Source organism: Aeromonas sp. s11, from assembly GCF_040907945.1.
In the GTDB taxonomy this organism is placed as follows: domain Bacteria; phylum Pseudomonadota; class Gammaproteobacteria; order Enterobacterales; family Aeromonadaceae; genus Aeromonas; species Aeromonas veronii.
Genome location: NZ_JBFOCU010000024.1, coordinates 114,257 through 171,927, shown reverse-complemented (window position 1 = coordinate 171,927; position 57,671 = coordinate 114,257). Strand labels below are relative to the sequence as shown.

Genomic DNA, 57,671 nt, shown 5'->3' with positions numbered 1-57,671 from the left:
GCCGTGGCGCTCCTCGGCTGGCTACTCTGGCCCAGTCAACCACCCAAGGCGATGCTGACCGCTCAGGTGACCCGCGAGGATATTGCCCAGACCGTACTGGCCAGTGGCGTGCTGCAGGCCGTGGAGCAGGTGGATGTGGGGGCACAAGTCTCCGGTCAGGTTACCAAGCTAGCCGTCGAGGCCGGTGATCAGGTCAAACAGGGAGACCTGCTGGCCGAGATCGATCCCCTGATTGCCCAGAACAACCTCAAGACGGCCGAGGCGGAGCTTGCCAGCAACCGCGCCCAGCTCAAGATCAAGCAGGCGCAACTCAAACAGAACGAGCTCGCCTGGCGGCGCCAGCAGCAGATGTTCAAGCAGGAGGCGAGCTCACGGGCCGATCTGGAGAGTGCCGAGGCACTGCTGGCGGTCACCCGCGCCGAACTGCAGAACAGTCAGGCCAATATCGACAACGCCCTGATCAAGGTTGATCGGGCCAAGACCGAGCTGGGCTACACCAAGATCCTGGCACCGATGGATGGCACCGTCATCAGCATTGTGACCCGTCAGGGCCAGACCCTGGCGGCCAGCCAGACGGTTCCGACCGTGCTCAAGCTGGCCAACCTCGAGACCATGACGGTCAAGGCGCAGATCTCCGAAGCCGATGTCACCAAGGTCAAAGCCGGCATGCCGGTCTACTTCACCCTGATCGGCGATCCGGATACCCGCTATCAGGGTACGCTTCGCGCCGTGGAGTTAGCGCCTACCAACATCAACGATCAGGCCACCACAGGTACCACCACCAGCAATGCGGCTGTCTACTACTACGCCCTGTTCGATGTACCCAATCCCGACCATACCCTGCGGGTCGCAATGACCACCCAGGTGACCATTGTGCTCGGCGAGCGCAAGCAGGTGCTCACTGTGCCGCAAACCGCCCTCGGCAAGTCGCTGGGTGACAACGAGTATGAAGTCACCGTGATCAAGGACGATGAGACGACCGAAACCCGCCATATCAAGACCGGTATGAAGGATGAGATCCGCATTGAGGTGATCAGCGGGCTGAGTGAGAAGGAGGAGGTGCAGCTCAATCACGGTGCCCCCGCCGACAATGATGAGATGGCGGTGATGCTATGAGTGAGCCCCTGAACCAGCTGCCGTTGATCCAGCTGAAAGGGGTCGAGCGACGCTACCAGAGCGGCGACAGCGAAGTCACCGTGCTCCACCCTCTTGACCTCACCATCTCGGCAGGAGAGATGATCGCCATTGTCGGCGCGTCCGGCTCCGGCAAGTCGACCCTGATGAACCTGTTGGGTTGTCTCGATAGCCCAAGTAGCGGCCAGTATCTGTTTCGCGGTCAGGACACTGCCACTATGGATGCGTTGGCGCTGGCCCAGCTGCGCTGCCACCACTTCGGCTTTATCTTTCAGCGCTACCACCTGCTGCCCCATCTCGATGCCGCCGCCAACGTGGAGATCCCAGCTGTCTATGCTGGCACCAGCCGCCCGGATCGCCAGGCGCGCGCGCGTCAGCTGCTGGGCAGACTGGGGCTGGCCGATCGCAGCCACCACACCCCGGGTCAGCTCTCCGGCGGTCAGCAGCAGCGGGTCAGTATCGCCCGGGCGCTGGCCAATGGCGGCGAAGTGATCCTCGCCGATGAACCGACCGGCGCACTGGATAGCCAGAGCGGCAAGGAGGTGATGGCGATCCTCAAGGAGCTGCACGCTCAGGGCCACACCATCATTCTGGTCACCCACGATATGAACGTGGCCAGCCATGCCGACCGGATCATCACTCTCAAGGATGGTCGGATTGAACAAGATAGCGGCCCCTGCCAAACGGCCATGTTGGCCCCAGCCACCGCTGTAGCCGCTCAAAAAATAGCTCCCACTAAAGGCGCCATGGGTCACGACTGGGATCGCTATCGGGAAGCGGGACGGATGGCGATGCATGCCATGCTCGCCCACCGGATGCGCACCTTCCTCACCATGCTCGGCATCATCATCGGCATCGCCGCCGTGGTGAGCGTGGTCGCTCTTGGTCAGGGCGCGCGCGCCAAGGTGATCGACCAGATCAATGCGATGGGCACCAACACCATCGAAATCTTCCCGGGCAAGGGATGGGGCGATGAGAAGATGGCCAGCATCCAGACCCTCAACAAGGGGGATCTCGATGCCCTGCTGGGGCAGCCCTATCTTGCGGGCGCCAGCCCCGAGATCGGCAGCTCAGGGCAGTTGCGCTACCGCAACAAGACCAACAGCGGCAATGTGACCGGGGTCGGTAACGACTATTTCAAGGTGAAGGGGATGACGCTGGTCAGTGGTCGCTTACTGGAGTGGCAGGATATCCAGCAGCGTGCCGCCGTTGCCGTGGTGGACAAGAAGAGCATCACCAGCCTGCTTGGCAAGGAGGAGCCGGTCGGCAAGGTGGTATTGGTCGGTACCTTGCCGGTGCGGATTGTCGGTGTGGTTTCGCAGGAGACCGGCTTCGGCCCCACCAGCCAGTCGGTCAATATCTGGCTGCCCTACAGCGCGGTGATGAGTCGCCTCATCTCGCAGCACCACTTCAGCCAAATCACCATCCGGGTCAAAGACGGGGTACAACCGGCACTGGCCGAGCAGGCGGTGATCGAGTTGATCACCAAGCGTCACGGGGTGAAGGATTTCTTCACCTTCAGCAGCGACAGCATCATCAAATCGGTAGAGAAAACCACGGCCACCATGACCCTGATGGTCTCGGCCATCGCGGTGATCTCGCTGATCGTCGGCGGGGTGGGCGTGATGAACATCATGCTGGTGTCGGTGGTGGAGCGCACCCGCGAGATCGGCATTCGTATGGCCGTGGGCGCCCGCCAGTCGGATATCCTGCAGCAATTTCTGATTGAAGCTGTAATGGTCAGCCTACTGGGGGGGATCTTCGGCGTCGGCCTCTCGCTAGGCATTGGTGCACTCTTTTCACTGCTGGTGGATTCCATCAAGATGCAGTTCTCGCTCTTCTCCATCCTGATGGCCTTTGGCTGCTCGTCACTCATCGGGATCCTGTTTGGTTACCTGCCGGCACGCAATGCGGCGCGGCTCGACCCTGTTGTCGCACTGGCGAGGGAATAACAATGCACAAACTCTCCTGGCTGGCTCTCTGCATGGCCCTCAGCGGCTGCAGTCAGCACAGCACCTATCAAAGACCCGAGCTGGCGATCGCCCCCACATGGCAACAGGCAGAGGGCGCCCAACTGGCTGCGCAGGCAGGCCCCTGGTGGCGGGAATTTCATGATCCCCAGCTCGACAAACTGGTCGACGCGGTACTGGCCGCCAACCCGGACATGCGTGTGGCGGCCCTCAAGCTCAAAAGCGCCCGACTGGGCGCCGAGCAGGCCGATACCAACCTCACGCCTTCGGTCAATGGCACTATCGCCGCCAGCGGCAACAAGGATCTGAAAACCGGCAAAGGCACCAACAGTCTGGGTCCCTCGCTGAGCCTCAGTTACGAAGTAGATTTGTGGGGCAAGCTCGCCTCGGTGCGGGATCAGGCAAGCTGGGAGGCGGCGGCAAGCGAGCAAGATCTCGCCAGCACCCGACTCCTGCTGATCGGCAATACCCTGGAGCAGTATTGGCAGCTCGGCTATCTCGGCTCTGCCATCGCACTCGGAGAACAGCAGCTGGCCAACCTGACCCGTACCGAGCAGCTGACCCAGACCAAATACCAGGCAGGCGCCATTACCCGACTCGATCTGGCGCAGGCACGCCAACAGTTGGCCGGAAAACAGGCTGAGCTGGCCTCCCTCAAGGCGCAGCAGGAGCAAGCTCGCAATGCCCTGCGTCTGTTGCTGGGCCGCAGCAGCGGGTCGCTGGAGTATGCACCCGCTTCCCTTGCAAAGCAGACCATTCCTGAACTTGCAGTGGGTATTCCAGCCGATGTGCTGGCTCGCCGCCCCGATGTCAAAGCGGCCGAATTGCGGCTGCGCAAGACGCTGGCAAAGGGGGACGAGATCCGCACCAGCTTCTACCCCAGCCTGACCCTGACTGGCAGCGCCAGCACCGCATCCGATAGATTGGCGCAGGTGCTGCAAAATCCGGTAGGTACGCTGGGAGCCAGCCTCGCCCTCCCCTTCCTTGAATACAACCGCACCCAGCTCGCCATCGAAAGCTCAGAGCTGGATTACCAGATTGCTGAAACCGAGTTTCGCAAACAGCTCTACACCGCACTGGTGGAGGTGGAAGACAATCTGGCCGCACGCCACTATGGCCAGCAGCGACTCGATTATCTGCAGGAACAACTGAGTTATGCCCAGGAGGCCGAACGACTGGCCAAGGCTCGCTTCCAGGCGGGTGCGACCGGCGTGCAAGCCTGGCTTGATGAGCAGAACCGACTGTGGGATGCCCAGCAGAGCCTGCTGGCCCAGCAAAAAGAGCAGCTCACCACCACAGCCAAAATCTATCGCGCCCTGGGTGGCAGCGATAGTGTGACGCCCCGATAGCGCTTCACCTGGCTATTCCCCACTCTGCCTGTAGAGTGGGGAATATCATCGCCATAGACCATACAGAATTTCCTCTCCCACACTGCAGCCGAACTTCATTACCCATTATCAGGGGCAGTCATGGCAGCGCAGCCAATTACATGCATCGGCGACCCTGAATATCCCGGCCATACTTTGCGACTCTCTCTATCCCTCACGCACCCTGATCGGAGATAACGGTTACCGGATATTCCATCAGCAGAGAGCTCGGCTCTTGCCAAGCGGCGCCCCGTGAATCATGAGAGACATATCCGAAGCGCATATCTGCACGACGCATACAAAAAGCGATATCACGCAGTTAATCCTGCACGACAAAATTAATCGCAAACAATGAGTGATATTGAGCAAAGTAACAGTGAAGTGAAACGATGGTAAAAAGGATACAAGCGAGGATGTAGATAACAATGGGGTGAAGGGGCAGATTGGATAACCACGAGTAAAACGGCAAAAATAATGCCGCTCAAAGGCGGCATTATTCAATCTCTGAACCTGACGAATTAGATCAGGAAATCGTTCAGGTCTTTACCCAGTGCTACTTGAGCAGCAATGGCTTTCGGCATACGGCCTTGACCGGTCCAGGTTTTTTCCTGGCCATCTTCTTCGTACTTGTATTTAGCCGGACGCGGAGCACGCTTGCTCTTGGCAGCGCCAGTCGCAGCAGCCGGAGCTGCGGCAGTCGCCAACAGCTCGCGAGGATCAATACCAGCCTGCTGCAGCATTTCGGTGAATTCATTCAGCTTGCGCTGACGCTCTTCCTGTTCAGCACGCTCCTGTTCAACAGAATCGGCGCGCTCTTGGTAAACCAGGTCAAACTTCTCTTTAGCTTCCAGCAGTTGCTCAAAAGGCAGCTCACGAATAGCCGCACGCAGACTGCGAATGTTCAGCAGAACTTTCAGAAACTCGTTCATTATTTCCTCACAAAAAAGTCGGTTACAGGGATAACTGTTTCAGAATAGCATGGACAATTAGCGAGAACATACAGTTTTTCTATATTAACGTTCTTTTTTTCTTAAATTTCACCATCAAGATCGAATGCTTGCCACTATCAATAACAAACTGGCTGGAATGCAGATCATCTGGGTAGAGAGGTGATTACCATCTTGCGCTCAAGAAACATCAGTATTTCAAGACTCATTAATTTCCTGTTCAGCATCCAACAAAACTAACTCAGTAACCTGACTTATAAGCCTGAGCGCACATTTCTACCATACGTTCAACATCATGTGACAAGACTACGCCTATCTGTTTAGCAATGAACATGTCTAGATCCTGTCCCGTCCCCCGATGATGAGGGGATATCCAAACTGACTATCAACCCATTCGACACCACCAATAAAATCACATATTAATCAATTGGTTGAGAACAGCGAATGACATTTCAAATATGCTTTTCGTAGCCCATTTGACAGACGTATGCGTCCGAAAACAGACTGTTCGGATACTGGCCGTTCAGAAGGTAAACAATAAAAAAACCAGCCGTTTTTAAGGGCTGGCTTTCTATGTAGCCAAATAGCACTATTTATTTTTGGTTATATTCTTGCCTGATTGATCAACACCGGTCATCACTGCCTGTGAAGCGGATCCAGTTAAAAGGGGCTCGGTTGGATAGAGCTTAAGTGCTTCAGCTCGCATCGCATTGGCTTCCTCTGTACGACCCAATGCATTAAGCGCGATCACCATATTGGCGTATATGTTGGCACGGGGTGTATGGCGTACGAATGCCTGCCCCCACTCCAGATAAGCTTCCAGTTCGGTCTTGTTATTTGTCTGCAAGCCCACCATCAGACGAACCGAGTTCACATCAAATTCCACTCGGGTCAACCAAGCCATGGGATTGACGATATCAAGTAGCAAAGTCGGCTCTTTATACCCACCCCGTTCATATTTGGTGACTACCCATGCGGTGTGAATGGCTGTAAGCATAAAGGGAACGGCCAGCAGCGGGATAGCAACCGCCATAAATCGCAGTAACAACCATGGGCGGCACTCCATATCCCACCATGATGAGAAACCCTGACTCGCCAGGTTGGTCTCTTCAATTTCGGTATCGATGATATAAATCAGCATCAGCAACAGCCACCATAACACGATCGCATGGTAGAGCGGGTATTCCGTCTGGGTATGAAGCAAGATCGGTGTAACCAGAGCAAGCAGTCCCATGGCATTTACCCAACGCACACTTGCCAGACGCCATAATAATGCGCCCCCCATGATCACCATGCCGGCCATGGGTGCAATACCGCCCTCAACAGCCCAATAGAGAAACTCGTTGTGGGGGTGGTCAAGATTGTACTCAATCTGCACCATGGACGGATTCAGCGCTTTATCAGCCATATAGTGATGGAGAAAAACAGATTCAAAACTGCCGTATCCCCAACCACTCCAGGGAGCCTGTGCAATCAGTTTGGCAGCATAGGGCCAATAAATAGAGCGCATACCACCAGACTGATAGATCTCCAGCCCACGCTTGGCTCCAGCCATCCAATATTGTGATAACAGGCCAATGGCCACAGCCAAGATAACCAGACCCAACATACGCCATAGCAGGCGTTGTCGATAAAGTTGAGGCATCAATAAGAACAGGGCTAACAGGCCACCTAATTGCCCCACTCGGGATTGTAAAACCACCAGTAACAATGATGCAGATAGAATGACGCCATAGCGCAGAGCCATCAGCAAGCGGCCACCCTCTCTACGCAGTTCCAGCCAGATGGCAAGGGCAATCCCAGTCGCCATAAACGTCGCCATCACGTTTGGCTGTTGAAAGATCCCGTATGGACGATTGATTTTAGTGTCGTAGCCAATCCAGTTACCCGGCGTCAACAGATAGAACTGAACCAGACCGAGCACTGCCTCCATCGCGATCGCAATCAGGATGAGATAGAGCAAGCGCTCACGCTTCGGCCGATTAAAGCCCCATTGATAGAGACCAAACAAAAACAGCAGACCAGCAAAAAGTCCCAGCAATCGGGGAATGGCATAATCCTTGAGTGCAAAGCTGGGATAGAGCATCGGGAGCAGTAGCAAGAGAGCTCCTATCCATAAACCCGCTTGTAATGGAGAAAAGACCAGACGTTGACGTAACGTCACCTGCCACAGTCCCAGCCCCATTGCCAAAGACGCAAAGATCCATCCACACGCATTAAAGGGCAGATACAGACCCGCACCACCAGGATTGTGCATAAAAAAATGCACTCCAAGTAACCAGTATGATGAAGATAAAATCCAATACAAGCTGCTCATATATTCTTTCCGTATACTCAACGAGCCCCAAACCCTGTCAGCATTGTTTTAATAGTTTTGATTACTATTAATAGATCAAGCCAAAGCGAAAAATTCCTAATATAATAAAAATCATACTCTAATTTTATACGAGTACTATCTGTATCAGCTGAGTAGCCATGCATAACCTGAGCCCATCCACTTATACCAGGACGGACCATATGACGATACATATAGAATGGTAGCTCAGACTCAAATTTCTCTACAAAAAAACGCTGTTCAGGTCGTGGACCAATCAAGCTCATATCCCCTTTAAGAACATTAAAAAATTGCGGGAGCTCATCAATTCTATATTTACGAATAAAATGACCAACACGGGTAATCCGTTTGTCAGCTTTCTGAGCAAAACATGCATTGTCTAATGATGAACTGTCATGCATACTACGAAATTTATACATTACAAAGTCTTTATTACCAAACCCAACTCTTTTTTGCTTAAAGAAAACAGGGCCGGGGCTTTCCAGCTTTATTAAAATTGCCGTTATAATTATTACCGGCATAAAAAACGGAAATGAAATTATAACAATCAAAAAATCAGCAAGTCTTTTTAAATGAAAATAAAACAACGATGGAATAGCGGAGCCAAAATCATTCTCATATAATTGTTCAACGCTCACTCGGCCTGTTAATGATGCATATATAGTTTTGCTATGATAGATTGGTATCCCTAACAAAACGAAATCAGTTAATAACTTTTTCCATTCACTCGTTAAATCAGATGAGTGAAAGTCAGCAACTACGGCATTACCACAGAACAGAGAAAAATCAGGTTTGTGAAGAATATTCCATTCAGCAGCAGTCAAGGCACACAGTTTCTGATAATTGCCAACCGGGATGATATAATACTTAACTTTGCCAGATCGTACCCCTAAGTCATAAATAATCCAGCAAGAAACTAAAGCCAATATATATGAGCTTATAATTACTGGCCTACTATACTCAAGACGAAATAGCAGTAACACACCGAATAATATACCATACACTGCGGTTACTGTTGGAATCATATAAGATAAGGCATTAACTCCAGGATAGCAAAGCACTCGACTCAGGAAAAAACCAGCCGTAATACATGTTATAAAGATGCCTAAAAGTGTGTTTATTTTTACATTATCAAGGAAACTCCAAAAGTCAACTCCCCAAAACAAAAATGAAGGTAGTAATGTTGACACCAAGGATGTAAAAAAGAACATCATTGTATAATTAAACCGTAAAAGGTCATAACAACGACCACCATATGGATAATAGCTATTATTTATCATGAAAAACTCATTTTAGTTATCAACCACAGGGGGAACGCCATCGATATGCTGAGCCAATAAATCAAAATATATGCCAATGATTTTTTTTTCATCAAATCTGGCACTGACTAATCGCCTCCCAGCATTACCCATCAAGGTTCTTTGAGCTGTAGTCATCCGTATGAATGTCATCATTGCATCAGTCAATGATGACACATTTCTAGCTTGACAGAGTAACCCGGTTTTCTCATGTAGCAGTACATCTCTACATCCAGGAACATCGGTAACAATAATTGGCTTTGCCATTGCAGCAGCTTCGATCATAGTTCTTGGCAATCCTTCGCGATAAGAAGGTAACACAATACAATCGCTTTCCATTATGATAGGCCTAACATCATGTGTAGTACCTAGATATTCCAGCACACCTTCATTGATCCATTCATGCAACTGTGCATATCCGATCGCTCGTGGGTTATCAGCCTGAACATCGCCTAACAATTTAAACTTTATGTTTGGATGACTAATGTGAATCTGCTTTGCGGCTGCTACATATTCTCCAATCCCCTTATCCCATAACAACCGCGCAATGAGCAAAAAACTAACCGAGTCATCTTCAGCAAATTTCTCTGAAGGATAAAAAAAACTCACATCAACACCCTCGCCAGGCAGTAACAGAGTCTTTCTTTCATCTACCAACTGTCTTGATACAAATTCAAAGCGATCATCTTCATTTAAAAAAATGACTATCTTAGGATATTTAAACGCGAATTTATAAAGCAATCTTACTACTTTAGGCACCCAACCATCATTCATAAAGGCATATCCTAACCCAGTGGTTATAGCCAAGGCAGGTGTGCGACAAAGGTGTGCAGCAAAAGAACCATATATATTTGGTTTTACCGTATAATGGATAATTAAATCCGCATTAATTCTTCTATATATTCTTACGAAATCAAATATTAATTTTAGTTCAACAATTGGGTTGACTCCTTTAGGGGATAGTGCCAACGGTATAAATGAACACCCCAAATCACAGAGCAAAAAAACTGTATTATCAGGTGGAGCAACAATGGTTATGCGATATCCATGTTGTATAAGTGCAGATAATAATCCGCGGCGAAAATTCCACATTGACCACGCTGTATTGCTCACCATACAAAGATGTTTGCTCATGTGTAGTCCTGGTACAAATTTAACCAACGCAGACAGATAGTCTCTATTGAATAATGGCTAATAACCCGAATCCGAGCCTCCCTAGTCATCACCTCTCTCTCAAGCGGCGAAAGCATCATAGCCTGCTCAATCGCGGTAAATAGCTGCTGACTATTTTTAGAGGGGACAAGCAATCCAGCAGAGCCAACCACTTCCCTCACTCCACCACAATCGGTGGCAACCACTACCCGCTCACTAGCCATAGCCTCAGCCACAACTAAACCAAACCCCTCCCAAGCTGATGACAACACAAATATATCTGCTGCACTCATCCAATCTTCAACATCATAGCGCAGCCCCAAGAAATGAACTCGCTCGCTAATCCCTTGTGCGCTAGCGATTGTGGTTAAGTATTCTTTTTGCTCACCCTCACCTATAATGACCAACTTAACATTATTGGATCTCGAAGATAACATCGCAAATGCAACAAGCAAATTTGTATAGTCCTTGGCAGCGGTCAGTCTGCCTACTGAAATTAACAATATGTTATTGTCATCAATCCCAAGCTGAGAGCGTAATTTATTTCTGACTGTGGCGTTAAAATAAAAACGCTCCGTATCAATACCATTATACATGACTTTCATTCGCCCGGCAGATACCGCACCTTGTTTAATAAAAGCCTCGACTGCTTCTTGGCTTACGTTTGTGTTAAGATCACATAACCTTTCGGTAAGCCGGTATGCCAATATCCGCCACCCTCTTCCCTCATTAACACTATGTGCAGAGCAGATAAGCTTCGGAAATGATACAAACAATCGTAATAACCGAGCAAAAATATTTGCATGCACCATATGACTATGCACCACATCCGGTTTATATTGATTAAGTAACCTGATCGCCTGCCAGTATGCTTTGAAAACACTAAATGGAGTTTTCCTCATCTGCAGTGAAACGATGTCTGCTGCAGTCGAATGTGGGCGATTGCTAATTTCACCGGTCATCGAGATAATTAATATATGGTGGCCCAATCTAATAAATTGATCTGCCAAATCGCACACTTGTCGTTCAGCGCCCCCCATACCAAGACCTGTGATTACCATCGCAATTTTCATGCTATTTCTTCAACCAACAGTAAAGAATGCACTGGAGACTTCTGACACATGCTTTGACCTTGCCGAATAATCGAGTATCTCGGATCACCTGGTCTCGATAAAACAAACCAAAACCACATGGATTACTTCTTAGATTTTTTTTAAAATTTGAGGTGTAGCCATCAGGAAGATATTCACACAAGTATATTACTTGGTCTACATAAAAAACTATCTTACCTATATCGGCAATTTTATTCCATATATATAACTCTGGTACAAACTTTTCGCCAGGGAACTCAGGAAAAGGACACTCACGCATAACATTAGTGCGAAAAACATAAGCCAAGTCACCTTTTAATACATGCCCTGCCATTATGGGCTGCATTACCATTGACTTGCTCCATCCGGTGCCGGAGATACCAATCATGTGACCAGATAATGTTGCTTTTCTAAAACACATCCCAACAAATTCCGAGCCAATATGATTCATAACATCATATAGCTTGGCAACAGCATCACCAGTTAATAAGTCATCACTATCCACAATGATAATCCAATCACCGGTCGCATGAACCACACCTTCATTTATAGCGCGATGTTTCCCTCCATTTTCTTTATAAAAATAATTGATTGAAAAGTCAGATTTAACTCTATAATCAAAAATAAGCTCAGCGGTACCATCAGTGCTACCGTCATCGATTACGAGCCATTCAAAGTCCTGCCTTGTCTGCTGACACAAACTGTCATACAACCTTGGTAAAACATATGCTCTGTTATAAGTTGGCGTCATTATTGTTATCATTGCACGACCTTACACACGCAACCTTTATATTGATGAATGAAGTATATCGACATCGTCGCAGCCATCATCAAAAAAGCATTAGTTATGTAAACGATGTAAATGTCACCGGAACGAAATACTTTTAGCAACAGCCAATAGTTGAATATGCTTATAATTAATAGAAAGAACCACTTGCACATTATCAAAAAATATTTTTTGTCACGGTATAATCGTTGCATCAAAACGCTATCCACAGCGAAAAAAGAAAGCGCAGGCAACATCATAATAGCTAATTCTGCTGCTAACTCATAATCTTTTCCAAATATAAAATAGACAATTTTATGTAGCCACAACCAACCCATTAATTGCAAGATACATGCAACTAATAACAGCCCTAAACAGACCGTATGTATTTTTTTTACTCTGCGCCCATATAACATCATTGGCGCTATAGACTGCACAACTATACCAAGTACAAGTACGCCCTGCTCTAGCATTTGACTAGCTACACCATACATGGCTAGTTGTTCATACCCTAAGTAATGCTCGATGAAAAAGCGATCAATCCTCATATAAGTCAGCATCAGCATTAATGGTATCCAGAGCGCCCCACCTCGACTTAATATTACCACTGCCACTTTTTTATGCCAGTCCCAGATGCCACCTCTAAAATAAATAACATAACTCAGTGACATAGCTAAAAACAATGCTTCTATTGCCCTGCTTGAATAGATGATGAAATAAGATGAAAGTAAAAGAGCGAGGCTTACCAAAAGCACCCTTAATAATAAAATTGCAAGACGAATCGCTACAACAATACCTATATTTGTGGTGGCTTGATAGTAGTTGGCTATTACTGAAAATGGTTCATTAAAAATGAGCGCCAGTGCCAATAGCATCAGCATTAATCTTACATCTTGATCTGCGACAATAAAATTTGCGTAGACTAATGTGACAAGCAAAGCAACCAAAGCGAAAAGTAGACGAAAAATAAATACTGAAGATAGTATCTTCCAACGCAAATGAGGATGCCGAACTAATGCCGGAACAACAACTTCCGAGCCGGCAATCAATGTAACTGATGACAATAAAATGACGGCATTGAGCGAATATAGCCATTTCCCATATAACGACACACCGAGCAGATGACTAATTACCCCCTCGCAAAAAAAAACCAACCCAATGGTCACCATTTTTTCAAATAATAAAATACTAACATTAGTAATAATTGCGGCATATTCTCGATAAAATGCTATAATCTGGCCTAATCGCATCCAAGTTACCTCATTATAGAAACAGGTAACTCAATTTCTAGCCAGCAAAAAATGAACATTGTGTACCGGTAGCTTCACGATGTTCTCCGTTATTGTATGCTGCTGCTTCGCTAGCCACACAAGATCACAAATCCCATCTGTTGGCTCAAAGGCCGCAGGGGCATACATAAGAATGTCACGTACTTGTTGGTGATCAAAACGGTGACAGGCCTCATCCAGCGAAGCTAGCAAGGGTCGCAGCCGAGACCATGGCAGCCAGCTCTCTTGTGCCATCATGATCCTGGGGTGTTCGGTTCCTCTGGCATCATCACCAATCAGTAACTCTTCGTAGAGCTTTTCACCCGGCCGCAACCCCGTCACCTCGATGGCAATATCACCATCGGGCCGCTGCTCATCACGCAAGGTCAGACCACTCAGGCGTATCATGCGCTTCGCCAGCTCCATGATCCGTACCGGTTGCCCCATATCGAGAACAAATACGTCGCCCCCCTCCCCCATTGCGCCAGCCTGGATCACCAGCTGGGCAGCCTCAGGTATTGTCATGAAGTAACGGATGATGTCGGGATGAGTCAGGGTAATGGGCCCTCCTTTATCTATCTGCTGTCTGAATAACGGTACCACAGAACCCGAAGATCCAAGCACATTGCCAAAACGCACCATACAAAAACGGGTTTGATGCTTTTCACGGGTCAAGGCTTGCAAGATCAACTCGGCCATACGCTTGCTGGCGCCCATGGTATTGGTCGGCCGCACGGCTTTGTCGGTGGAGATCAGCACGAATGTCTCGACCCCAGCCTCAATGGCAGCCTGTGCAGCATACAGTGTTCCAAATACGTTGTTGCGTACCCCTTCAATGATGTTGAACTCAACCAGCGGGACATGCTTGTAAGCCGCCGCATGGTAAACGGTCTGGATCCTGAAGCTCTGCATCACCGTCTTGAGACGATGCTGGCGCTGCACTGACCCCAGTAACGGCACCAGATCCGTTTCGATTTCTTCACGCTGACACTGCTCCCGCAGGTTTTTGTGCAAGACATAGAGGGCGTATTCGGATAGTTCGAACAGTACCAGGGTGGATGGCCGACACCGCAAAATCTGGCGGCAGAGCTCAGAACCAATAGAGCCACCGGCACCTGTCACCATAACCGCTTTGCCTGTGATATTGGCTTCCATTAATTTTGTCACCGGCTCTACCGGGTCTCTGCCCAACAGATCGTCGATGGAAACCTCATTGAGCTGATCTATGCGAGCCGAGCCATTGACAAGATCGGCCATCCCCGGGATGGAAAGCACTTCGCAAGAGAGGGGCTCAAGTGCATTGATCACCTCCTGACGACGCGCTCTAGTGCTGCTCGGCATGGCCAGCAAAATCTTCTGTACCCCATGGTGGTCAATCAGGGCTGGCAATTGAGCACTGTGATAAACGGTACAGCCCTGGATCACGCATCCCTGTTTGGCGGGATCGTCATCAATAAAGGCGACGGGATAAAACTCATTACCTTGCAACAAGGCCATTTGCAGCTGTCGACCCGAAGAACCCGCTCCATAGATCAACACCTGGGTACGAGCCAGACGAGTGGTATTGAGCAGCGCTCGGAAAAACAGCCGCACACCACCGACCAGCAACACCAAAAAGGAGAGATAGATAACAGATACCGTTCTGGGCAGAAAGATATCAAAGTAAAACGCAGAGAGAACAAAGAAACAGGTTGAAAGAAATGCCCCTAGCGAGATTGTCCATAAGACCCTAAAGCTGACATATCGGAGTACTGCGCGATAGAGCCCCAGCCGTACAAACAAACTGATGCTGACAACAATAATTGCGCCAAGGAGTGCCCAGTGATGAGGGCTATCGATGGGCCAGTTATGTTCAAGCCGGATCCAGTACGCTCCCCAATAGGTCATGGTGATCAAGAGCATATCAACGGCGACAGAGATGACACGCTTACTGGATCGTGATAGGGAGCCCAGACAAGTCAGTAGCCAGCCCCCTCCGGGTAAAAGCTCATTTTTCATTCTGGTACTCCTGCATTCAGGTGATACGCAAGAAAGGCTAACGGCAAGTAGGCAATGACCAGACCGATCACACCATCGAGCTGGCCCAATACAATCATGACAGCGATCGGCGCAAGCCATAGGCTATTTATAAGAAGCACAGCCAATGTCACGTTTCGATGACTTTGCCAACGTCTCGCCAGATATTGATAGCCATGAGTACGATGCGCCTCGCTCAGACGACATTTCAGACGATAGCGATTTAGTAACGTCCAGGTCGCATCAACCACAAAGACTCCGAGCATGACGAGCCATGCCCACAGGAATTGAGGCGCAGAAACAGCATCCAGCAGCATCAGGGAAGCCAGCATCAAACCAAGAAATCCGCTGCCACCATCCCCCATAAAGATCCTGGCGGGCGGAAAATTCCAGCACAAGAAGCCCGCCGCCGAAATCCCCAGTAGCAGGCTCAAACTGGCAGACGACCACTCCCCGCCAACCAGATAGTGAAATAACCCCATGAACAGACAGACGACAACGGCTTCACCTGCTGCCAAGCCATCGATGCCATCCATAAAGTTGTACAGGTTGATAAACCAGATCACCCCCAGCCAGGCCAGCAGGTAACCAAACCAGGCAAGATCCAGCTGCCAACCAAAGAAGGTCAGCGCTGGCAAACCATCAACCGCAGAAACCACCAAAGCTGCCGCCATGCTCTGCACAATCAGGCGGGTTCGGGGCTTGAGAGAGATGTGGTCATCGATAAAACCAACCAAGGCAATCCCCAACGCCGCAGCCCATATCAATGCAAAGCTGCTCTGGGACATACCGGAGGGCAGTGGGATAAGGGTGACAAATAACGGGGCTGCCAGCAGAAAGGTCGCCACGATAGCCATGCCACCGCCTCTCGGGGTAGGCACCTGATGCGAACTGCGATGATTGGGTTGGTCAAGCAAGCGGGTCTGTGCGTAGCGCCTGAGCAGGCCGGTCATGGTGATTGAAAGAAAAAGACAAAATATCGACAACAAAACAAATGCCAGCATCAAGACGACTCACTATGGATCGACGCCATCAGAGATAGGGTCTGAGAGAGCGAATAGGGTGCCGACCATTGTAATCGGCTCTGAGCCTTGCGGGTATCCATTTCCAGAGAGCCATAAATCCGTTGTAGCTTGGCATCAATTCCCAAACAGCGTCCAAGCCCTCTTATTACTCCTGGTGGGAGATAAAAAAGCCGACAGCTAACCCCTTCTGCTTCTGCTATCGCCGCTAACAACTGAGACGTCGACACAGCGACAGGATCTGCGACTAAAAAGACCTGATTCACTGCAGCAGGGTGCGCCATCACATGGGCAATGAAGTCACACAGATTAGGTAACGCCAACAGGCTACGCGCATTAGTCAAACGGGCAAAAGGGAGCGGGATCCCTTTGCGCATCCACGTCATCATGCTGGCAAAGTTAGCCTTCACCCCTTCCCCGTAAATAAGAGGAGGACGGATGATGGTTACAGCCATATCACACTCTTTCGCGAGTGCCATCAACCCCTGTTCCGCCTCATACTTCGAGCGTCCATAGGGATCTTCTGGCGGACTTTGCACATTCTCATCAAATGGCTTGCCAAGCTCGGTCTGCTCGCCATTCACTTTGATCGAGCTGATAAAGATGAAGCGCTTCACCCCAGCCTCAGCCGCTTGTCGAGCAAGCGTGAGGGTGCTCTCTGTATTCACCGCTCGAAATGCAGCCAGGGGATCTGTCGCGGTATCCGACATCACATGCACCCTGGCAGCACAGTGAACAACCACATCCACCTGTTGCAATTGGGCTGTCCAGTTGGCATCCGCAGTCAGAGAGGGAGCCTGAACATGGTAAGAAGCCCGCGAGTGACTTCGCACCGCTCCTTTAACATTCGCCCCCTGCGCCAGCAAGTGTTCACAGACCGCTTTGCCTACAAATCCGTTGGCACCTGTGACCAAGACTGTACTTTTGATATCTGCCATTACCACCAACGCCAACCGTGAATATTGAAGAAAGTCACCATGGAACGCCCAAACATCCAGATATGGCGCCAGCCTTTGCGAGATGCATGCCCACCATGATGAACGACCCTCACCTGAGGGACATAGGCAATCCGGCTGATCTTTCCTGCCCGTAAACTGATGTCAAAATCTTCAAAATAGAGGAAGAAGCGAGGGTCAAACCCTCCAAGCTGCTGCAAAACATCTGTGCGAAACAGCATAAAACAACCACTGACAATGGGCGGGTCCCACAGCACGTCAAGATTGTTGAGCTGATCTACCATCTCATATTTCGCCAAACGCGTCTGGAATAACTTCTTCACAAACTCGGGTGCAAAACCACGCAACAGTAAATCAAATACGGTGGGATAGCGTTTACAAAGCCGTTGTACCTCACCATCTTCCCATGTAGCGAAAGGCGTCAACAATCCGCAATCCGGATGTTGCTCCATAAATTCGAGGGCATTGTTCAGTGCATCTGGAGCAACTTCAAGATCTGGATTCAGGATAAGATGATATTTAGCATCAGTCTGTAATGCACGGTTATGACCGACACCAAACCCAGGATTTGACTGTGCAACAATCAAGTCATACTCACCTGTAAAACACTTGTTTATATCTTCATTTTTAATAGCCAGGTCATTGGATGGAGAGTGATCCACAACCATCAAAAAACTCACAATTCCAGCATCAGTGACTGCTCGCTGTAATTTTTTGAAAGCACTTGTTATCATTGACTTTTCAGTGCAATAAGTAACCACTGAAATAGATAAATAAGATTGGCACATGCTATTTAATCCAGTGATCACGCCACAGTAAAATATTGCGTTCAAAAACGTTATAAATAACCGCAGAGACAATTAACGTAGTAAGAATAAAACCAAACCAATATAAAATAGCAGTATCCTCAGTCACATTTGGCAAATAGAACCCCATAGCACTTAATACTAATAAATTTACGAGATATGCAGAGTATGACCATCTAGCCACAGGTCTTAACAATCTATAAAATAAATCATTCACTCTTAAGTTCATACCAAAAACAAGCAGACCGGCAGCAGCGACATTGGCTATTGGAAATAAGAATACCTTAAGGAATTGACTTTTGTCCATCACTGCATCTGGTTGCATCGAAATAATGACAACAGGAATTAACAATAACGATAAGAAAGGCGATGCCTTGATTATCCTATCTCGCCACAATTGACTATGATAATAGAGGTAAGACGTTAACACCCCAATCATAATGGAATCAAGGCGTAGTAATGCTGTCGATCTGACTTGATTGAATGTTAACTCAGGATATGAATACACACTCATTATTCGCATCGTAAACGAAAACCCTAGCAATATAAAAAGAGTAACCAACAATGACTGTATAGCTGAAGAACGCCAAGTAAAGAACATGATCACAGGTATAAATAAATAGAAAATCTCTTCAATGACTAAACTCCACGCCTCCCCAAAAAATCCAGGATGGGGTGACAACAGACTTTGCGTAAATGTCATATAGCGCCATAACTCCGGCATCGCCTCAGGTCGCCAAGAATCGATAACAAACCAATTTAATAATAAGAACAATAAATAATTAGGATAAGTTCGCAAAAAACGGCGACCCAAGAAATTGGGGATCCAACACCATTTATTATTACTACGGGAACTTTTCTCGATAATTATTGAACCGATTAAAAACCCAGATAATACGAAGAAAATCTCGACACCGAGAAATCCGCCAAACTTGAAAAGTTGAGCATCTGGAAAGACAGGAAGTAACAGACGCCTGCCATGCGATAACAAAACCAGCAAGATGGCACTGGCTCGACAAATGTCGAGCCAGTGGATACTTTTCATACTACCACGATTATTTAGAGCTGAATTCATCTAACTTTAGCCCCAAAAGCCTTTCACTTTCCGCGATCATTTCACGATATGTACTGTTATTAAAACCCCACAATGTGGAATCTAACTCTTCCTTATGCCCTACTAAAAATTTTGGTGTAGTAATGACATGTAGATCACTGCGGCTTTCAATATAACGATCTATTGTATTGGTTTTTGCATCATGATTTCTATCATTCCAGCCCAAGAGCTTTTCATAGAAAGCTCTGGAATAGATATTCATTACAGTACTAGTCATTTTGTCAATCGTGACATATTTTTGACCATTATACTCCGTACACGCCAAGATATTAGTATCTTGATGCAAATTAGCTATCAGTCCCGAGAAAAGATCCCAATCTTTTCGTTCATTGAGATAATCATTTACACTTTCCAGACGAGATAAAAAATGCTCAGGAAATTCAATATCATCCTCGCAAATCATTATACGTTCAAGCCCTAGGTCTTTTGCACGATGCAAGAGAAATTTATAACTCAAACCACACCCAACCCATCCAAGACGATGTCTTAGACCAGGGAAATACTGAATCCCATAATGATTATCATTATCAAAATCCGCACGTCGGGAGACTGTTTCCGGCAGTCCTAAACATACCATATCTGAATCAAAATTAATGGAATCTGCCACAGCAGTATAAAATTGCTCATACGTGATAAGATCGTGAGCTAAAAATGCTCTCAGAAAATAATATGAAAAAATATCAGGAGTCTCGACACATGCCTTTCTTAATTGAATGCTGCGCTCACTCCGTTTAACATCATCACGAACCCAATGGCGAACTCGCTCTACCATTTCATCAATATCATTGATTGGTACAAAATCGACAAGAGGCAACAATGCCGAATGCTCATCCATATCAGCACTTTCTTCAGATACAATGATTTTATTTTGCGACAAACACTCATATATTCTGGTTGTTTCCAGTAGCGCGCCTTCATAATAATGAATGTTAACAATCACCTTTGCTTTTGACATTTCAGCATACAACGCATCACCAAAAATATCATTGATGATTTTCACTGAGAAATGCTTTTTTAGCTCCGCAATATAGGCTCTACGTCTATCATTATTAATGTCACCATAAAATAACACATCAACCGTCTCAGGAACCGAGTCGGCAAGCTCCCGCGGAAGAAAACCCACTGGCAGATGGTAGATCTGGCGATAGCTCAATCCTTTATCTTGTAAAAACGCAATATTTTTTAAAGAGTAATCAAAGATGGCTAAGGAATTTTGCAAGCGAGCAAGGTAATCCTCTGTGAACCAACGAGAGCTAACCGATTGTTCAAGTTGATAAGCGATATACTGCCCAGGTAAAACATCAAACATTTGTGGACAGATAACAATGTGCAAAACGTCCAGATAACCCTCTTCAGGCCTCTGATATTGAACGGCTGCATGAATATTCACTTTCTTCAAGCTTGCACACATTAATTCAGCCAGATAACCACAGTGTGCAGTAGTCAAAATAACTAACTCCGCAGTATCTTTATCTCCCAATGAAATAACCTCATGCATTGCATGATGAGATTGGTGACCTAATACATGGCTAATGCGATGTAACGTTTTTCGAATTCCATGATGTCGCAAACTGCGCCACCCTTTCATTAATAACGATGGGTCTCTGGCAAGAATAACCATAGGACGCACTAACGGGCGAGTCATGCGCGCCAGTTTACCGCGCAGACCGTCTTCATTGCATACTCGTTGCCAACCATACTGTAGTGACACAGTATCACCACGTAATAAACGTCCAATTACTCGAATGGGCATCGTTATACGCCATGACAAACTGTTCGTTATGCATTGTTTTTGATGCTCAATTATAGAAAGTTGGTCAGATGCGATCGCGGCTTGCTTGCGAGCGTCATCAACATTTTTCTGCAGTGACTCAATGATTGAAAGACACTCTTGATGTTGGCGTGAAATTTCAACTTCGTAGTCAGCCACTTGCTTGGCATGTAATGCAGCTTGTTCGGTAATATAGGTTGTCTGTTCCGCATTACGCTCTTGCCAAACCCTCACATCAACTTGATGCTCGCGAGCAAGATTGGCAAACTTCATAGTAACAGCCGCTTGCGCCGCAGAAGGGAGACCATCAAATATGTTAGGATCAAGGTGATCTTGTTGCATGTATTCGCTCACATGACAAAGGATTATATCGTGCTGTTCAGGTTGGCCCAATCGAAAGCGTAAGTATGCTGGTTTTAATTGCAATGAGAAGGGCACCAAATAGCCAAAAAGATAGAAACTGAGCCGTCTTAGCCGTTCAGCCTCATCATGGGCTTCCAGTATAAAATTGTAAGAGTTATCGCCACAAACCTTTAATGGCTTGTCCAGTAACAGCGCCTCTAGGCCAACACTGGAATTAATAGTAAATATCTGTCGACACAAGGCAACAAAATATAGACTATTCGGGGAGTTATCGAGACAAACTTGTGCGGTTTTAAGTGTAAATGAGCTCCCCGGATGAGCGCGCACCAACAGATCATCTGCTGCCACTTTCTGCCGTGCGGCAGCCAGCAGTGCAAGATTGCTCATTCCATTGCCATAAGCAACCAGATTAGAGTCGTCCTCGACTTGCAATACAACACCACATTCATAAGCGGTTTGCGTTGGCAGTTCTTGGTAGGTTTCGGGATGAGTCAAGAAAAATTGCAATAACTCTCGTGTCGTGATTGACCATTGCCAATCATGGCAGAGGGAATAACGTTGTGCTGACTCAGAGTTGCCATTGACACCACGAAAATCAACATATCCGGTCTCGCGATACAGGGGACCACGCAGTGGGCCCAATTCAATATGGATGACGGGAATACCACGGGCAGCACATACCGCCTCCAGTGACGCAACATTACAAATAGTGACGATGGCTTCAAGTTGAGCCGGAGCTGCATCCAGTAACGCCTCAAGTTCACGCTCAAAAGCAGCATCGCGCTCGCACAAGAAGCGCCGAAACGCCTCTATCGGATTGCCATTGAGTTTATTGAGCCAATCATCAAATCTATTCTCATCCAGCCATGCGTAATGATGTTGCTCAGGCTGGGCGTTAACAGGCAAGGAGTAACCTAACCGAGCCTGTACCGCGGGGTCACATTCCCAGCGACCATCCCAATCACAAGCAGCGCGGACATAATCGCGCCCGGTGATAAAAAAAGCAGATTCATCCGCCCACTCACCCAGCAAACGGTAATAGCACCAAAGATAAGGCGCAACTTGAGCACGAAAAGGATAAGGAGGTAGAAAAGCAGCCAGCATTGATAACTCCGAGATATTCAGGCCTGAACGGTAATAGGCGCATGTACGACACCGCCCAGCTCTCTGGAAGACCAGAACTTGATCGCCTGCATCGGCCGACGCTGATCAAGTTCTTCACGCTCTCCACCCTTGAGAGAGGCCAAACCACAGTGCAATAAATAATCGCCACTATTGATGGGTAAGGTCACTTGATACGTCACAAATTGGCGACCTGGTTTCAATACTATGGGGTGACCGGCAGCAATATTGCTATCGCCCCAAATATCACCACCTTGGGCACGGCTCAAAGACAGTCCGAGAGCGATATCCTCAATTGTCTCGCTAGAGATAAGTTCAAAGCGTAGCGTCACCGTTTCACCTGATTTGACCAGGGGCTCTTCATGAAAAGGTGTACCATCTGCCTTGACAATGGTCAGGCTGGCGATAATCGCGCGGGCAGAACCAAATCGCTTCTCACCCAGCGCCAGATTGGCCTCATTCTTTTGCTTTTCAAGTAGAACTTGCTGTGATGGGCAATCGCCATCACTTTCAACTTCTGGCAATGCCAAGGTATCGGCTTGCTCCTGCGACAGGATCATGCCTTTTTCATACGCCATCACCGCAGCCAGCACATCTGTGGTATCAGCAATCAGGCGCCCCCCTTCCATCACCAGACAACGATCCGCGTATTCCAGAATACTGCCGGTCGAGTGGGTCACCATCAAAATGGTTACTCCCTTCGCTTTCAGGGCTTCCATACGCTTGAAACACTTGTATTGGAAACCGATATCGCCAACTGCCAGCGCCTCATCGACTATCAAAATTTCAGGATCAATACAGGCCTGTACTGCAAACGCAAGACGCACATACATACCACTGGAATAGGTCTTGACCGGTTGCTCCATAAAATCGCCAATATCAGCGAAATGGGCAATCTCATCAAACCTTGCGTCAATATCCTCTTTACTCAACCCCAAGACACTGGCATTGAGATAGACATTATCACGCCCACTGAACTCCGGATTAAAACCAGCCCCCAGCTCAAGCAAAGCGGCAATACGGCCATTGACGTTAACGTCACCATGAGAAGGATTAAGGGTGCCGCAAATAAGCTGAAGCAGGGTGGATTTACCGGCCCCGTTATGGCCGATAATACCGACGGTTTCACCCTTTTTAATCGCGAAATCAATGTCCCGGAGCGCCCAGAATTCACGAAAATATTGTCTGGCAGCACCGCTACACAAGCGGGATAAGCGAGGAATAATAAACTGCTTGAGTCGATCGACCGGTTGCTCATAAACCTGATAACACTTGCTCAAACCACGCACGTCAATCGCGACTTTGTCAGAGCACATCGGCAAACCCCTTACGTGTTTTCTGGAACAATATAAATCCTGCATACATCACCAACGCACCAGCCAACAAGGAGGCACCGTATTGCCCCCAAGAGGGGAACTTGCCCCAATAGAGCACATCACGAACCTGGGCAATCACAGGCGTCAGCGGATTCACATTCAACCAGTGACGGTATTGTTCAGGGAGTGCCTCTACGGGATAGAAGATGGGCGAGAGAAACATCAAGACAGTGCTGATAACACCCACCAATTGTGACAGGTCGCGCAAGTAGACCCCCAGCGCAGCGAGTGCCCATGAAAGACCTAGCACCAGCAGCAGGAGTGGCAATATCATCAGTGGGAAAAGCAGCACCGTCACTGGCGGCACTCCGAAGGCCACCCCATAAAATGCAAGCCATACCAAGAGGCTGATGCCAAGATTGACCAGAGCACTACCGAGCGCCACCCAAGGCAAGATCTCGAGAGGAAATACCACCTTCTTGACGTAATTGACATTATCCAGGATCAGGCGTGGCGCACGGTTAAAACATTCAGCGAAGAGGTTAAACACCATCAAACCGGCAAACAGCACCAGGGCAAACTCACTGCGCGAATCACTACCACCACTCCAGCGCGCCTTGAACACCACACTGAAAATAAAGGTGTAAACAGCCAGCATAAAGAGTGGAGTAAACAGCGCCCAAAGATTACCCAACATGGCGCCACGGTAACGGGCGGCCACTTCACGGCGCACCAGGGTGACAATCAGATGACGCTGGGCAGCAGAAGGAAACAGAATGGCAACATTGAGCATCAACACTCCTCAAACAACAGGTAACCTAGCAGAAAACGCGGGGATAATAACACAGCTCACTGCTGTTGACTGCCCTTGCCTTCGCCTGCTTGACCCCGGCTTAGCCAGAAGCTGTCGGCTCAGGCTGGAACCGCTTTCCAAACCGGATGCAAGGCTGTTCGATAAAACGACACGACAAGTAATCACAGGAGAGCGAGCACAGCTAATGCTTGCTGGCACCCGTTGAAGGCCAGCAGATAGAAAACGAGCCATTATTGGACTGAAAAACTATAGATAGGAAAGCCATATAGCATATCGCGTTGCATCAGTAACGCCATCCAGGCCGCTACCAGCATCACGAAATAGTCACAGGCGCCATCGTTGGTAGACTACCACGCCACAACATCATTGAGGCAACAACAACATCCAGTCGAGATAACATCTCTCAGAGGATGGAAGAGTGATTGCCTAATATTGAATATGCATTTACGTGATAGACAATCATTAACCGGATACGTGTCAGTATCTGCTTATGCTGCATCGCGATAAAAAAGTATAAGTGAACAGGGTGAATAAACCGGAAAGGGGATGATTGGCAACAGCGGAACAAACTATGCCGGCAAGCCGCATGTTTATTAATCGCTCGCTATAATTGGCTCATATGCTAAGACTTGGATAAAAAAGGGTGGCTAATGCCACCCTTTTTACAACACTTCAACCGATTAGAAACGGGAGAAAGTGGTACCGTCGGTAGACAGAACATAGGTCTGCAGAGACAGCTTAGATACATCACCACTGGCAACAATACGCAGTTTACCGGCTTTCTCGGCAAGACCAGCTGCGACAGCAGCAGCGTGCAGGTCTTTCAGAGCGATCTGGCTGGTAGAGGCTTGTGCATTCAGGGTTGCTGTTTCTTGGCCAGCAACAGCACTCAGCGGGAAGGTAGCAGAGGAACCATCATCACCGTACACGGTGAAGCTGATTTTGCCAGCCTGACCACCAAGGTTGGAAACCCGCACGAAAGTCTTGTAAGAAGAATCGGCAGAGAATACCAAGTCTTGATCGGCAGAAGAACCGTTCTTGGTCAGGTCGAAAGTGAAATCTTGCTTGGTCAGAGCATAGATATTGGCCTGAGTTGCATCCGGGGTGTAGGTAGCAGTGAACACGCCTTCAGTGATAGGGGTGTTGTTTTTGGCTGGCAGAGCATAGATCACTGCGTTATTAGCAGTAACGGTTACAGCTTTAGCTGCAGTTTCAGCAGTCAGTGCAGCACCGCCGTTAACAGTAGAACCTACCAAGAACGGACCTTTAACTTCCCACTTGCCAAGCAGAGTTGCATTGGTAATGGCAGAACCGGTGATATCCAGCACAGTAGTGCCAGCAGCAGCTACGTCTGAATTGACAGTAAACAGCGTAGCTGATGTGCCAGTCTTGAATTCCAGCGCATCTTTTTCAACAGCGATCTTGGCGGGGTTACCTGGGACAGTGATGCCCACTTTGAAACCCTGAGTAAAGCCAAACAGCTTACCGGACTTGGCGTTAGCAACTACATCGAAACCAGCTTGGCCGGATACAGCGTTGTTCTGATCGTTGAAAACACGAACTTTGACAGTGGCACCAGCTTTGTCTGCAACAACAGCATCAGCAGTAAAAGTCAAAGCTGCAGGCATTACAAAGTGTGCTGGTACCGCGCCGGCTGCTGCGGTATAAGTCGCAGCAGCTGTTGTTTTAGCAACAATAGAATTATCTTGGACGTTGATGACAGTCCAACCGCCGATCACTTGCCCCAGAGTGATACCGGCAATCTTGGCTCCAGCCACGTCAACACGGGCGAAGAAAGTCTTGTCAGCAGTCTCAGCCGGAGTGGCGTTGACTTTTTCACCAGCAGCAACTGCATTTTGGATGGAAACAGCTTTCAGGGTAGCAGTCGGGGATACGATGATTTCAGATGCATAGTTTTGTGCAGATGCATCAATGGCTGCTTGGTTAGCAGCAGAAAGATCAACTGCGGCTGCATTGAAGCTCAGGCCAGCAACAGCCAGTGCAATCAGTGACTTTTTCATTAGTGTTATTCTCCAAAAAATTAAACTAGTTTAACCCGAGCACCCTCAGGTCATACTACCAACCTGCTTTTCCCGCCGACTGCCTCTTATTCCGGACAAGATCGCAGTCACTTGAAAAGATGAGGCTCTATCGCTTAAAAGCGTAAGTGATCATATCTGTCGCCATAAAATAATCAAGGACTCTGTCAGGCTAATCGCCCAAAAAATCGCCATACGCACCATCTTGTGGGAAAAATCACACAAATAAAAAGCACCACTTGACACCAGTTCGCGATAACAGGCTGTTTTTTACCCCCTACCTTACTTTGACACGCCCGCAAAAGAGCCCCGTATGGTTCAAGATAATCTGCCCCCGCCCGGACACATTAATTAACATAATTGACATTTATCGAGCGTTGCAAAACCGGTCTCAGTTGGGGTGAAGCAGAAATGGAGCGCCCTGAACAAACAGAGCGCCAATATCAGCAAGGTGGACTGTGCTCACACTGTCACCGGGCTATGGCGTAAGGGCGGAACAGGGCGCAGAGGGTCACGGAAAAGCGATCAAAAGAGAGACAGCAGGTATAAAAAAGCAGGGATATCTGATGCTAGACCTTAAGTAATAGCCGATTTCACCTTGCACCAACCAGTAGGAACGCGCCAAAAAGAAACCGCCCGGCAACGTTAGCCAGGCGGGGTTGTCACGGCAGATTAGCAGCCGAATAGGGTCAGCGCAGATAAGTCATTATCGCAAAGGCGTTACTGGCGCAGTTCCAAGCTCTCGCTCGGCTTTTCGGGGGCCATGCCCGGCAAAAAACGGCGCTTAAGGGTCGGGGCGTTATTTAGCTGCAACTGCTGTTGATAGCGTTCGGTCAAACTTTGCGCCTCGCTAAAATCGCGCATCACATAGGGGATGATCATCACCACCAGCTCGGTGCGGTTTTCGCTGTTGCTCTTTGACTTGAAGAAGTTACCCAACCAGGGGATGTCCCCCAACAATGGCACCCCGGTATCCCCTTCGCCTTTTGAACTGGAGATTAGACCCGCCAGCATCACCGAGCCACCATCGCGCAGGGTGAGTGCGGTCTCCACCTTGCGGTTCATAATGGTGGGGCTTAACGCCTCACTGCTGGAGGAGGTATCGGCCTGCTCAGAAAGTTCTTGACTGACCAGCAGATCCACCACACCACTGGCTTGCACCGTGGGCTTAATCGACAAGATCACCCCTGTCTTGCGGTACTGCACGGTTTTATTAATGGGCGCATCGGGGTTATCGCTGGCCTGGCTAGTTCCCGTGACCACAGGTATTTCGTTACCGACCTCGATCCGTGCCTCTTCACCGCTGCGCACCATCAGCTTGGGGCTGGAGCGGATCACGGCTTGCTTGTTGTCATAGAAGGCATTGAGCGTCGCACGCGTCTGACCCGCACTATTGAGCGCCATATTGAGACCCGAGCTGCCCAGGCCGTTGGCAGTGCCCATGACCAGATCTCTGGCCCCCAAGTCAGTGCGGATATTTTTCCAATCAACCCCCAATCCCTCTTTATCATTGAGGGTCACTTCGGCCAGCAGCACATCGATCATCACGGAAGGGACGGCCTTATCCAGCTGATCGAGCAACGGGCGCAACTTGATCCACTCCTTGCCGCTGCCTTTAAAAATCAGCGCATTGCGGTTGGCATCCACTACCACAGCGCCCGCCTCACCACTACCGCTGGTAGTTGTACTGCTGGTGGCACTCGCTGCCGCACGCTGCGTACCACTGGTGGTATTACCAATTCCCTTGGCCAAACCGTTATCGCCGGCACTGCGGGTATTGCTACTATCGATGCCGCTGGCAGGCACTGTGGAACTGTACCCGAGGGAGCCAAGCATAGTAGCGATGGCCGCCGCCTGGGTATTTTTAACCTGATAGATAAAGAGGCCGTTTTCGACTTTTTCCTGGGACTCTCGATCCAGGATCTCCACCCAGTCGCGGACATGACTGAGCGTGGTGCCATCGGCGGCAAAAATGATTAACCGCTGCAGCTCCTTAAGCTTTAGTACCATCACCGACCCCATGGGAGGGGTATCGGAGACGTTATAGCCCTCTGATTGCAACACCTTGATCAAGGCATTGCCAAGCTGATCGGCATCGGAGTAAACCGGGGTAATACTCATGCTATTGCTACTTTTAAGGGTAGGTTGATCAAACAGACGAATAGCGGCAACGGCCTGCTTCACCTGCTCCACCCCCCCTCTTAACATGATGGTATTCGCAATATAATCAGCCGTGACTTTTAGCTCAGTGTTATTGGCAAACATCTCTTTAATCCAGATTTCCATCTGGTTGCTATTAACAACTCGCATCGGCACTATCTGGAACACTGGCCTATGGGACATAGGTACTTCAGGCAGGGCATCGCCGCTTACCATTAATGGCAAGGCATCATTGGCAACTGTGTTGCTGACGGCAAAGTTATAGAGTCCATCGCGCAGCTTGACCTCAACACCATAGTCCGCCAGCACATTACGGGCGGTATTGAAGAGAGCAGCCGGCGGTTGCGGCTCGCTCATTCGCAAGGTCACCAGATCCGTTTTTTTCTGTAGCTCCGGACTCAAGGTAAAGGAGAGTCCGAGCTGCTTGCCAAATACCTCGTTAATAAATGCAGGTAAGGGAAAGTTGTTGACGTTGAGGCTGACGGCATCGCCCTGCAGCCCCTGCCCCAAGGGCTGGCCATCCGGTTCCACTACACGCACTTGTTGACGCTGGCTTGGGGTACGGTTAAAGCGCTGAGCCAAGCCTTGACGGGCATCAGGTTCGGCACTGCCCGCCTGCAGCGTTTCATCCTGCTCGGTCTGGACTAACGGGGCACGCAGTGGCCCGGGCAGCGGGGTGGGATTGGTGTTGATAGCACAGCCAGCCAGCAGGCCCAAGGCACTGGCCAGCAGGGTCAGACGAGGAAGCTGCCGATGGATCATGGTCGTTACAGTGTGGTTCATAACTCGCTTCTTTATGGCCGAGTGGGCGATAAGGTTGAGATGGAAGATGTTGACGAAAAATCACCCTGTTCGGGCGAGGGGTAGAGATAGAGTATGCCTTCTTTTCCTTGCGCATCACGCCACTGCAGGCTATCGGCATTGATAGCCAACACATCACGTCCATCCGGCAGGGCCATACCGGGACGCAGAGCAAGAGGTTCAGCATCAGGGCCCAGCAGCAACGCCTGACGCCCCCTACCTTGGGTAATAATGGCGATCAGGATGCCGTTCTGTTGCATGGCTTGCCTTGCAGCCTCTTTGCGAGCTGCGTCCATGGTGACTGAATCAGTATCTTTTAGCTGCTTTGGTGCCATCGGCCATAGGCTAGCGATCCTTGCCGGCATGGGCGGCAGATCTTGCGCCAATGGCAGATCTGGCCAGTACCAATCTCGGGTGTTGGCAGGGCGCTCCGTCAAAGAAGGGTGGCTACAGAAGTAACCAAGTAGCATTAAAGAGAGGATGGACAAAAGGGGTACCCCGATCGTGATCCCCCGGCGCTGCAAACTCAGCTTAGGGACCATCACTTATTCTCTCCCTTTTGTTCTCCAAAGGGGTGATACCAAACCGTAGCCAGCAGCGTGAAATTGAGTTTGTCGTTCATCTGATTATTGACAGTCAGTGCGTTAACGATGAGCCGGGGTGAATGTTTTTCCAGCTCGTTGACCAGACCGATAACACCATCCCCATTGGTGCGCCCAGTCACCCGCAACTGCAGGGGGATCAGACCATTCTGATCAAGCTGTTGTGGCGATTTTGATACCTCAACTTGGGGCTGGCCGACAGCAAAGCGAGTGAAAAGGGCTGAGACCCTGCTCTGTACTTCAGCACGAGCAAGTGCTTCATTGGGGGCCATGCCAAAGTACTTATCGAGGGCTTTGTTCGCAGCCCGAGCTTGGGTTAGTCGCTGCTGCCAACTCTCTCCTTGCAGCAGACTTTGTTGATCCTGTTGTTGCCAGGAGAGCTCTTGTAGTTGTTCACTCAGCCGCTGGCGCTGTTCTTGGCAAAGCAAGTTAACCCAGAACAACAGAATGATAATGATAAGCCACGCCCCCCATTGCAGGCGAGGGTTGGCTTGCCATTGTTGGCGAGCTTGTTGCCAATGCGGCTGAAGATTGTCGATCAGAGCATTCATATCCCGTTTATGACTCCTTGCCGGTTGTCCTTTGGACAATCCGAGGCAGTACTTCTATATCTGCTTGCAAGCGCACCAGGGTACCATTGCCTTCCAGCTTTACTTGGACATTGTGCAGTCGTTGGCCATTGAGGGTTATCCCCTCCAACCGCCTGACATACTCCCTTGGATCTGGCGCTTTATCCTGTAACAACAATTGCAAACGCAGGGGTTGATAGTCGTATTGCTGAAGTGTGTTGACACTGGCAGGCAGAAGCGCGATTAACTGGGGCAGAGTGCGAGATTGTCCCTGCCCAAGTAAAGTGAGTCGAGCTTCATACTGGCTACGCAAGCCCTCGGCCCGCAATCTCGCATGACGGGCAGTAATAAGCCCTTCGTCAGCGGAATCGAGCTCAACCAAAAGCGTATTTGTCTGTTGCTCAAGTCTGAACCAAGACCCCAACTGCCAAGACACGCAGGCGACTAACAGTAACGCTACTACGCCACAGGCAAGATGGCCAAGTAACTGCCGATCCCTCGGAGCCAAGGGACTGGCTTGCTTAAATGAGAGTTGAATCACTGTTGAGGCATCAGGCTGAAGTACAGGCAACCAACGGCTATCGATTAATATGCCATTTTGCCAACGTTGCCACTCATAACCCTGCAGTCCGGATAGATAGCGCTGCCAATCTGCTGACTGTACTTGCTCCGGCAGTGGTGATGGTGCTAACGCGCTTTCCGGCACTACCTGATAGCGTTTTGCTTCAGCGACCCGAGCAACCAACGCAGCCTGATCCCATATCCAGACTGCCGCCCTGCCCCGATGCCAGTTGACATAATATCCCGGTTCAGTAAATGGAGCATGTAGGCTGACCTGTTGCTTCAGCGCCTGCTCACGACGAGCCTTGGGTACAGCGCCAAGATCGCAGGAAATAAAAATGCAAAGGGAGCGAGCAACAATCACCCTGGGACGCCAACCAGGGTAACTGTCAGAGGTGATTTGTTGGCGCTCAATCAGCCATTGGGGCTGGGAATAGCGGCTCCACCACCATTTGCTCAGCTGATTGGCAAGCGCGGTTATGGTTATAGGTAAAGGCATAATCAAATTCCCAAGGCGCCCGAAACGAAGAGGGCGACAATGATATCCCAATCCACTGAGCCTGTCTGCATCCTACGGCGCTCGCATCGCTCCACAGGATGATGCGATGAAAAGCAGATACTATCGACGGAATTTGTTCCTCGGCTATGGGTAGGAGTTGTCCCAGCCTCTGATTGGCATCTTGGAGTGAATCAAATGGCTCCATCCACCTTAGTCGCACCAGCTCAGCAGCTGTTCGTTCATCAAACCGGCTCGCTAGTAATGGCTCCGGCATGGTATTCAAATTAAGTAGCATGCCTGAACGAGCGGTGACCAAAGGCATAAGGTCAGGCAACCAGCTCTGCCAAGTTGGTGCATCCAGAAGATTATTTAGCTCACCAGGACCAACCATAAAGCGGTGGCGAGGCAGTGTCAGGCCACGAGCAAGGTATTGCGCATCATTTGCTCCATTCAAGCGAGATAGATCATCTTGATCCGTGTAGTCATTCACTAGATCAACAACTCTATCTATTTGAACAGGAGTAAGCCCAAAACGCGCTAGCAGCGGCTGCCAACGCACGGGATCAGCATCAAGCACACTGAGCAATGGCCCCTCATCTTGAATCGAGAAATCTATTGTCCCTATTCCGTGATAAGCTCTGCCATCTGCTGCAAGTTGTCGATCTAACTCTGCCAAAGAGCTAACCGAACTACGTTCTTGATCATTGGCCGACGTCAGCTCGAACCCCTGATTACCACGGGGGCGCGTGGCCACTAAATGGAGTAACGTTGCCAAGGTCGCCTGCTGATCCAGCTGCTGCTGCCAGCTGCTACGAAGTTCGACAGCCTGTTGCAAGCGGCCTTCGGCATAGCTACCAATAAAGGCGGCAACCAAGGAGATAACCGCGATCAATCCTAACACGGCTATAAGAACGAACCCCCCTTGATGGGGGGGCGGCACACTCAATAATGAGATACCTCTATTTCTGACTCTGGTTACACTCATAGATCACGATAATCATTTCGAGGATAAGTTCGTCCCTTTAGGGCTATATACCAGTTCAATGGTTTCATCGCAGGTGAACTCACCATCAACTGGATTGCTACTGGCATTCTTCCATCTGGCCGGAGAGAGATAAGGGTTTGCTCCGGTGGCCATTGATTATGGGTATTACCCTGCTCATCCAGATAGCTGAACGTAACTTGAGTCCCTTCAGGCCAGCGAAAAAGGGTCCAATTTCTACCAGGCTGGCGATAATCGAGGGTCACGCCACCGGCTCCTCGCTGATTAATTGACCAGCGTACCGGCTGTACTTCACCATTCTGGGCAACCAGTGGCTGCTGACTGCTCCCCTCAAAATAGAAACTGTCACCACGGAGCTGGCGAGGAGCATCTAGCTCTGCCTGCATGGACGCGACACTATCATTCAACCATTGCATGACCAATAGTTGTGGCACACCTTCATATTGTCGCCTTTGCACACGTTCATAAATTGCTAACGACTGGGATAATCCTTGCATTAATAAAGCTGTTATCACGGAGAGCAGAACCATGACGACCAGCAATTCGAGAAGGGTCATCCCTTGCTGGCGGTTAATAGATTTCACGGCGCTCTTGCACTCCGGGCTTGAGGTGATAGTTAACGACTCGAGTGGTCAGGGGAGGTAAAGTGCGGTTCTTATGAATGATGGTAAGCTCAACCTGATAAAGCGAGAGGATGAAATTACTGCCCATCACGCCATTACGTTCTTTCTCTATAGGTGTCGCATGCCAGCTTATAGATATGTTACCACTCTCGAAAGTACCTTGTGGGTTATTGCCCAAATCCTTCAGCTTGAGATAATTCACCGCACTTTGCAAGGTGGGAGCAGCGTCAATATAGCTCTCGGCTCTTGTCAGTTGGGCCAAGCTACCACCTATCCAGCCAAATAGAGCCATAGTGGCACCCGCCAATATGGTTAATGCTACTATGGCCTCCAATAACGAAAAGCCTTGTTGACGCATTATGGTATTCCTTGCCATTGGCAATATGGAGATTCCAGCTGAATGCTCTGCTTGATGACCCCACCTGCTAGTATCTGTAATTCACCACCCAGACAGATCCCGTTGGCAAGGTAGTATATCGGTTGAGGGGCCTTAAGCTGCCAGCCTTGCGGTAAGGGAATATCGTCGGTGTGTGACCCCAGCACCACTTGAACTCCCCTCTGGCGTACTGTAAAAGGCAACTCATTGATGGCTTGTTGAACAGTTTGCCAATCGTTGCGATGCCGCAGTTTATCTGCCATCTCGAGAAAACGTGGACCTACAACCGCCGCGATCATACCAATCAAAGTCAACACCACAAGCAGCTCAAGCAGAGTAAAACCCCGTTGTTGCATGCTTACTTCTCCAGTATACCTACCTCGGCATCCAGCCCTTCGCCGCCCTCCTTACCATCTGCGCCAAGCGAATAGAGAGAAAAACCTTGCAAGTTACTCACCGGGCTTTTGTAGACATAATCTTTACCCCAAGGGTCTTTAGGTAGTTGATCTTCCAGATAGGGCCCCTGCCAGCTTGGCACATCAGCCGGCGCTTTCATCAAAGCCGATAGCCCCTGCTCTGTAGTGGGATAGCTCCCCACATCCAGGCGATAGGTTTGCAAGGCCCCGCGCAGCATCTTGACCTGAGTCTCTGCCGTTTTGACTTTTGATTTATCCACGTTGGAGAAGAGGCGCGGGCCGACCAAACCGGCCAGCATGCCCAGAATGACCAGCACGACCAGGAGCTCGATCAGGGTAAAACCGCCTTGATGGCGGGCGAAACGTTGCAATTGCATGAAGAGTCCTCAGAGTTACTATACGGCCATTTCGTTCACACTGGTGATGGCCAGGATGATGCCAAGAATAATGACGCCGATGATAGAGCCAATCAGCAGAATGGCAAGGGGTTCGATCAACGCAAGCACCTTCTTGACGCGGTTCTTACTGTTCTCTTCATACATGGCGGCCAGCGAAGAGAACATCTCGGCAAGGCGGCCACTCTTCTCGCCGACCCGCACCAGATTGACCCCGGAGCGAGCGATCAATCGCGTCTCGGCAAGAGAGTCCGACAGGCTCTTGCCCGAGCGCACCAGACGGATCACCTCTCCCATCCCGCGCTGACGAAACGGAATGCGAAAAGAGCCGCGCGATAGCTCTAGCGCCTGTAGTAACTCGACCCGGGATCCCAGCATGGCTGCCAGGGTGTAAGACCAGCTGGCAACATCGCTCTGGTAGAGCCATTCCCCCACTACTGGCAGGCGTGACACACCGTTGAGCAGACGCTGCCGCACATCGCGCGAGCGCAGCGCCAGGGCCATGCCAGCGATACAGAGGATGAGTGCTATAAGCAGCAGATCCCAGTTGGCGTTAAACCACTCCCCTGTCGAGAGCACCATTTCGGCCAACCAGGGCAACGTCACCTTACCGTGGCCCAACATACCGGTGAATTTAGGCACCACCACGGCAAACATCAGCACAACCGCAGACAAACCTGCGAGCACCAATACGATGGGATAGGTCAAAGCATTGCGCAGTTCATTGCCGGTTCGTTGATCAAACTGCATTTTCTCCAAAGCGCGACTGAGCGCCTCACCCAACTCACCGGTGGCCTCACCCGCTCTCACCAGATGAAACAGGTAGTCGGGAAGCGGTAACTTGCTTTGGGCAAGAGCTGCGGAAAAACTCTCCCCCTGCTGTAAAGCCCTGCCCATGGTGCGAAATGCCTGCTCAATTTGAGGATGGTGTCCCCCCTCAATCAGGGCATCGATTCCCTCTGAGAGCGTCACCCCGGAAATGATCAGGGTGGTCAACTCATGTAGTGCCTGCAGCAACTGGGCACGGGTCAAGCGCGGAGTAAACCAGGGAGCACGAGCCACTACCGCCTGTTCAGTTAGCTCAATGACGATGATCCCCTTGTCCCTGAGCTGGCGTAATGCAGCATGATGATGGACTGCCTCCAGCTCTCCCTTCAGACTGTTACCCTGCGCGTCTACGCCTTCATATTGAAAAATCATCAGTCATGTTCCACATAGGCGACCCGCATCACCTCTTCAATACTGGTTAATCCCCTGCTGGCCTTGATCAGGCCATCTTCAAACAGTGTCCGCTGGCCTTGTTGCCGGATCAGCGACTTGATCTCCTGAAGGGGAGCTTGTCGATTGACCAGCTGTTGCAATGCACCATCTAGGGCAACAAGCTCATAAATCCCCAATCGCCCACGATAACCAGTATGATGACAGTGCGAGCATCCCATCGCTTTCTTCCAATTAGCGGCAGCAAACGCTGGTTGGCTGATTGACCACCCTTGTGGCAAGAGCGGATGGTCGTCATCAACGGCACACTGCTCACAGAGGCGACGAACCAGCCGCTGTGCCTGAACACCACGCACCGATGCCGCCACCAGGAAGGGCTCAAGCCCCATGTCAACTAGGCGGGTAAAAGCTGAGGCGGCATCGTTGGTGTGCAACGTTGAGAGCACCAAGTGACCGGTAAGGGCTGACTGAATGGCTATCTGCGCCGTATCCAAGTCCCGGATCTCACCGATCATGATGGTGTCGGGGTCTTGACGCAAGATGGCACGCAGTGCACGGGAAAAGGTGTAACCAATCTCGTTGTGCGCCTGGATCTGGGTCACACCCGAGACTTGATACTCAACAGGATCTTCTACCGTGATGATCTTGTTGCTGCCATCGCGCATGGCTTCGAGCGCGGCATAGAGCGTGGTGGATTTACCGGAGCCCGTCGGGCCTGTGACCAACACGATCCCATTGGGACACGCCAACCAGCTGTGCAGCAAACTGAGATGGTCAGGCTCAAACCCGAGTTTTTCCAGCGACAACGTTCCCCTGTTCTTGGGCAGCAGACGCATCACGATCGACTCACCATGAACACCCGGTGCCGTCGAGACACGGATATCCATATCCTGACCACTAAGGCGCAAGGTGATACGGCCATCCTGTGGCAAGCGCTTCTCGGCAATATCCAATCCGGCAATCAGCTTGATCCGTGACCCTATCGCCGGGTAACGCTCTGCCGGTTGCACCATATGAGTGTGAAGCACACCATCTACCCGCATGCGTACCGTGAAACGAAGCTCTTCGGGTTCCACATGAATGTCTGACGCACCACTGTCGACAGCTTGTGCCAGCAAGTTATTGACCAGCTCCACGACCGGAGCCTCTTCGATCAACGCCTGTAGCGAATGCTCGCTGTTACTGAACAGGTCGGTGACGGCACTCTCACGCCTGACTTGGTCCACCAGTGTGTCGATGTCCTGGGTTCGAGCCAGCCAGTACTGCACCGGGCGCCCCGCAAACAGGTAGGCAATGAGATCCTGCAGCTGCGTCTCTAGCGGGTCTTTTGCAACCAACTGCAGCTGACCGTCCACCTCCCACAACAGAGCATCGTTATCGAGCCACCACTCCAACCTGACCGGCAGAGGCAGCAGGCATTTATAGATATCCAAGGGAGCAGGCATGTGAGCAGGCTCGACACAGGGATAGCCCAACTGCTCTGACAGCGATCGCAATACCGCATCTTCAGAGACAGCCCCCATCCTGACCAGGATGGAGCCCAGGCGTCCGCCGGCCTGACGTTGTACCTCCAAGGCTCGCTCTAAGTCTTCGCGCCCAATCGCTCTTTTGGCGATCAGTCTCTCACCAATCTTCATGATACGTCCTACAAAACATCGGCAAATCCGACCTCGGATCTATTACAGCACTCATCATGCACAATAAACTCTTTTGAATCCAAATCATTCTAAGCAAGTGATAGACATGGATTAAAAAACTTAACAGATTGAATATATATTTTTTATTATATTCGCCAAAATGGCTTAACCTAACATTCTTTAATCTGCTTTCCATATAACAAGCAAGCGCCTTATTTGATCACCAAATTAAGAATAAGCGATTTGTGTTCAAGAGAGAATTTGAAGAGCACAATTATCAGCAGTGCTCTGCGTCATTGAACGCTGCAGCAAGCGCATCTTTGGGCGACAAGGTTGGAGAGGTTATCATCTCAGGCCACACAATAGCCAAGGTGGCATCGTTCCACACGATGCTGCGTTCAGCGGCGGGTTGATAGTAATTGGTAGTCTTGTAGATAAACTCTGCGTGTTCACTCAAGGTGAGAAAACCATGGGCCAACCCTTCCGGGATCCACAACTGTCGCTTGTTTTCACCTGACAGGTGAACCCCAACCCACTGCCCGAAGGTCGGCGAGCTTTTGCGGATATCTACCGCCACATCAAACACTTCACCCACCACACAACGCACCAGCTTGCCCTGGGCATGGGGAGACAATTGATAATGCAAGCCACGCAATACCCCTTTCGACGATTTGGAGTGATTATCCTGCACAAAGTTAACCTGATATCCGACGGTCTCTTCAAATAACTTGTGGTTGAAACTCTCAAAGAAAAAACCACGCTCATCACCAAATACTTTCGGTTCAAAAATAAGTACGTCAGGAATCGCTGTCTTGATTACATTCATCTGTCTATCCACATTTGATTCAATTTCTATGGGGGAGCATCTTCCCTCCCCCTATATCACATCAGACTTTGGCAACCATTCTTAACAAATATTGGCCATAGGCATTCTTTGCCAGCGGCAGAGCAAGTTCACGAACCTGCTCCGCAGTAATGAATTTCTGGCGATAGGCAATCTCTTCCGGACACGCCACTTTCAACCCCTGGCGCGTCTCGATGGTCTGAATAAAGTTGCTCGCTTCTATCATGCTTTCATGGGTACCGGTATCAAGCCAGGCATAACCACGGCCCATCATGGCCACCGACAGATTACCTTGCTCCAGATAGATACGGTTCACATCGGTGATCTCCAGTTCACCACGGGGCGACGGCTTCAGACTCTTGGCGATCTCCACCACGCTGTTGTCATAGAAATAGAGGCCGGTCACCGCATAGTTGCTCTTGGGCTCCAGTGGCTTCTCCTCCAGAGAGATAGCGGTACCCTCTTTATCAAATTCCACCACCCCATAACGCTCGGGGTCATGCACATGGTAGGCAAAGACGGTAGCACCGCTCTCTTTGGCCGCTGCCGCCGCCAACTGTTTCTGCAGGTCGTGGCCGTAGAAGATGTTGTCCCCCAGCACCAGCGCACAGGCGTCTGAACCGATGAACTCCTCACCCAGAATAAAGGCTTGTGCCAACCCGTCCGGGCTTGGCTGCACCTTGTACTGCAAATTCAGGCCCCACTGGCTGCCATCACCCAGCAGTTGTTCAAAACGGGGGGTATCTTGCGGCGTACTGATGATCAAAATATCGCGAATACCGGCCAGCATCAGGGTACTAAGCGGATAGTAGATCATCGGCTTGTCATAGATGGGCAGCAGTTGCTTGCTCACCGCCATGGTGACCGGATAGAGACGGGTGCCTGAGCCACCAGCCAGAATGATGCCTTTACGTTTGGTCATGATGCTTGTTTCTTATTTTTAAATTGCAAAAGAAAAGGGTGGCTTGCGGCCACACCTTCCTGTTTTATCCCTGTCAGCCAGGGAGGCGTTCAACACATCCCTGACCAGTGATTTATTTGCCCAGGATCTCGGTCAACATCCGCTCCACACCGACTGTCCACTCCGGCAGCACCAGATCAAAGGTGCGCTGGAATTTGCCGGTATCAAGGCGGGAGTTATGGGGGCGTTTGGCCGGAGTCGGGAAGGCGCTGGTCGGAACTGCATTCAGTTGTGTCACCGCCAGTTCAACGCCAGCCTCTCTGGCTTTGGCAAACACCAGCTGGGCGTAGTCAAACCAGGTGGTGGTACCGGAGGCAATCAGATGGTACAGCCCGGCGACCTCGGGTTTGCACTGCGCCACGCGGATCGCATGGGCGGTGCAATCGGCCAGCAACTCGGCCCCGGTCGGAGCGCCGAACTGGTCATTGATCACTGACATCTCGCTACGCTCTTTGCCAAAGCGCAGCATGGTCTTGGCAAAGTTGGCGCCGCGGGCGGCGTAGACCCAGCTGGTGCGGAAGATCAGGTGACGAGCGCAGAGAGCCGCCCCCTGTTCCCCTGCCAGCTTGGTTTCGCCGTAGACGTTGAGCGGGGCGGTCGCATCGGTTTCCACCCAGGGGCGCTCACCGCTGCCATCAAACACATAGTCGGTGGAGTAATGCACCAGCCAGGCACCCAATGCTTCCGCTTCTTTGGCGATAGCGGCCACGCTGGTTGCGTTGAGCAGCTCGGCAAACTCACGCTCGCTCTCTGCTTTATCCACTGCGGTATGGGCCGCTGCGTTGACAATCACATCCGGCTTGACCAGACGTACCGTTTCTGCCACCCCTGCCGGGTTGCTGAAATCGCCGCAATAGTCGGTGGAGTCAAAATCAACGGCAGTGATGCGCCCCAGCGGCGCCAGTGCGCGCAGCAGCTCCCAGCCTACCTGGCCGTTTTTGCCAAACAGCAGAATATGCATCAGGCATGCTCCCCATCGTTCTGTTCAATCGCGGAATAGTGCTGCTCAATCCAGGATTGGTAGGCGCCGCTCTTGACGTTGCTGACCCACTGCTGGTTATCCAGATACCACTGCACGGTTTTGCGAATGCCAGACTCGAACGTTTCTTGCGGTTGCCAAGCAAGCTCACTGCTCATCTTGCTCGCATCGATGGCATAGCGACGATCGTGACCGGGACGATCCGCTACATAGGTGATTTGATCGCGGTAAGAGCCCGCCTTCGGCACCATCTCGTCCAGCAGATCGCAGATGGTGTGTACCACCTCCAGATTCTGCTTCTCGTTATGACCGCCGATGTTGTAGGTCTCCCCCACCAAGCCCGTGGTCACCACCTTATAGAGCGCGCGCGCGTGGTCTTCCACGTAGAGCCAGTCACGGATCTGGTCGCCCTTGCCATAGACAGGTAACGGCTTACCATCCAGCGCGTTAAGAATAACCAGCGGGATCAGCTTCTCGGGGAAGTGGTACGGGCCGTAGTTGTTGGAGCAGTTGGTGACTATGGTGGGCAGGCCATAGGTGCGGCGCCAAGCGCGCACCAGATGGTCGCTAGAGGCCTTGGAGGCCGAATAGGGGCTGCTGGGGGCGTAGGGGGTGGTCTCGGTAAAGAGCGGCAATGGCTCACCGGCGGCTACTTCATCCGGATGGGGCAGATCCCCATACACCTCATCGGTGGAGATATGGTGGAAGCGGAAGGCCGCCTTGCGCACCTCATCCAGACCGTTCCAGTAAGCGCGGGCCGCTTCCAGCAACATATAGGTGCCAACGATATTGGTCTCGATAAAGTCGGCTGGGCCAGTGATGGAGCGGTCAACATGACTCTCGGCAGCCAAGTGCATCACCGCATCCGGTTGGTGCTGGGCAAACACCCGATCCAGCTCGGCGCGATTGCAGATATCCACCTGCTCAAAGACATAACGCTCGCTTGACGATACATCTGCTAGGGATTCCAGATTGCCGGCATAGGTGAGTTTATCGAGATTGATAACGGCATCCTGAGTATCACGGATGATATGGCGCACAACGGCAGAGCCGATAAAGCCTGCGCCACCGGTAACGAGAATTTTCATATTAATTATGCTCTTACGAGAAGTTGGAGTTCAGTTAAATCGGATAGAACTAGCTAATCAGGGGATAATATGACTTGGAGCTTAATGAGAAAGCGTGAATGTGGGCAATAATGGCACACATACACATATAAAGGCATTCAAAATTCACACAACCATTGATAAGGAGTATGGCTACCGCACTGGGTTACAGCCCCCAGTTCGCTGCTTTTCACCACATTGCTCACGCTGTTGGCCATCATGTCCTCCAGCTCTATATATGTTTTTGGCAATGAATATCACAGTACGCAATCAAAGCATTGTCCTGACATAACTCATCATATAGACCAGATTTTATCGTCGAATTCTATCTCGTATCCCCCCAAAATGAACAGCTAAAACTACCCCATAGAGGGGGTAACTTGAGGCTGAACACGAGGCTGATCACAGCCACACTGCACCGGTTGCTGTTTCTTTAAACACCTCGTGAAGCGCACTGAGTGTCAATTTCAGTAAAAAAACAGGGCAACCCATGGGGTTGCCCTGCTTGATTGTCAGCCAGACCAAAGCAGACTGGCGATTTATTGAACTCTGTTCAAATTAGCTAAACCTGCATGCCATCAGTCACCTTTTGACTCAACTGCTGCAGCCATGCGCGCCTCTTTGCTCTGGTGGCTGGTGAAGTAGCGCATCACCAGCACAAAGAAGATCGGCACGAAGAAGATGGCCAGCACGGTGGCACTGATCATCCCCCCCATCACGCCGGTACCGATGGCGTTACGGCTGCTGGCACCGGCGCCGGAGCTGATTACCAGCGGTAGCACCCCGAGGATAAAGGCGAGCGAGGTCATCAGGATCGGACGCAGACGCAGGCGTGCCGCCTCCACCACAGCCTCACTCAAGCCCATCCCTTTGTCGTAGAGCTCTTTGGCAAATTCCACGATCAAAATCGCGTTTTTTGCCGACAAGCCGATGGTGGTGAGCAGACCAACCTGGAAGTAGACGTCGTTCTCCAGCCCGCGCAGGGTGGCAGCCACAATGGCCCCCAGAACCCCGAGCGGTACTACCAGCATCACCGAGAACGGAATGCTCCAGCTCTCGTAGAGGGCTGCCAGACAGAGGAACACCACCAACAAGGAGATGGCGTAGAGCGCAGGTGCCTGTGAACCGGCCTGACGCTCCTGGAAGGAGAGCCCGGTCCACTCGATACCCACCCCTTCCGGTAGCTGTTTCACCATCTGCTCGATGGCGGCCATCGCATCACCGGTACTCTTGCCGGGCGCCGCTTCACCGACGATCTCCATCGCCGGCACGCCGTTATAACGCTCCAGACGCGGTGAGCCGAAGCTCCACTCGGTGCTGGCAAAGGCGGAGAAGGGCACCATCTGACCGGCACTGTTGCGCACATACCAGAGTTTCAGATCTTCCGGGTTCATCCGGAAGGGGGCATCCGCCTGCATGTAGACCTTCTTGATCCGGCCACGGTCAACGAAATCATTGACGTAGGACGATCCCCAGGCGGTAGCCAGGGTGTTGTTGATATCGGCGATCGATAGCCCCTGCGCCAGTGCCTTCTCGTAGTCGATCTTGATATCGAGCTGGGGGGTGTCTTCCATCCCGTTCGGGCGCACCCGCACCAGAGTGGGATCCTGCGCCGCCATACCGAGCAGCTGGTTACGCGCCGCCATCAGCTTGTCGTGACCGATACCGCCGCGATCCTGCAGGAAGAAGTCAAAACCGGTCGCCGTCCCCAGCTCCGGGATCGGAGGCAGGTTAAAGGCGAACACTTGCGCCTCCTTGATGCTGAACAGATAGCCCATGGCGCGGCCGATGATGGCATTGGCGCTGCGATCCGGGCTCTTGCGCTCGCTCCAGTCCTTGAGCTTGATAAAGGCCATCCCCGCGTTCTGGCCACTACCGGCGAAACTGAAGCCAGACACGGTCAGCACAGAATCGACATTATCCTTCTCGTTTTTCAGGAAGTAGTCGCGCATGTCCGCCAGCACCACCTCGGTGCGCTGCTTGGTCGCCCCCACCGGCAGTTGCACCATGGACATGATGACTCCCTGATCCTCTTCCGGCAGGAAGGAGGTGGGCATCCGCATAAAGAGCACTGCCAGTACCGCCAGCATGGCACCGTAGATCAGGCTGTAGCGCACGCCCTGTTTGATCACCTTGCGCACGCCGCTCTGATAGCGGTTGGTACCCGCATCAAAGGCGCGGTTGAACCAGCCAAAGAAGCCGCGCTTGGCACCAAACTCGCCATGTTTCATCGGCTTGAGCAGGGTGGCACAAAGCGCCGGGGTCAGGATCAACGCCACCAGCACCGACAGCACCATGGCCGAGACGATGGTCAGCGAGAACTGGCGATAGATGGCGCCGGTCGAGCCGCCGAAGAAGGCCATCGGCACGAACACGGCGGAGAGCACCAGGGCGATCCCCACCAGTGCGCCGGTGATCTGGGTCATCGACTTGCGGGTCGCTTCCAGCGGGGAGAGATCCTCCTCGCTCATCAGACGCTCCACGTTCTCCACCACCACGATGGCGTCATCCACCAGCAGGCCGATGGCCAGCACCATACCGAACATGGTGAGGGTGTTGATGGAGAAGCCGAACGCCGCCATCACCCCGAAGGTACCGAGCAGCACCACAGGCACCGCAATGGTCGGGATCAGGGTGGCGCGGAAGTTCTGCAGGAACAGATACATGACGCAGAACACCAGGAAGATCGCCTCGATCAGGGTCTGTACCACCTCCTCGATGGAGATCTTCACAAACGGCGTGGTGTCGTAGGGGTAGACGATCTCCATATTGGCCGGGAAGTAATCCGACAGCTCATTGAGCTTGGCACGCACCTTCTCGGCGGTATCCAGCGCGTTGGCGCCGGTCGCCAGCTTGATGGCGACCGCGGCGGTGGACTGGCCGTTGTAGAGCGCATCGGCGTCATAGCTTTCGCCCGCCAGCTCGACCCGGGCCACATCTTTCAGCCGTACCTTGGAGCCATCCTGATTCACCCGCAGCAGGATGTCGTTGAACTGCTCCACGGTAGAGAGCCGGGTCTGCCCCATGATGGTGGCGGTGAACTGCTGATCTTCCACCGACGGGGTGCCACCCAGCTTGCCGAACGCTACCTGGGCGTTCTGCGCCTTGATGGCTGCCTGCACATCACCCGGGGTCATCTGCACCCGGTTGAGCTTGTTGGGATCGAGCCAGACCCGCATGGAGTACTGGCTGCCGAACAAGGTGATATCCCCTACCCCGTCCAGACGGCTCAGGGGCTCCTTGATGTTGGAGACCACATAGTCCGCCAGGTCGTCGTTGTTCATGCTGCCATCGCTGGAGATGAAGGCTGCGACCATCAGGAAGCTGCTGGAGGTCTTCTGTACCCGAATCCCCTGCTGCTGAACCTCTTGCGGCAGCAGCGACATCGCTTGCTGCAGCTTGTTCTGCACCTGCACCTGGGCGATATCGGGATCGGTCCCCGGCTGGAAGGTGAGGGTCACCGACACCCGCCCCGCGGAGTCAGACTGAGAGGACATGTAGAGCAGGTGATCCAGCCCGGTCATGTTCTGTTCGATGATCTGAGTTACCGAGTCTTCCACCGTTTTGGCAGATGCGCCCGGATAGCTGGCAGAAATACCGACAGCAGGCGGCGCAATGCTTGGATACTGGGCGACCGGCAATTTGATGATGGCCAGGCTGCCCGCCAGCATGATCACCAGCGCGATCACCCAGGCAAAAATGGGTCTGTCTATAAAAAATCGAGCCATGAAGCGACTACTCCATCCTACTTGTTGGCCGGGGTGTTGGACGCAGCTTGAGCAGACGGTGCATCAGCACCCTGCTCGGCGGGATTGACCACGGCGCCCGGTCGTACTTTCTGCAAGCCAGCCACGATCACCCGCTCGCCGGAGGTGAGCCCTGACTCCACCACCCAGTTGCTGCCGACGACCCGGCTTAGCTGCACGTTGCGCAGCTCCACCTTGTTGTCAGCGGTTACCACCATCACGGTGGCACCGCCATTGGGGGTGCGAGTCACGGCCGTTTGCGGCACCAGCAGCCCTTGCGCCCGCTCACCCTCTTGCAGGGTGGCGCGCATAAACATGCCGGGCAGCAGCAGCTGGTGAGGGTTGGGCACAATCACCCGCAGGGTCACCATGCCGGAGGTCTCATCCACGGTCACATCGGAGAACTGCAACGAGCCCTCTTCGCCATAAGTGGAGCCATCTTCCAGCTGGAAGGTCACCTTGGCCCCTTTCTGCTCGTCCTGGGTCAGCTTGCCCTCGGCGACCAGTCGCTTGAGGCGCAGCAGATCGGCAGTGGACTGACGCACATCCACATACATGGGATCGAGCTGCTGAATGGCGGTCAGGCTGTCAGCCTGCTGGGCAGTCACCAGCGCCCCCTCGGTCACCGCGGATTTACCGATGCGGCCACTGATGGGGGCTGTGATGCGGGTGTAACCGAGATTGATCTCGGCAGTACGCAAAGCCGCCTTACTCGCCATGATCTCCGCCTTGGCCTGCTTCCAGCTGGCGTCCGCATCGTCATAGTCCTGACGGCTGATGGATTTGACCTTGAGCAGCTCCTGATAGCGCTGCGCCTTGAGGCGGGCACTCTGCTCGTTGGCCTCGGCCTTGGCCAGATTGGCCTTGGCGCTGGCAACCGCCGCCTGATAGACAGCCGGGTCGATCTGATAGAGCAGATCGCCCGCCTTCACATCGCTTCCCTCGGTAAAGAGGCGCTTGAGGATGATGCCGCTCACCTGCGGACGCACTTCGGCCACCCGCAACGGGGCACTGCGACCGGTCAATTCGGTGGTCAACATCAGCGGACCGCTCTGCAGGGTCACCACGTTGACCGCCGCGGGGGGCATGCCGCCCTGTCCCTGGGGTGCGCCCCCCTTGTCACCACAACCTGCCAGCAAGCCTGTAGCCAGCAAGGCAAGACCAACTGAACGAGCAAGAATATGTTTATGCATGAAACACCTGAGCCTTTGCCAGTCAATGAACAATCAGGGCCGCATGGGCCCTGTTGGTAAATAGTCGAAAGATGAGGCAATATACATACATTCATAAATGTATGTAAGTGACTTTTTGCTTGCATGAGGCACAAATTTCGATGGCCAGACGAACCAAAGAAGAGGCGCAGCAAACCCGCTGCCACATCATGAGCACGGCGCTGGATCTGTTCTGCTCTCAGGGCCTGGCCAAGACCAGCCTGACCGACATCGCCAGGGCGGCAGACCTGACCCGCGGGGCCATCTATTGGCACTTCAAGAACAAGGATGAACTCTTCATTTCGCTCTGGCAGGAGCTCTGCAGCCCCCTCGCCCACCAGCTCGATGCCTGCCTCAATCCAGATGAGCCAGACCCGCTCGGGCAACTGCGCCTCTTCTTCGAAGGGGTGCTCCACAGCTTCATTCACAATCCGGCCCAGCGGCAGATGTTTACCATACTGTTCAATCTCGAATCGCTGGAGGGGGAAGCCATCTCACTGCGCGAGCATATCCGCAGCCAGTCCGCCAACTTCTTCCGGGATCTGGAGACCACCCTGGCCAATGCGGTACGGCGGGGCCAACTGCCCGCCAACCTCAACCTGCAGCGCGCCGCCACCCTGCTCCACTGCACTCTGGATGGCTACATCATCAACTGGCTCCACTTTCCGGGGCGGATAGACCTGCAGGGCGAATCCGCCTTCCTGATAGAGAGCATGTTCACCATGCTGGCCCAACCCCACGGGCCTGCCTGCGGCCGCTAACCGGCGCCAGCAACTCTCACACTTCCAAATCGGGGCCTGACTGCGCGCTTTGGCAGTCAGGCCCCGATTTGTTACCCTGTGCGCCCCCTGCTTGAGGTAACCCCTGTGCCACACTCTGACGCCATCCCCGCTTCCTGGCCATTTAACGACCAGCACGCCCACGTTCGAGCTGCCTTTGTGGCACGCCTCAAACCCGGCGCTCACCTGCTCAATGGTCAATGCGGTACGGGGGAGGATCTCTGCTGGCTGCGTGCAGAAGGGTATGTGGTCACCGCCTGCGAAGCTGTGCTGGCTGACGCCAGAGTTGCCTCACAGCAATCCGGACAAGCAGTGCGGGTCTGCCCGCTGGCGAAGATGCACTCGGTGCTCCCTTACGATGGGATCTGGCTGAGCCGCCCGCTTGATAGCGACGCGGCCACCCTTGTTCCCCAGTTGCAACAGCTGGCGACCCTGCTCAAAGCGGGCGCTCCGATCTGCTTCCCCCTGCCGCCAAGCGGCAAGATAAGTCACGCTCAGCTACAGCAACTGGTCACCACATCCGGGATAGCGCTGCAACTGGCGCCGATGGAAGCCGTATCAGCCAGTACGTCAGATTCCTCAAGTCAACACGCCACCCAGTACGTCATGTTGCTGCGTGGCGATCATCAGGCCACCTAACGGGCTAATTCATCACGGATTTTCCAGTTCAACGCCAAGCCGACAGCTAGTCGGCGATCTTGGCCTTCGACAATATTTAACTCGGCGTTAACGCAGAAAAGGCAGACATAACACGGCTTACGTGTTAAAAAGTGTGATTAATATCAAAATTTAATAACAAAACAGACAATACAACCAACTCCGGATTTCCTTATGAAACTTGTCCTGAAACTCATTGCTGGCATCCTTGCCGGTCTCTTGCTCGGTCTCTACGCCCCTGAGTGGGTGGCGCGCGTGCTGTTTACGGCCAAGACAGTGATAGGTCAGCTCATCACCTTCACCATTCCGCTCATCATTCTGTTCTTTATCATGAGCGGCATCGCCAGCCTGCCGAAAAACTCCGGCAAGCTGCTGGGCAAAACCGTGGCCCTCTCCTACTGCTCCACCATTCTGGCGGGGCTGTTCGCCTTTACCGTGGCGAGCCACCTGATCCCGCAGTTCACCACCGCCGCCGAGGCCACCACGGCCACGGCCATCAAGCTCGCCTCCTACGTCAATCTGGAGATCCCGCCGCTGTTTGGCGTGATGTCGGCACTGGCCGCCGCCTTCGTGTTCGGCATCGGCATCAGCGCCACCCAGGCCACCGATCTGCGCCGGGTCGCCGATCAGGGTCGTGACATCATCGACCGCCTGCTGGCCAAGGTGATCATCCCGCTACTGCCGTTCTATATCGCCGGGGTCTTTGTCGAGATGACGGTAGAAGGCACCGTATTCGCCACCCTGAAAACCTTCGGCGTGGTGCTGGTGATGGCGATCCTGATGCACTGGATCTGGCTCTCCGTGCTGTTCGTGGGTACCGGTCTGGCCCTTGGCCGCTCACCGACCCAGCTCATCAAGAACATGCTGCCCGCCTACTTTACCGCGCTGGGGACCATGTCGAGCGCCGCTACCATTCCGGTCGCCCTGCAATCGAGCAAGAACAACGGGGTGAGCGACGGCATCGCCAACTTTACTGTGCCCCTGTGCGCCACAATTCACCTCTGTGGCTCCACCATTACCTTGGTCACCTGTGCCACCGCGGTGATGTTCCTCTCCGAGCATCTGGCCATTCCGGGTATCGAGACCATGCTCCCCTTCATCATGATGCTGGGGGTGATCATGATCGCCGCACCGGGCGCGCCGGGTGGTGGCGTGATGTCGGCGCTGGGCCTGCTCACCTCCATGCTCGGTTTCGGTGAAGCCTCCATCGCCCTGATGATCGCCCTCTATCTGGCGCAAGACAGCTTCGGCACCGCCTGCAACGTCACCGGTGACGGCGTGATTGCCCTGTGGGCGGATCGCTTCGCCAACGGTAGCGAGAGCGCAGCTCCTGTGGCCGAGGCCGAACAGGCATAAGCTCGCCGGGAAGGCCCGACCATCCTCTGCAAAAACCCGCAGGCCAGAACCATGTTCGGGCCTGCGTCGTTTCTACCACCTTCCCTGCTTTTGTACGTATTCCGCCTCCCCCTCTTTACCCCTATCTACCGTAAACAGCACTGTCGCTACCCTCTGCATCAGACAAAATTATTGGCATATGCTACATATGAGCGTATAAATGGCTTATGCCAATTAGGAGCCACCATGCCAAGACCCAAGATTGCCCGCCAGATCTGTGGCCGCCCCGCCAACAGCTGCTTCAAACCCAACGGCCGTCCCATGCATCAGCTGGAACAGGTCACGCTGGCCCCTGACGAGTTCGAGGCACTGCGCCTCGTCGACCTTCAAGGAATGCAGCAGCAAGAGGCCGCCCTGGTGATGGGGGTCTCCCGCCAGACCCTGGCCAATATCCTGAAAAAAGGGCGCTACAAGGTGGTGGAGTGTCTGAGTCTGGGCAAGGCATTGATGATGCAACCCGCCGAGCCCGACCACCCAACCAGTGGAGAAGAACCGACATGAATGCTGTCACAACCATGGCCACCACCCTCTGCAACAGCGCCCTGATGCTGAGTCAGGGGCTGCTGGCTGGCCACTTTACCCGTGCCGAGCAGCTGCAAATTCTTAACCCCGAAGGGAACGTTATCGCCACCCTGCCCAATCCGGCCGCAGCCGAAGGCTGCCACGGCAAGCAAGCGCTGATCGACGCCCTCGCCCACTATCAGGTGGGTCAGGTGGTGGTGCGCAATATCGGCGAGCGGATGCTGGGTCGCCTGCTGGCGGCCAATATCCGGGTGCTGCAGTGCCGCTCTGCCCGCCTGCCGCTGCCCGCGCTGCTGGCCCCCGCCAATCTGCAACCTCTTACCGATGCAAGCCAGGGCCGTCCGTCTCGCCGTCATCAGAGCAAGGCGACTATCCGTGCCATCCAGCCCGTCGGCGCAGGCCAGAGTCATAGCCATTGTCATGGTGGTTGCAACAGTGGCTCCGATCACTGTTGCGCCAGTAGTGGCAATCAGGCAAAGAGCTCACGACAAGGCCATACTTGTTGTCACGGCAGTGAAGGCGCCAACCAGCAGGGCGGTTGCTGCCATCATCACTGATGCCATCGCTGTGCATGTCATCACCATCAAGGAGAAGAGATCATGTCCATCTGGTTGTTGAGCCTGCTCGCCTCGTTCATGCTGATCCTGGCCATGGGCACCATCATCTGGTGGCGCCAATACCAGCTTGCCCAAAAGCGGGAAGATAAAGAGGTGCGTCCCTGTGGCTGCTCCAGCGCCTGCGCGGATCACCTCTACCAGATCAGTGAGCCGACGCCCAAAAAGTAACCTGACCGCAGCCGCCCTAGCCGCAGATAGAACGTCGGCAAAATAAGGGCGCGTGGAATCGAGAGGCGCATAAAAGAGAGGGGGCACCTGCTGGTGCCCCCTCTCTTGTTACGCTTTTCATTCATGCTTGATCCGCCGTATTGCCCCTTAAGCTCATCACACACGCTCAACCCGGCTCGGCGCCGCTGGGCGCCACACTCGCAGTGCAGGCCGGATCCTGATACTGCTGATAGATGGCATAAAACTCGGCCTTGTTGTGCAGGGCTGCGGCGACACAGGCGGGATCAAACTGGCTGCCGGCATGCTCCTCCAGATAGGCAAACGCCGTCTCGAACGGCCAGGCCTTCTTGTAGGGGCGCTCGCTGGTAAGGGCATCAAACACATCGGCCACCGTCACGATGCGTGCCGCCAGCGGGATCTCCTCCCCCGCCAGCCCCATCGGATAGCCGGTGCCGTCGAAACGCTCGTGATGGCTGGCGATGATATTGGTCAGCATGTCAGTGTGATGAATGCCATCGAGACCAAACTCGTTGATCATCAGGCTGATCATCTCCCGCCCCTTGCCGGGGTGGATCTTCATGATCTCGAACTCTTCCGGGGTCAGCTTGCCCGGCTTGAGCAAAATGGCATCCGGCACCGCGATCTTGCCGATATCGTGCAGCTCGGAGAATAGGTAAATAAACTCCACCTCCTCATCGCTCAGCCCGCAAGTCGGGGCCAGCGTCTTGGCGATCAGCCGGGAGTAGGCAGACATCCGGTGCAAATGGTTGGCGGTCTCCTCATCCCGATAGCGGCTGAACTCCCGCGCCGTGGTCAGCGCGCCGCCAAGGGTCTGGATGGAGAAAAACTCCACCGCAATGATGGCCGACAGCGCCTGGGCATAGGCCGACAGCTCGCTGCGGATCGGCTCCTCGAAATATCCCGGCTCCATAGCATCACAAAACAGAAAGCCAAACAGTTTGCTGTTGAACAGCAGCGGCTCGGTATAGCTGGAGGCATAACCTGCCTCCAGTACCTTGCGGCTGTGCTCAGACGCAGAGCCACGCAGGGCATCAAGATTGCCGAGCACCCGGGGCTGCTTGTGCTCTGCCAGATAACTCAGGGAGGGGACATCGCTCAGCTTCACCTCATACTGCACCAGCGGCGAGGGCCCCTCGGTGCTGTGGGCAAAGGTCTTGAGCTGATCGGTATGGGGATCGTAAATCGCGATGGCCACCCGACTCAGCTTGTCAAAGCGCTGCCTGAGCGTGGCATGTACGCTCTGCATTTTTTCGCCAAATGAACTTTCCATCGCCTTCTCCAACGGGTTCCCGTACCGGGAGTATAGCGACTCCCGGTGCTCTCCTCTCTGTCACCAAATCAATATTGAGAGGAAAATCAACAAAGCAGCTTCCCCACAACCAACCTGCATGACAGAGGCAATAGCCCCACCAAGTGCACGCCATCACCGACTGCTGGTGCGGCCCAATCTTGCCTGGTCGGAGATATTGTTCGGTTCTGCCATGCTGGCTGTATAGTTTTTGGTTAACCATTCCGGTAAAATCCGCGCCCTTAAAGAAGAGCCACCTAAGAGTGATTGAGCGATGTCCAACACAAAACAGGCCCCCAAAGTAGGATTCGTCTCCTTGGGTTGCCCCAAAAACCTGGTCGATTCAGAACGAATCCTGACCCAGCTGCGTACCGAAGGGTACGATGTGGTGCCCAGCTATGACGATGCCGAGCTGGTCGTCGTCAACACCTGCGGCTTTATCGACAGCGCGGTGCAAGAGTCGCTGGAAGCGATCGGCGAAGCGCTGGCCGAGAACGGCAAGGTGATCGTCACCGGCTGCCTTGGCGCCAAAGAGAACCAGATCCGCGAGATCCACCCCAAGGTGCTCGAGATCACCGGCCCCCACGCCTATGAAGAGGTGCTGGGTCACGTCCACAAATATGTGGAGAAGCCGCAGCACAACCCCTTCACCAGTCTGGTACCGGCCCACGGCGTCAAGCTGACCCCGCGCCATTACGCCTATCTGAAGATTTCCGAAGGGTGCAACCACCGCTGCACCTTCTGCATCATCCCCTCCATGCGCGGGGATCTGGTGAGCCGCCCCATCGGCGACGTGCTGGCCGAAGCCAAGCGCCTGAAAGAGGCGGGCGTGAAGGAGCTGCTGGTGATCTCCCAGGACACCTCCGCCTACGGCGTCGATGTGAAGCACCGCACCGGTTTCTACGACGGCATGCCGGTCAAGACCAGCATGGTTGCCCTGTGCGAAGAGCTGGCCAAGCTCGACATCTGGGTGCGTCTGCACTACGTCTACCCCTACCCGCACGTGGATGACGTCATCCCGCTGATGCGCGATGGCAAGGTACTGCCCTACCTCGATATTCCGCTGCAGCACGCCAGCCCGCGCATCCTCAAACTGATGAAGCGCCCGGGTACGGTCGAGCGCACCCTGGAGCGGATCCAGAAGTGGCGCGAGATCTGCCCGCAGATCACCCTGCGCTCCACCTTTATCGTCGGCTTCCCGGGCGAGACCGAGGAAGATTTCCAGATGCTGCTGGACTTTATCGACAAGGCGGAGCTGGATCGGGTCGGCTGCTTCAAATACAGCCCGGTCGAAGGGGCGCTGGCCAACGAGCTGCCGGATCCGGTACCGGAAGATATTCAGGAAGAGCGCTTCCAGCGCTTTATGGAGCTGCAACAGCAGGTTTCCATCCGCAAGCTGGCCCGCAAAGTGGGTCAGGAGATGACTGTTATCATCGACGAGGTGGACGAAGAGGGTGCCACTGGCCGCTCCTTTGCCGATGCGCCGGAGATCGACGGTCTGGTCTACCTCAACGGCGAAACCGGCCTCAAGCCGGGGGACATGGTCAAGGTACGGATCGACGAATCCGACGAATATGACCTGTGGGCCAGCCTGATCAGCTAATTGAGGCTCTACCAGCCAAATGAAAAAAGCGCCTGCGGGCGCTTTTTTATTGGCTCAATATCGCAGGCAAAACCGCTGGCCTAGCTCAAATCATGGAGCGCCTTGCCAAGGGGCGGCGTGAGGCGCAAGTCAGAGAATCGCACCGCCAGCCCCTGCCGCTCCGGCGTGCAGCATATCACCCCGATAAAGCAACTTTCGCTTGGCGGGAACGGGGCGAGGCGCAGCAGCGGCCACACCTTGCCATCGGTGGAGTATTGCAAACGCAGGCAATCGGCCAGCCGGGTCAGCCGCAGCCAGAAGCGGCGCGGATTGCCGGGGAAAATACCGGTGGCCCAGTCAGAGCGCGGATTGGTCAGCACGCTGCCGATCATCGGCTGGGCATCGTTGTACTCGATCCCCGCTTTCAGCCAGTGCTCGTCGTCTTGCAACAGCATCAGCCCCGCCTGATCGTAGAGGGTGGTGAACTCCCCCTCGACGCAGACCTGAAAGGTAAACTCACCCGCCACCTCGCAACCATAGAGATGCCCGCTGTGGCGCTCGAAGCCATACCAGGTGCTGCGCCAAAAATCGGTCTGCTGGTCCGTTACCACCTGCAAACCGTCGTCTGTCTGGTGCCACTGGGCCGGTTCATTGAGCCAACGCCATTCCATCCCTTCCATCATCCTGCTCTGCTCCTTTTTATCCCGCATAATCCCGCACAAATGCAGCTCGCCAACCCCTCGTCCGGTCACGACTGGTCATGGCTGCGCCTCTGCGGAACCCATAAAAGGAGTCAATAGTGTCGCTATTGCCGTTCCGATACAAGGCTTGTGCGAAGCGCCATCAGTGCGCCCCAAAAAGCGCGGGGGGCCTGATGGCCCCCCGCAAACACACCGGATGAGAAAATGCCTTACTTGGCAGCGCTATCCTTCACGCACTTCTGGACAAAGCTGTTCTTGGCCGCGCCAGCCAGCTTCTTGTCGGCCGCCGCCTTCTCGCACTTGGCCGCCGGATCCACCGCCGCCCCCGTCTTCACGCACTTCTGGATAAAGCTGTTCTTGGCCGCTCCGGCCAGCTTCTTGTCGGCTGCCGCCTTCTCGCACTCGCCGGTCGCGGCGCCAGCGGCATCTTTCACACACTTGCCGACAAAGCTGGTTTTGGCGGCGCCGTTTAACTTTTTGGCCGCGGCCTGCGCCTCGCACTGCAACTGGGCTGTGTCGTTGGCAAAGACCGGATTGGCCAGCAGCACGCTGCCGCAGAGCAGGCCGAACAGGATGGTACGCTTCATGGGTGATCTCCTCTCTATCTGGTGATGTGTTTGCATGGTCATATTTGCATGACGATGTGTTGCAAATGGCTGTGATGGCAACAGCTGATTGTTGCCGCAGATCCTCCACATCGCCAGCTTGGGAGACGGAGCAGAGGGCAACCATCGCCCGCACTATAGCGCCGATTGGCAGAGCGGGATTGTCCCCGTAAAGCCTTCTCCAACAGCAAGCCTGCCCCCTGCCTTCCCGCCAACCCCAATAGAATCAAGGGTCATGGGAATCCTGCCTCCGCCCACACCCTTTTATTGAGCCAACGCAAAAAATCAGTCATTACTGACACTTACGTCATTTTTTGACTGGTGTGGCCAGATTCGATTGGCTTAACATAGCCATCCGGTGCCTATTCATCTGCGATGGGCTGCTGCCCTCGCTGGTTTATCGAGCATATTGGAAGCTGTAATCCACGGGCGGTAGCGTGGCTCTTAATTAGCAAACAACCCTATTTTTATAGATAGGTGTTTACCTACATATCACAAGGAAATATTTAAACACACAACTTTCAACCCTAACATTTAATAACTGAAGTTAAATTCCAGCATCTATATTTAGCTTTTTATCTTTCCGATGAGTGTCATATGTCACAAATTGAACTAATAGAAATAAATAAACACCCTGTTTTTCGTAAAAGAAAAATAAAATTAAAAAAATTTAATCATGATAAAAACATCTTCACCATCATAATTGGTCAAAATGGTTGTGGGAAGAGTGAACTACTGAGAATTATCGCTGACTCAGTAAACAGTCATATCATTTACAATCGCAACATTGGAAGCAGTAAAGTCGATACCGTTGGGAATATTACTTTTAAGAATGGAGAGATACCACATAAAGTTCTTGCATCATCATTCAGTCTTAATGATAAGTTTCCCATCCTGACCAACAGAAATAAATTATACCACGAAGACTATGAGTACCTTGGACTTAGATCTACATCTAATAATGCTTTTGTTGGAAAATACAAGAAAGAGTTTTTGAAAAGATTAGTCAATGTACTGTCAGAACAACGAAGGCTAGACTCCTTTACACAAGTTCTTACAGAACTTGACATACCACTTCAATTTAAGTTTTCCTTTAAATATGGACGGGGTTTAAAAACAATACTCGACTCAAGCGATGGAACAAAATCATATCATGACTTTGACTCAAAAGTTGACAATTTCATATCAAGTAAACTCCAAAAATCTAGATTAGACTACGAGAAATTATATGAAAGATTAAAGTCTAGTCACTTTAAAAATGAATTATATAGCTTTATCAATAGTCAAAATAAAAAATTTAGTTCATTAGAGTATCGCATAGACCTATCCAACCCTATTTATAATGATAAGTTCATGCAAGACTCGACCATTCTAATAAATTTAATTGAGTCCGGAATAATTCAAATTAATGATTTTTCTTTTGTCGCAGAAAATGATTATTCATTTTCTGTTGCTAGTTCTGGGCAGCATCATCTTTTCACAGAGATGCTGAATATTGCCTCATCGATTACTGACAATACGTTACTTCTCATTGATGAGCCAGAAATAAGTCTGCATCCTAATTGGCAAATTAGATATATTGAATTACTTGAACTTATTACAAGCTCTTTTAATAAGTGCCATATTATAATATGTACGCACTCCCATTTTCTGCTTTCAAGCATCAATGAGGAAATATGTAGCATAATGCATGCAAAAAGAATGGAAGATGGTGGCGTTGAGATTTTTGAGTGCAATCAGAACACATTTGGTTGGTCACCGGAACAGGTCTTATATAACATCTTTGGGTTGACCACAACAAGAAATCACTATTTTGAACGAGATTTAAGGCTGATTTTAAGTATTATTTCAAAGGAAAACCTTAATACAGGAGAAATTTATGCGCCTTTAGAAAGAATTAAGAGATTCAACATAACAGATGATGACCCGTTAAAATTGATAATAACTAGAGCTGAAGAGTTTATAAAAGGGATGTGATATGTTTAGACTGAAAAATATCCCACGTTCTGTTGAGTATACAGATGAAGAAAATGATTTGGCTCAGTTACTAAATAGTAAAAATTATGATACGTGGACATGCCCATGTCCAAACACCGAATTTCCTCGCGGGACTTCAACAAAACGAGAAAAACTAAAAAAGAAGCTCAAAGAACAATTATTGATATTACAAAATAATTATTGTGCCTATTGTGGGAGAAATTTCAACCTTGTGACTAACTCTAAAATACACAGAGATCACATTTTACCAAAAAGTATGGAACGTTATAGAAAATTTACCTTTGAGAGCAAAAACATAGTTTTATCCTGTGATACATGTAATGGACTTGATACAAAAAAAGCAAATGACTATGTGACAACCTATAATGACAATTATGAAGGTATAGATACATCTATTGTTCATCCACATTTAGATAATATTGAGGAACATGTTTTTTTAGACAACACTTTTGAGGCTGTAGTTGTAAATAACTCTGCAAAGGGAATTGCAACAATAAGAGAGTTCAATTTAAATAGTGAAAGCAACCTAGTGTCCAGAGGTGCTTTCATGGTTTTAAATGAAACACCAATAAGTGATGATGATTATGCTTTATTGAAAAGCATAAACAATAAATTCCGTTCTATTACTTAAAAAAAGATTGTCAGTATGTAATGAAACGGAACCTACCTAGCTCGGCATTTATAAAACCATGAGCATATTTTTGAGCAAAACATACAAAAAGAGCTGACTAATCAGGGTGGTTACAGGTAAAAAATAAAGACTAAATTAAAATGTTAAAGTAGATCAAAATGCTGATTAAAAACCCCCCGTTTGCCGGGGGATTTTTATTTCTATCGATTATCTCGACACGACAGTTAGCCCACCAAAAACGCTCTTAACCGGGCAAACTCCGCAGGCAAATTAACGGAGAGCAGCGGCAGCTCGGCATGCTTGGCGAGCGGGCCGGGCAGCGGTACATCCAGA

General features: G+C 51.6%; 49 protein-coding genes (2 of these 49 running past the window's edge). 12 read left to right on the top strand and 37 right to left on the bottom strand.

Annotated features, from left to right (window positions below; all coding sequences use genetic code 11):
- The 3 genes in view from macA to AB5Y84_RS07185 are tightly spaced (at most 2 nt apart) and all read left to right on the top strand, a layout consistent with a single transcriptional unit that may run on beyond the window.
- A protein-coding gene (macA, locus tag AB5Y84_RS07195; protein WP_213389203.1) for a macrolide transporter subunit MacA crosses the window boundary here: on the top strand, positions 1–1,116 show its 3' portion. Its footprint begins 48 nt before the window's first position; 1,116 of the gene's 1,164 nt are visible here — the last part of the coding sequence; its start codon lies beyond the left edge, outside the window; the stop codon is at positions 1,114–1,116.
- A complete protein-coding gene (locus AB5Y84_RS07190) occupies positions 1,113–3,086 on the top strand; it encodes a MacB family efflux pump subunit (RefSeq protein ID WP_368176671.1) in 1,974 nt (657 codons plus the stop codon). The genes macA and AB5Y84_RS07190 overlap by 4 nt, the downstream gene beginning before the upstream one ends.
- Positions 3,087–3,088: 2 nt before the next feature.
- Complete coding sequence (locus AB5Y84_RS07185; RefSeq protein ID WP_259583724.1) at positions 3,089–4,453, top strand: efflux transporter outer membrane subunit; 1,365 nt, start codon at positions 3,089–3,091, stop codon at positions 4,451–4,453.
- Between the two features lie 536 nt (positions 4,454–4,989).
- On the opposite strand, the gene AB5Y84_RS07180 is transcribed toward AB5Y84_RS07185, so the two are convergent.
- From AB5Y84_RS07180 to AB5Y84_RS07020, 33 genes are all read right to left on the bottom strand, one after another.
- Positions 4,990–5,400 (bottom strand): H-NS family nucleoid-associated regulatory protein, encoded by a 411-nt coding sequence (locus tag AB5Y84_RS07180; RefSeq protein WP_005344269.1) that lies wholly within the window; start codon positions 5,398–5,400, stop codon positions 4,990–4,992.
- Positions 5,401–6,007: 607 nt separating this feature from the next.
- Positions 6,008–7,735, bottom strand: coding sequence for a Wzy polymerase domain-containing protein (locus tag AB5Y84_RS07175; RefSeq protein ID WP_368176670.1), 1,728 nt, complete (start codon positions 7,733–7,735; stop codon positions 6,008–6,010).
- Positions 7,736–7,752: 17 nt separating this feature from the next.
- Entirely contained in the window at positions 7,753–9,033 is a 1,281-nt protein-coding gene (locus tag AB5Y84_RS07170) for a sugar transferase (protein ID WP_005338058.1), read from the bottom strand.
- Between the two features lie 12 nt (positions 9,034–9,045).
- Entirely contained in the window at positions 9,046–10,185 is a 1,140-nt protein-coding gene (locus AB5Y84_RS07165) for a glycosyltransferase family 4 protein (RefSeq protein WP_005338060.1), read from the bottom strand.
- Positions 10,182–11,276, bottom strand: a complete 1,095-nt coding sequence (locus AB5Y84_RS07160) for a glycosyltransferase (protein WP_041202272.1) — start codon at positions 11,274–11,276, stop codon at positions 10,182–10,184. Before AB5Y84_RS07160 ends, AB5Y84_RS07165 begins: the two co-directional genes overlap by 4 nt.
- Position 11,277: 1 nt before the next feature.
- Positions 11,278–12,045, bottom strand: a complete 768-nt coding sequence (locus AB5Y84_RS07155; protein WP_265781655.1) for a glycosyltransferase family A protein — start codon at positions 12,043–12,045, stop codon at positions 11,278–11,280.
- An 8-nt stretch (positions 12,046–12,053) separates the two neighbouring features.
- A complete protein-coding gene (locus AB5Y84_RS07150; protein WP_368176669.1) occupies positions 12,054–13,310 on the bottom strand; it encodes a lipopolysaccharide biosynthesis protein in 1,257 nt (418 codons plus the stop codon).
- Between the two features lie 30 nt (positions 13,311–13,340).
- A complete protein-coding gene (locus AB5Y84_RS07145) occupies positions 13,341–15,326 on the bottom strand; it encodes a polysaccharide biosynthesis protein (RefSeq protein ID WP_368176668.1) in 1,986 nt (661 codons plus the stop codon).
- A complete protein-coding gene (locus AB5Y84_RS07140; RefSeq protein ID WP_368176667.1) occupies positions 15,323–16,348 on the bottom strand; it encodes a glycosyltransferase family 4 protein in 1,026 nt (341 codons plus the stop codon). Before AB5Y84_RS07140 ends, AB5Y84_RS07145 begins: the two co-directional genes overlap by 4 nt.
- Complete coding sequence (locus AB5Y84_RS07135) at positions 16,348–17,304, bottom strand: UDP-glucose 4-epimerase family protein (RefSeq protein ID WP_368176666.1); 957 nt, start codon at positions 17,302–17,304, stop codon at positions 16,348–16,350. The genes AB5Y84_RS07140 and AB5Y84_RS07135 overlap by 1 nt, the downstream gene beginning before the upstream one ends.
- Positions 17,304–18,110, bottom strand: a complete 807-nt coding sequence (locus tag AB5Y84_RS07130; RefSeq protein ID WP_368176665.1) for a glycosyltransferase — start codon at positions 18,108–18,110, stop codon at positions 17,304–17,306. The genes AB5Y84_RS07135 and AB5Y84_RS07130 overlap by 1 nt, the downstream gene beginning before the upstream one ends.
- A 1-nt stretch (position 18,111) precedes the next feature.
- Positions 18,112–19,173: an acyltransferase family protein gene (locus AB5Y84_RS07125; protein WP_368176664.1), complete on the bottom strand. Its 1,062-nt coding sequence runs from the start codon at positions 19,171–19,173 to the stop codon at positions 18,112–18,114.
- 10 nt (positions 19,174–19,183) lie between these two features.
- Entirely contained in the window at positions 19,184–22,480 is a 3,297-nt protein-coding gene (locus AB5Y84_RS07120) for a glycosyltransferase family 25 protein (protein ID WP_368176663.1), read from the bottom strand.
- A 17-nt stretch (positions 22,481–22,497) separates the two neighbouring features.
- Positions 22,498–23,814: an ABC transporter ATP-binding protein gene (locus AB5Y84_RS07115; protein WP_139441256.1), complete on the bottom strand. Its 1,317-nt coding sequence runs from the start codon at positions 23,812–23,814 to the stop codon at positions 22,498–22,500.
- The gene (locus AB5Y84_RS07110) at positions 23,804–24,607 is read right to left on the bottom strand and encodes an ABC transporter permease (protein ID WP_139441255.1); all 804 of its coding nucleotides are present in this window, start codon (positions 24,605–24,607) and stop codon (positions 23,804–23,806) included. Before AB5Y84_RS07110 ends, AB5Y84_RS07115 begins: the two co-directional genes overlap by 11 nt.
- Positions 24,608–25,308: 701 nt before the next feature.
- Positions 25,309–26,649, bottom strand: coding sequence for a hypothetical protein (locus AB5Y84_RS07105; protein ID WP_368176662.1), 1,341 nt, complete (start codon positions 26,647–26,649; stop codon positions 25,309–25,311).
- Positions 26,650–27,387: 738 nt separating this feature from the next.
- Positions 27,388–29,544 (bottom strand): secretin N-terminal domain-containing protein, encoded by a 2,157-nt coding sequence (locus AB5Y84_RS07100; RefSeq protein ID WP_236095591.1) that lies wholly within the window; start codon positions 29,542–29,544, stop codon positions 27,388–27,390.
- A 77-nt stretch (positions 29,545–29,621) separates the two neighbouring features.
- Positions 29,622–30,170, bottom strand: coding sequence for a hypothetical protein (locus tag AB5Y84_RS07095; RefSeq protein ID WP_064336928.1), 549 nt, complete (start codon positions 30,168–30,170; stop codon positions 29,622–29,624).
- A complete protein-coding gene (locus AB5Y84_RS07090; protein ID WP_368176661.1) occupies positions 30,170–30,781 on the bottom strand; it encodes a GspMb/PilO family protein in 612 nt (203 codons plus the stop codon). Before AB5Y84_RS07090 ends, AB5Y84_RS07095 begins: the two co-directional genes overlap by 1 nt.
- Before the next feature lie 7 nt (positions 30,782–30,788).
- Positions 30,789–31,724 (bottom strand): hypothetical protein, encoded by a 936-nt coding sequence (locus AB5Y84_RS07085; protein ID WP_279460500.1) that lies wholly within the window; start codon positions 31,722–31,724, stop codon positions 30,789–30,791.
- Positions 31,725–31,770: 46 nt separating this feature from the next.
- The gene (locus tag AB5Y84_RS07080) at positions 31,771–32,844 is read right to left on the bottom strand and encodes a general secretion pathway protein GspK (RefSeq protein ID WP_005338089.1); all 1,074 of its coding nucleotides are present in this window, start codon (positions 32,842–32,844) and stop codon (positions 31,771–31,773) included.
- On the bottom strand, positions 32,841–33,446 hold the full coding sequence (locus AB5Y84_RS07075) for a prepilin-type N-terminal cleavage/methylation domain-containing protein (RefSeq protein WP_005338090.1): 606 nt from the start codon (positions 33,444–33,446) through the stop codon (positions 32,841–32,843). The genes AB5Y84_RS07080 and AB5Y84_RS07075 overlap by 4 nt, the downstream gene beginning before the upstream one ends.
- Positions 33,433–33,843, bottom strand: a complete 411-nt coding sequence (locus AB5Y84_RS07070) for a type II secretion system protein (RefSeq protein WP_005338091.1) — start codon at positions 33,841–33,843, stop codon at positions 33,433–33,435. The genes AB5Y84_RS07075 and AB5Y84_RS07070 overlap by 14 nt, the downstream gene beginning before the upstream one ends.
- Positions 33,843–34,217 (bottom strand): prepilin-type N-terminal cleavage/methylation domain-containing protein, encoded by a 375-nt coding sequence (locus tag AB5Y84_RS07065; RefSeq protein ID WP_005338093.1) that lies wholly within the window; start codon positions 34,215–34,217, stop codon positions 33,843–33,845. The genes AB5Y84_RS07070 and AB5Y84_RS07065 overlap by 1 nt, the downstream gene beginning before the upstream one ends.
- Before the next feature lie 2 nt (positions 34,218–34,219).
- Positions 34,220–34,654 (bottom strand): type II secretion system major pseudopilin GspG, encoded by a 435-nt coding sequence (gene gspG / locus AB5Y84_RS07060; protein WP_005338094.1) that lies wholly within the window; start codon positions 34,652–34,654, stop codon positions 34,220–34,222.
- Between the two features lie 18 nt (positions 34,655–34,672).
- Complete coding sequence (locus tag AB5Y84_RS07055; protein ID WP_005338095.1) at positions 34,673–35,872, bottom strand: type II secretion system F family protein; 1,200 nt, start codon at positions 35,870–35,872, stop codon at positions 34,673–34,675.
- Positions 35,872–37,527: a GspE/PulE family protein gene (locus tag AB5Y84_RS07050; RefSeq protein WP_368176660.1), complete on the bottom strand. Its 1,656-nt coding sequence runs from the start codon at positions 37,525–37,527 to the stop codon at positions 35,872–35,874. Before AB5Y84_RS07050 ends, AB5Y84_RS07055 begins: the two co-directional genes overlap by 1 nt.
- A 277-nt stretch (positions 37,528–37,804) precedes the next feature.
- On the bottom strand, positions 37,805–38,353 hold the full coding sequence (rfbC, locus tag AB5Y84_RS07045) for a dTDP-4-dehydrorhamnose 3,5-epimerase (protein WP_368176659.1): 549 nt from the start codon (positions 38,351–38,353) through the stop codon (positions 37,805–37,807).
- A gap of 61 nt (positions 38,354–38,414) precedes the next feature.
- On the bottom strand, positions 38,415–39,293 hold the full coding sequence (gene rfbA, locus AB5Y84_RS07040) for a glucose-1-phosphate thymidylyltransferase RfbA (RefSeq protein ID WP_368176658.1): 879 nt from the start codon (positions 39,291–39,293) through the stop codon (positions 38,415–38,417).
- Between the two features lie 112 nt (positions 39,294–39,405).
- Complete coding sequence (gene rfbD / locus AB5Y84_RS07035; RefSeq protein WP_368176657.1) at positions 39,406–40,293, bottom strand: dTDP-4-dehydrorhamnose reductase; 888 nt, start codon at positions 40,291–40,293, stop codon at positions 39,406–39,408.
- A complete protein-coding gene (gene rfbB / locus AB5Y84_RS07030; RefSeq protein ID WP_368176656.1) occupies positions 40,293–41,399 on the bottom strand; it encodes a dTDP-glucose 4,6-dehydratase in 1,107 nt (368 codons plus the stop codon). Before rfbB ends, rfbD begins: the two co-directional genes overlap by 1 nt.
- Positions 41,400–41,995: 596 nt before the next feature.
- Positions 41,996–45,145: an efflux RND transporter permease subunit gene (locus AB5Y84_RS07025; RefSeq protein ID WP_368176655.1), complete on the bottom strand. Its 3,150-nt coding sequence runs from the start codon at positions 45,143–45,145 to the stop codon at positions 41,996–41,998.
- Positions 45,146–45,162: 17 nt separating this feature from the next.
- Positions 45,163–46,356: an efflux RND transporter periplasmic adaptor subunit gene (locus AB5Y84_RS07020; protein WP_021231193.1), complete on the bottom strand. Its 1,194-nt coding sequence runs from the start codon at positions 46,354–46,356 to the stop codon at positions 45,163–45,165.
- Positions 46,357–46,496: 140 nt separating this feature from the next.
- Between AB5Y84_RS07020 and AB5Y84_RS07015 the strand changes: the two genes are divergently transcribed.
- The 6 genes from AB5Y84_RS07015 (at position 46,497) to AB5Y84_RS06990 (ending at position 50,512) form a co-directional block, all read left to right on the top strand.
- Positions 46,497–47,135, top strand: a complete 639-nt coding sequence (locus AB5Y84_RS07015; protein WP_040065945.1) for a TetR family transcriptional regulator — start codon at positions 46,497–46,499, stop codon at positions 47,133–47,135.
- A gap of 105 nt (positions 47,136–47,240) precedes the next feature.
- Positions 47,241–47,792, top strand: coding sequence for a hypothetical protein (locus AB5Y84_RS07010; protein WP_139733902.1), 552 nt, complete (start codon positions 47,241–47,243; stop codon positions 47,790–47,792).
- Positions 47,793–47,984: 192 nt separating this feature from the next.
- Positions 47,985–49,166, top strand: coding sequence for a dicarboxylate/amino acid:cation symporter (locus AB5Y84_RS07005; RefSeq protein WP_368176654.1), 1,182 nt, complete (start codon positions 47,985–47,987; stop codon positions 49,164–49,166).
- 225 nt (positions 49,167–49,391) lie between these two features.
- Positions 49,392–49,706 (top strand): DUF134 domain-containing protein, encoded by a 315-nt coding sequence (locus AB5Y84_RS07000; protein WP_005338107.1) that lies wholly within the window; start codon positions 49,392–49,394, stop codon positions 49,704–49,706.
- The gene (locus AB5Y84_RS06995; protein WP_368176653.1) at positions 49,703–50,284 is read left to right on the top strand and encodes a NifB/NifX family molybdenum-iron cluster-binding protein; all 582 of its coding nucleotides are present in this window, start codon (positions 49,703–49,705) and stop codon (positions 50,282–50,284) included. The genes AB5Y84_RS07000 and AB5Y84_RS06995 overlap by 4 nt, the downstream gene beginning before the upstream one ends.
- Before the next feature lie 42 nt (positions 50,285–50,326).
- Positions 50,327–50,512 carry a hypothetical protein gene (locus AB5Y84_RS06990; protein WP_368176652.1) on the top strand — a complete coding sequence of 62 codons (186 nt, stop codon included), beginning with the start codon at positions 50,327–50,329 and terminating at the stop codon, positions 50,510–50,512.
- Between the two features lie 166 nt (positions 50,513–50,678).
- Here AB5Y84_RS06990 and AB5Y84_RS06985 read toward each other — a convergent pair whose 3' ends face one another.
- A complete protein-coding gene (locus AB5Y84_RS06985; RefSeq protein ID WP_368176651.1) occupies positions 50,679–51,803 on the bottom strand; it encodes an HD-GYP domain-containing protein in 1,125 nt (374 codons plus the stop codon).
- Positions 51,804–52,095: 292 nt separating this feature from the next.
- Here AB5Y84_RS06985 and rimO point away from each other — a divergent pair, with 292 nt between their 5' ends.
- Positions 52,096–53,424: a 30S ribosomal protein S12 methylthiotransferase RimO gene (rimO, locus tag AB5Y84_RS06980; RefSeq protein ID WP_213389219.1), complete on the top strand. Its 1,329-nt coding sequence runs from the start codon at positions 52,096–52,098 to the stop codon at positions 53,422–53,424.
- An 80-nt stretch (positions 53,425–53,504) separates the two neighbouring features.
- On the opposite strand, the gene AB5Y84_RS06975 is transcribed toward rimO, so the two are convergent.
- A complete protein-coding gene (locus tag AB5Y84_RS06975) occupies positions 53,505–54,086 on the bottom strand; it encodes a DUF1349 domain-containing protein (protein WP_368176650.1) in 582 nt (193 codons plus the stop codon).
- A gap of 227 nt (positions 54,087–54,313) precedes the next feature.
- Positions 54,314–54,691 (bottom strand): hypothetical protein, encoded by a 378-nt coding sequence (locus tag AB5Y84_RS06970; RefSeq protein ID WP_033115842.1) that lies wholly within the window; start codon positions 54,689–54,691, stop codon positions 54,314–54,316.
- A 615-nt stretch (positions 54,692–55,306) separates the two neighbouring features.
- On the opposite strand from AB5Y84_RS06970, the gene AB5Y84_RS06965 reads away from it, so the two are divergent.
- A complete protein-coding gene (locus AB5Y84_RS06965; RefSeq protein WP_368176649.1) occupies positions 55,307–56,686 on the top strand; it encodes an AAA family ATPase in 1,380 nt (459 codons plus the stop codon).
- Position 56,687: 1 nt separating this feature from the next.
- A complete protein-coding gene (locus AB5Y84_RS06960; protein ID WP_368176648.1) occupies positions 56,688–57,338 on the top strand; it encodes an HNH endonuclease in 651 nt (216 codons plus the stop codon).
- Positions 57,339–57,562: 224 nt separating this feature from the next.
- Here the strand turns inward: AB5Y84_RS06960 and thrC are convergent, their stop codons facing one another.
- Positions 57,563–57,671, bottom strand: the 3' end of a protein-coding gene (thrC, locus tag AB5Y84_RS06955) for a threonine synthase (protein ID WP_368176647.1). 1,166 nt of this gene lie beyond the right edge of the window; 109 of the gene's 1,275 nt are visible here — the last part of the coding sequence; its start codon lies off the right edge, out of view; it ends in the stop codon at positions 57,563–57,565.

Bases quoted from the DNA above. Each gene is read 5' to 3' on its own strand.
- AB5Y84_RS07190 (WP_368176671.1), top strand. From the start codon at position 1,113: ATGAGTGAGCCCCTGAACCAGCTGCCGTTGATCCAGCTGAAAGGGGTC.
- AB5Y84_RS07185 (WP_259583724.1), top strand. From the start codon at position 3,089: ATGCACAAACTCTCCTGGCTGGCTCTCTGCATGGCCCTCAGCGGCTGC.
- AB5Y84_RS07180 (WP_005344269.1), bottom strand. From the start codon at position 5,400: ATGAACGAGTTTCTGAAAGTTCTGCTGAACATTCGCAGTCTGCGTGCG.
- AB5Y84_RS07175 (WP_368176670.1), bottom strand. From the start codon at position 7,735: ATGAGCAGCTTGTATTGGATTTTATCTTCATCATACTGGTTACTTGGA.
- AB5Y84_RS07170 (WP_005338058.1), bottom strand. From the start codon at position 9,033: ATGATAAATAATAGCTATTATCCATATGGTGGTCGTTGTTATGACCTT.
- AB5Y84_RS07165 (WP_005338060.1), bottom strand. From the start codon at position 10,185: ATGAGCAAACATCTTTGTATGGTGAGCAATACAGCGTGGTCAATGTGG.
- AB5Y84_RS07160 (WP_041202272.1), bottom strand. From the start codon at position 11,276: ATGAAAATTGCGATGGTAATCACAGGTCTTGGTATGGGGGGCGCTGAA.
- AB5Y84_RS07155 (WP_265781655.1), bottom strand. From the start codon at position 12,045: ATGACGCCAACTTATAACAGAGCATATGTTTTACCAAGGTTGTATGAC.
- AB5Y84_RS07150 (WP_368176669.1), bottom strand. From the start codon at position 13,310: ATGCGATTAGGCCAGATTATAGCATTTTATCGAGAATATGCCGCAATT.
- AB5Y84_RS07145 (WP_368176668.1), bottom strand. From the start codon at position 15,326: ATGAAAAATGAGCTTTTACCCGGAGGGGGCTGGCTACTGACTTGTCTG.
- AB5Y84_RS07140 (WP_368176667.1), bottom strand. From the start codon at position 16,348: ATGCTGGCATTTGTTTTGTTGTCGATATTTTGTCTTTTTCTTTCAATC.
- AB5Y84_RS07135 (WP_368176666.1), bottom strand. From the start codon at position 17,304: ATGGCAGATATCAAAAGTACAGTCTTGGTCACAGGTGCCAACGGATTT.
- AB5Y84_RS07130 (WP_368176665.1), bottom strand. From the start codon at position 18,110: ATGTGCCAATCTTATTTATCTATTTCAGTGGTTACTTATTGCACTGAA.
- AB5Y84_RS07125 (WP_368176664.1), bottom strand. From the start codon at position 19,173: ATGAAAAGTATCCACTGGCTCGACATTTGTCGAGCCAGTGCCATCTTG.
- AB5Y84_RS07120 (WP_368176663.1), bottom strand. From the start codon at position 22,480: ATGCTGGCTGCTTTTCTACCTCCTTATCCTTTTCGTGCTCAAGTTGCG.
- AB5Y84_RS07115 (WP_139441256.1), bottom strand. From the start codon at position 23,814: ATGTGCTCTGACAAAGTCGCGATTGACGTGCGTGGTTTGAGCAAGTGT.
- AB5Y84_RS07110 (WP_139441255.1), bottom strand. From the start codon at position 24,607: ATGCTCAATGTTGCCATTCTGTTTCCTTCTGCTGCCCAGCGTCATCTG.
- AB5Y84_RS07105 (WP_368176662.1), bottom strand. From the start codon at position 26,649: ATGAAAAAGTCACTGATTGCACTGGCTGTTGCTGGCCTGAGCTTCAAT.
- AB5Y84_RS07095 (WP_064336928.1), bottom strand. From the start codon at position 30,170: ATGGTCCCTAAGCTGAGTTTGCAGCGCCGGGGGATCACGATCGGGGTA.
- AB5Y84_RS07090 (WP_368176661.1), bottom strand. From the start codon at position 30,781: ATGAATGCTCTGATCGACAATCTTCAGCCGCATTGGCAACAAGCTCGC.
- AB5Y84_RS07080 (WP_005338089.1), bottom strand. From the start codon at position 32,844: ATGAGTGTAACCAGAGTCAGAAATAGAGGTATCTCATTATTGAGTGTG.
- AB5Y84_RS07070 (WP_005338091.1), bottom strand. From the start codon at position 33,843: ATGCGTCAACAAGGCTTTTCGTTATTGGAGGCCATAGTAGCATTAACC.
- AB5Y84_RS07065 (WP_005338093.1), bottom strand. From the start codon at position 34,217: ATGCAACAACGGGGTTTTACTCTGCTTGAGCTGCTTGTGGTGTTGACT.
- gspG (WP_005338094.1), bottom strand. From the start codon at position 34,654: ATGCAATTGCAACGTTTCGCCCGCCATCAAGGCGGTTTTACCCTGATC.
- AB5Y84_RS07055 (WP_005338095.1), bottom strand. From the start codon at position 35,872: ATGATTTTTCAATATGAAGGCGTAGACGCGCAGGGTAACAGTCTGAAG.
- AB5Y84_RS07050 (WP_368176660.1), bottom strand. From the start codon at position 37,527: ATGAAGATTGGTGAGAGACTGATCGCCAAAAGAGCGATTGGGCGCGAA.
- rfbC (WP_368176659.1), bottom strand. From the start codon at position 38,353: ATGAATGTAATCAAGACAGCGATTCCTGACGTACTTATTTTTGAACCG.
- rfbA (WP_368176658.1), bottom strand. From the start codon at position 39,293: ATGACCAAACGTAAAGGCATCATTCTGGCTGGTGGCTCAGGCACCCGT.
- rfbD (WP_368176657.1), bottom strand. From the start codon at position 40,293: ATGCATATTCTGCTGTTTGGCAAAAACGGCCAGGTAGGCTGGGAGCTG.
- rfbB (WP_368176656.1), bottom strand. From the start codon at position 41,399: ATGAAAATTCTCGTTACCGGTGGCGCAGGCTTTATCGGCTCTGCCGTT.
- AB5Y84_RS07025 (WP_368176655.1), bottom strand. From the start codon at position 45,145: ATGGCTCGATTTTTTATAGACAGACCCATTTTTGCCTGGGTGATCGCG.
- AB5Y84_RS07020 (WP_021231193.1), bottom strand. From the start codon at position 46,356: ATGCATAAACATATTCTTGCTCGTTCAGTTGGTCTTGCCTTGCTGGCT.
- AB5Y84_RS07015 (WP_040065945.1), top strand. From the start codon at position 46,497: ATGGCCAGACGAACCAAAGAAGAGGCGCAGCAAACCCGCTGCCACATC.
- AB5Y84_RS07005 (WP_368176654.1), top strand. From the start codon at position 47,985: ATGAAACTTGTCCTGAAACTCATTGCTGGCATCCTTGCCGGTCTCTTG.
- AB5Y84_RS07000 (WP_005338107.1), top strand. From the start codon at position 49,392: ATGCCAAGACCCAAGATTGCCCGCCAGATCTGTGGCCGCCCCGCCAAC.
- AB5Y84_RS06995 (WP_368176653.1), top strand. From the start codon at position 49,703: ATGAATGCTGTCACAACCATGGCCACCACCCTCTGCAACAGCGCCCTG.
- AB5Y84_RS06990 (WP_368176652.1), top strand. From the start codon at position 50,327: ATGTCCATCTGGTTGTTGAGCCTGCTCGCCTCGTTCATGCTGATCCTG.
- AB5Y84_RS06985 (WP_368176651.1), bottom strand. From the start codon at position 51,803: ATGGAAAGTTCATTTGGCGAAAAAATGCAGAGCGTACATGCCACGCTC.
- rimO (WP_213389219.1), top strand. From the start codon at position 52,096: ATGTCCAACACAAAACAGGCCCCCAAAGTAGGATTCGTCTCCTTGGGT.
- AB5Y84_RS06975 (WP_368176650.1), bottom strand. From the start codon at position 54,086: ATGATGGAAGGGATGGAATGGCGTTGGCTCAATGAACCGGCCCAGTGG.
- AB5Y84_RS06970 (WP_033115842.1), bottom strand. From the start codon at position 54,691: ATGAAGCGTACCATCCTGTTCGGCCTGCTCTGCGGCAGCGTGCTGCTG.
- AB5Y84_RS06965 (WP_368176649.1), top strand. From the start codon at position 55,307: ATGTCACAAATTGAACTAATAGAAATAAATAAACACCCTGTTTTTCGT.
- AB5Y84_RS06960 (WP_368176648.1), top strand. From the start codon at position 56,688: ATGTTTAGACTGAAAAATATCCCACGTTCTGTTGAGTATACAGATGAA.